This is a genomic window from Lentilactobacillus farraginis DSM 18382 = JCM 14108, from assembly GCF_000583655.1.
Taxonomy (GTDB): Bacteria; Bacillota; Bacilli; order Lactobacillales; family Lactobacillaceae; genus Lentilactobacillus; species Lentilactobacillus farraginis.
This window is the reverse complement of sequence record NZ_BAKI01000003.1, coordinates 1-57,671: the sequence shown is the minus strand read 5'-3', so window position 1 is coordinate 57,671 and position 57,671 is coordinate 1. Positions and strand designations below refer to the sequence as shown.

General features: G+C 43.2%; 49 protein-coding genes, 1 tRNA gene, 6 pseudogenes and 1 riboswitch (1 of these 57 running past the window's edge). Of the genes and pseudogenes, 20 read left to right on the top strand and 36 right to left on the bottom strand.

Features of this window, described 5'->3' with window-relative positions:
* On the bottom strand, positions 1 to 934 hold the 5' portion of the coding sequence (locus tag JCM14108_RS02060) for an ABC transporter ATP-binding protein (RefSeq protein ID WP_035178003.1). The gene continues 161 nt to the left of window position 1, outside the view; only the first 934 of its 1,095 coding nucleotides appear in the window; the start codon lies at positions 932 to 934; its stop codon lies off the left edge, out of view.
* Between the two features lie 51 nt (positions 935 to 985).
* Entirely contained in the window at positions 986 to 1,357 is a 372-nt protein-coding gene (locus JCM14108_RS02055) for a hypothetical protein (protein WP_035178001.1), read from the bottom strand.
* Between the two features lie 119 nt (positions 1,358 to 1,476).
* Here JCM14108_RS02055 and JCM14108_RS02050 point away from each other — a divergent pair, with 119 nt between their 5' ends.
* The 4 genes from JCM14108_RS02050 to JCM14108_RS02030 all read left to right on the top strand — a co-directional run bounded on the left by JCM14108_RS02050 (position 1,477) and on the right by JCM14108_RS02030 (position 5,282).
* Entirely contained in the window at positions 1,477 to 2,451 is a 975-nt protein-coding gene (locus tag JCM14108_RS02050; RefSeq protein ID WP_035177999.1) for an asparaginase, read from the top strand.
* A 59-nt stretch (positions 2,452 to 2,510) separates the two neighbouring features.
* Positions 2,511 to 3,683, top strand: coding sequence for a hypothetical protein (locus tag JCM14108_RS02045; protein ID WP_035177997.1), 1,173 nt, complete (start codon positions 2,511 to 2,513; stop codon positions 3,681 to 3,683).
* Positions 3,684 to 3,695: 12 nt separating this feature from the next.
* The gene (locus tag JCM14108_RS02040; RefSeq protein WP_035177995.1) at positions 3,696 to 4,061 is read left to right on the top strand and encodes a hypothetical protein; all 366 of its coding nucleotides are present in this window, start codon (positions 3,696 to 3,698) and stop codon (positions 4,059 to 4,061) included.
* A 354-nt stretch (positions 4,062 to 4,415) separates the two neighbouring features.
* A complete protein-coding gene (locus tag JCM14108_RS02030; protein ID WP_035177992.1) occupies positions 4,416 to 5,282 on the top strand; it encodes an SDR family oxidoreductase in 867 nt (288 codons plus the stop codon).
* 84 nt (positions 5,283 to 5,366) lie between these two features.
* Here JCM14108_RS02030 and JCM14108_RS02025 read toward each other — a convergent pair whose 3' ends face one another.
* The 5 genes from JCM14108_RS02025 to JCM14108_RS02005 all read right to left on the bottom strand — a co-directional run bounded on the left by JCM14108_RS02025 (position 5,367) and on the right by JCM14108_RS02005 (position 8,956).
* On the bottom strand, positions 5,367 to 5,564 hold the full coding sequence (locus JCM14108_RS02025; protein WP_035177990.1) for an LBP_cg2779 family protein: 198 nt from the start codon (positions 5,562 to 5,564) through the stop codon (positions 5,367 to 5,369).
* Positions 5,565 to 5,623: 59 nt separating this feature from the next.
* Positions 5,624 to 5,938: a hypothetical protein gene (locus JCM14108_RS02020; protein ID WP_035177988.1), complete on the bottom strand. Its 315-nt coding sequence runs from the start codon at positions 5,936 to 5,938 to the stop codon at positions 5,624 to 5,626.
* A 327-nt stretch (positions 5,939 to 6,265) separates the two neighbouring features.
* A complete protein-coding gene (locus tag JCM14108_RS02015; RefSeq protein WP_035177986.1) occupies positions 6,266 to 6,919 on the bottom strand; it encodes an energy-coupling factor transporter transmembrane component T family protein in 654 nt (217 codons plus the stop codon).
* Positions 6,920 to 8,350 carry an ABC transporter ATP-binding protein gene (locus JCM14108_RS02010; RefSeq protein WP_035177984.1) on the bottom strand — a complete coding sequence of 477 codons (1,431 nt, stop codon included), beginning with the start codon at positions 8,348 to 8,350 and terminating at the stop codon, positions 6,920 to 6,922.
* A gap of 15 nt (positions 8,351 to 8,365) precedes the next feature.
* Positions 8,366 to 8,956, bottom strand: coding sequence for an ECF transporter S component (locus JCM14108_RS02005; protein WP_035177981.1), 591 nt, complete (start codon positions 8,954 to 8,956; stop codon positions 8,366 to 8,368).
* Positions 8,957 to 9,200: 244 nt separating this feature from the next.
* Positions 9,201 to 9,290: riboswitch (TPP riboswitch) on the bottom strand.
* Positions 9,291 to 9,411: 121 nt separating this feature from the next.
* Here JCM14108_RS02005 and JCM14108_RS02000 point away from each other — a divergent pair.
* Positions 9,412 to 10,224, top strand: coding sequence for an HAD-IIB family hydrolase (locus JCM14108_RS02000; protein WP_035177978.1), 813 nt, complete (start codon positions 9,412 to 9,414; stop codon positions 10,222 to 10,224).
* Here the strand turns inward: JCM14108_RS02000 and JCM14108_RS01995 are convergent.
* Positions 10,210 to 11,148, bottom strand: a complete 939-nt coding sequence (locus JCM14108_RS01995) for a linear amide C-N hydrolase (RefSeq protein WP_035177975.1) — start codon at positions 11,146 to 11,148, stop codon at positions 10,210 to 10,212. The genes JCM14108_RS02000 and JCM14108_RS01995 overlap by 15 nt on opposite strands.
* Before the next feature lie 121 nt (positions 11,149 to 11,269).
* Between JCM14108_RS01995 and JCM14108_RS01990 the strand changes: the two genes are divergently transcribed.
* A complete protein-coding gene (locus JCM14108_RS01990) occupies positions 11,270 to 11,896 on the top strand; it encodes an LVIS_2131 family protein (protein WP_035177972.1) in 627 nt (208 codons plus the stop codon).
* 245 nt (positions 11,897 to 12,141) lie between these two features.
* On the opposite strand, the gene JCM14108_RS01985 is transcribed toward JCM14108_RS01990, so the two are convergent.
* Genes JCM14108_RS01985 through JCM14108_RS01975 form a run of 4 tightly spaced genes read right to left on the bottom strand, consistent with a single transcriptional unit; the run spans position 12,142 to position 15,301 of the window.
* Positions 12,142 to 13,731: an FAD/NAD(P)-binding protein gene (locus JCM14108_RS01985; protein ID WP_272944503.1), complete on the bottom strand. Its 1,590-nt coding sequence runs from the start codon at positions 13,729 to 13,731 to the stop codon at positions 12,142 to 12,144.
* Entirely contained in the window at positions 13,728 to 14,021 is a 294-nt protein-coding gene (locus JCM14108_RS15750; protein ID WP_272944502.1) for an FAD/NAD(P)-binding protein, read from the bottom strand. Before JCM14108_RS15750 ends, JCM14108_RS01985 begins: the two co-directional genes overlap by 4 nt.
* Before the next feature lie 24 nt (positions 14,022 to 14,045).
* The gene (locus JCM14108_RS01980) at positions 14,046 to 14,609 is read right to left on the bottom strand and encodes a M15 family metallopeptidase (RefSeq protein WP_035177968.1); all 564 of its coding nucleotides are present in this window, start codon (positions 14,607 to 14,609) and stop codon (positions 14,046 to 14,048) included.
* Between the two features lie 44 nt (positions 14,610 to 14,653).
* The gene (locus JCM14108_RS01975; protein WP_035177964.1) at positions 14,654 to 15,301 is read right to left on the bottom strand and encodes an NAD(P)H-hydrate epimerase; all 648 of its coding nucleotides are present in this window, start codon (positions 15,299 to 15,301) and stop codon (positions 14,654 to 14,656) included.
* A 146-nt stretch (positions 15,302 to 15,447) separates the two neighbouring features.
* On the opposite strand from JCM14108_RS01975, the gene JCM14108_RS01970 reads away from it, so the two are divergent.
* Both JCM14108_RS01970 and JCM14108_RS01965 read left to right on the top strand, forming a co-directional pair.
* Positions 15,448 to 15,771, top strand: a complete 324-nt coding sequence (locus JCM14108_RS01970) for a hypothetical protein (protein ID WP_035177961.1) — start codon at positions 15,448 to 15,450, stop codon at positions 15,769 to 15,771.
* 55 nt (positions 15,772 to 15,826) lie between these two features.
* Positions 15,827 to 15,898, top strand: a tRNA-Arg gene (locus tag JCM14108_RS01965).
* Between the two features lie 107 nt (positions 15,899 to 16,005).
* Here JCM14108_RS01965 and JCM14108_RS14225 read toward each other — a convergent pair.
* On the bottom strand, positions 16,006 to 16,332 hold the full coding sequence (locus JCM14108_RS14225) for a tyrosine-type recombinase/integrase (protein ID WP_268872150.1): 327 nt from the start codon (positions 16,330 to 16,332) through the stop codon (positions 16,006 to 16,008).
* Positions 16,333 to 16,467: 135 nt separating this feature from the next.
* Positions 16,468 to 17,226, bottom strand: a complete 759-nt coding sequence (locus tag JCM14108_RS01955) for a hypothetical protein (RefSeq protein WP_035177957.1) — start codon at positions 17,224 to 17,226, stop codon at positions 16,468 to 16,470.
* A gap of 216 nt (positions 17,227 to 17,442) precedes the next feature.
* On the opposite strand from JCM14108_RS01955, the pseudogene JCM14108_RS01950 reads away from it, so the two are divergent.
* A pseudogene (locus JCM14108_RS01950) lies at positions 17,443 to 17,723 on the top strand (type II toxin-antitoxin system Phd/YefM family antitoxin).
* The gene (locus JCM14108_RS01945; RefSeq protein ID WP_035177954.1) at positions 17,720 to 18,079 is read left to right on the top strand and encodes a type II toxin-antitoxin system YafQ family toxin; all 360 of its coding nucleotides are present in this window, start codon (positions 17,720 to 17,722) and stop codon (positions 18,077 to 18,079) included. The pseudogene JCM14108_RS01950 and the gene JCM14108_RS01945 overlap by 4 nt, the downstream one beginning before the upstream one ends.
* A 487-nt stretch (positions 18,080 to 18,566) precedes the next feature.
* Here the strand turns inward: JCM14108_RS01945 and JCM14108_RS01940 are convergent, their stop codons facing one another.
* Positions 18,567 to 19,958 (bottom strand): hypothetical protein, encoded by a 1,392-nt coding sequence (locus JCM14108_RS01940; protein WP_035177951.1) that lies wholly within the window; start codon positions 19,956 to 19,958, stop codon positions 18,567 to 18,569.
* A gap of 203 nt (positions 19,959 to 20,161) precedes the next feature.
* On the opposite strand from JCM14108_RS01940, the pseudogene recQ reads away from it, so the two are divergent.
* Positions 20,162 to 21,924, top strand: a pseudogene (recQ, locus tag JCM14108_RS01935) (DNA helicase RecQ).
* Positions 21,925 to 21,943: 19 nt separating this feature from the next.
* On the opposite strand, the gene JCM14108_RS01930 reads toward recQ, so the two are convergent.
* Complete coding sequence (locus tag JCM14108_RS01930) at positions 21,944 to 23,425, bottom strand: aminotransferase-like domain-containing protein (protein WP_051995978.1); 1,482 nt, start codon at positions 23,423 to 23,425, stop codon at positions 21,944 to 21,946.
* A 3-nt stretch (positions 23,426 to 23,428) separates the two neighbouring features.
* Entirely contained in the window at positions 23,429 to 24,040 is a 612-nt protein-coding gene (locus JCM14108_RS01925) for an ECF transporter S component (protein WP_035177948.1), read from the bottom strand.
* 267 nt (positions 24,041 to 24,307) lie between these two features.
* Here JCM14108_RS01925 and JCM14108_RS01920 point away from each other — a divergent pair, with 267 nt between their 5' ends.
* The gene (locus JCM14108_RS01920) at positions 24,308 to 24,868 is read left to right on the top strand and encodes a hypothetical protein (RefSeq protein WP_035177943.1); all 561 of its coding nucleotides are present in this window, start codon (positions 24,308 to 24,310) and stop codon (positions 24,866 to 24,868) included.
* Between the two features lie 187 nt (positions 24,869 to 25,055).
* Here the strand turns inward: JCM14108_RS01920 and JCM14108_RS01910 are convergent, their stop codons facing one another.
* From JCM14108_RS01910 to JCM14108_RS01850, 13 genes and pseudogenes are all read right to left on the bottom strand, one after another.
* The gene (locus JCM14108_RS01910) at positions 25,056 to 25,661 is read right to left on the bottom strand and encodes a LysM peptidoglycan-binding domain-containing protein (protein ID WP_191978520.1); all 606 of its coding nucleotides are present in this window, start codon (positions 25,659 to 25,661) and stop codon (positions 25,056 to 25,058) included.
* A 497-nt stretch (positions 25,662 to 26,158) separates the two neighbouring features.
* Positions 26,159 to 28,819 (bottom strand): YfhO family protein, encoded by a 2,661-nt coding sequence (locus JCM14108_RS01905; RefSeq protein WP_035177934.1) that lies wholly within the window; start codon positions 28,817 to 28,819, stop codon positions 26,159 to 26,161.
* A gap of 202 nt (positions 28,820 to 29,021) precedes the next feature.
* Positions 29,022 to 29,777, bottom strand: a complete 756-nt coding sequence (locus JCM14108_RS01900) for a DUF6612 family protein (RefSeq protein WP_035177932.1) — start codon at positions 29,775 to 29,777, stop codon at positions 29,022 to 29,024.
* A 195-nt stretch (positions 29,778 to 29,972) separates the two neighbouring features.
* The gene (locus JCM14108_RS01895; protein WP_035177929.1) at positions 29,973 to 30,407 is read right to left on the bottom strand and encodes a hypothetical protein; all 435 of its coding nucleotides are present in this window, start codon (positions 30,405 to 30,407) and stop codon (positions 29,973 to 29,975) included.
* Positions 30,408 to 30,558: 151 nt separating this feature from the next.
* Positions 30,559 to 30,987, bottom strand: coding sequence for a hypothetical protein (locus tag JCM14108_RS14050; protein ID WP_235807079.1), 429 nt, complete (start codon positions 30,985 to 30,987; stop codon positions 30,559 to 30,561).
* Between the two features lie 355 nt (positions 30,988 to 31,342).
* A pseudogene (locus JCM14108_RS01885) lies at positions 31,343 to 32,940 on the bottom strand (APC family permease).
* A gap of 286 nt (positions 32,941 to 33,226) precedes the next feature.
* Positions 33,227 to 34,849 carry an APC family permease gene (locus JCM14108_RS01880; RefSeq protein ID WP_035177926.1) on the bottom strand — a complete coding sequence of 541 codons (1,623 nt, stop codon included), beginning with the start codon at positions 34,847 to 34,849 and terminating at the stop codon, positions 33,227 to 33,229.
* 175 nt (positions 34,850 to 35,024) lie between these two features.
* Positions 35,025 to 35,480, bottom strand: coding sequence for a nucleoside deaminase (locus JCM14108_RS01875; protein WP_035178147.1), 456 nt, complete (start codon positions 35,478 to 35,480; stop codon positions 35,025 to 35,027).
* 43 nt (positions 35,481 to 35,523) lie between these two features.
* Complete coding sequence (locus tag JCM14108_RS01870) at positions 35,524 to 36,921, bottom strand: solute carrier family 23 protein (RefSeq protein ID WP_420805516.1); 1,398 nt, start codon at positions 36,919 to 36,921, stop codon at positions 35,524 to 35,526.
* A 340-nt stretch (positions 36,922 to 37,261) separates the two neighbouring features.
* Positions 37,262 to 38,873, bottom strand: a pseudogene (locus JCM14108_RS15745) (FAD-dependent oxidoreductase).
* 155 nt (positions 38,874 to 39,028) lie between these two features.
* Positions 39,029 to 39,511, bottom strand: a complete 483-nt coding sequence (locus JCM14108_RS01860; protein WP_035177923.1) for a universal stress protein — start codon at positions 39,509 to 39,511, stop codon at positions 39,029 to 39,031.
* A 276-nt stretch (positions 39,512 to 39,787) separates the two neighbouring features.
* Entirely contained in the window at positions 39,788 to 40,297 is a 510-nt protein-coding gene (locus JCM14108_RS01855; RefSeq protein WP_035177920.1) for a YbhB/YbcL family Raf kinase inhibitor-like protein, read from the bottom strand.
* Between the two features lie 106 nt (positions 40,298 to 40,403).
* Positions 40,404 to 41,030, bottom strand: a complete 627-nt coding sequence (locus tag JCM14108_RS01850) for a hypothetical protein (RefSeq protein WP_035177918.1) — start codon at positions 41,028 to 41,030, stop codon at positions 40,404 to 40,406.
* 151 nt (positions 41,031 to 41,181) lie between these two features.
* Between JCM14108_RS01850 and JCM14108_RS01845 the strand changes: the two genes are divergently transcribed.
* The 5 genes from JCM14108_RS01845 (at position 41,182) to JCM14108_RS01825 (ending at position 45,824) form a co-directional block, all read left to right on the top strand.
* Positions 41,182 to 41,631: a GNAT family N-acetyltransferase gene (locus JCM14108_RS01845; protein ID WP_035177915.1), complete on the top strand. Its 450-nt coding sequence runs from the start codon at positions 41,182 to 41,184 to the stop codon at positions 41,629 to 41,631.
* A 180-nt stretch (positions 41,632 to 41,811) separates the two neighbouring features.
* Positions 41,812 to 42,744, top strand: a complete 933-nt coding sequence (locus JCM14108_RS01840; protein ID WP_035177913.1) for a hypothetical protein — start codon at positions 41,812 to 41,814, stop codon at positions 42,742 to 42,744.
* 234 nt (positions 42,745 to 42,978) lie between these two features.
* Positions 42,979 to 44,331: a uracil-xanthine permease family protein gene (locus tag JCM14108_RS01835; RefSeq protein ID WP_035177910.1), complete on the top strand. Its 1,353-nt coding sequence runs from the start codon at positions 42,979 to 42,981 to the stop codon at positions 44,329 to 44,331.
* Positions 44,332 to 44,894: 563 nt separating this feature from the next.
* Positions 44,895 to 45,386 carry a GNAT family N-acetyltransferase gene (locus tag JCM14108_RS01830; RefSeq protein ID WP_035177907.1) on the top strand — a complete coding sequence of 164 codons (492 nt, stop codon included), beginning with the start codon at positions 44,895 to 44,897 and terminating at the stop codon, positions 45,384 to 45,386.
* A 66-nt stretch (positions 45,387 to 45,452) separates the two neighbouring features.
* Positions 45,453 to 45,824 carry a hypothetical protein gene (locus JCM14108_RS01825; RefSeq protein WP_237745687.1) on the top strand — a complete coding sequence of 124 codons (372 nt, stop codon included), beginning with the start codon at positions 45,453 to 45,455 and terminating at the stop codon, positions 45,822 to 45,824.
* A gap of 186 nt (positions 45,825 to 46,010) precedes the next feature.
* Here JCM14108_RS01825 and JCM14108_RS01820 read toward each other — a convergent pair whose 3' ends face one another.
* From JCM14108_RS01820 to JCM14108_RS01810, 3 genes and pseudogenes are all read right to left on the bottom strand, one after another.
* Positions 46,011 to 46,562 (bottom strand): MarR family winged helix-turn-helix transcriptional regulator, encoded by a 552-nt coding sequence (locus JCM14108_RS01820; RefSeq protein ID WP_035177904.1) that lies wholly within the window; start codon positions 46,560 to 46,562, stop codon positions 46,011 to 46,013.
* A gap of 206 nt (positions 46,563 to 46,768) precedes the next feature.
* Positions 46,769 to 48,117, bottom strand: a pseudogene (locus JCM14108_RS01815) (M20 family metallopeptidase).
* Between the two features lie 109 nt (positions 48,118 to 48,226).
* Positions 48,227 to 49,742: pseudogene (locus JCM14108_RS01810) on the bottom strand (YfcC family protein).
* Between the two features lie 465 nt (positions 49,743 to 50,207).
* On the opposite strand from JCM14108_RS01810, the gene JCM14108_RS01805 reads away from it, so the two are divergent.
* On the top strand, positions 50,208 to 51,170 hold the full coding sequence (locus JCM14108_RS01805; protein WP_051995974.1) for a D-2-hydroxyacid dehydrogenase: 963 nt from the start codon (positions 50,208 to 50,210) through the stop codon (positions 51,168 to 51,170).
* A gap of 447 nt (positions 51,171 to 51,617) precedes the next feature.
* Here the strand turns inward: JCM14108_RS01805 and JCM14108_RS01800 are convergent, their stop codons facing one another.
* From JCM14108_RS01800 to trpX, 3 genes are read right to left on the bottom strand one after another with little or no spacing between them, the layout of a single operon-like run.
* On the bottom strand, positions 51,618 to 52,391 hold the full coding sequence (locus tag JCM14108_RS01800; protein WP_035177898.1) for an ABC transporter ATP-binding protein: 774 nt from the start codon (positions 52,389 to 52,391) through the stop codon (positions 51,618 to 51,620).
* The gene (locus JCM14108_RS01795) at positions 52,384 to 53,283 is read right to left on the bottom strand and encodes an ABC transporter permease (RefSeq protein WP_035177895.1); all 900 of its coding nucleotides are present in this window, start codon (positions 53,281 to 53,283) and stop codon (positions 52,384 to 52,386) included. Before JCM14108_RS01795 ends, JCM14108_RS01800 begins: the two co-directional genes overlap by 8 nt.
* On the bottom strand, positions 53,280 to 54,281 hold the full coding sequence (trpX, locus tag JCM14108_RS01790) for a tryptophan ABC transporter substrate-binding protein (RefSeq protein ID WP_035177892.1): 1,002 nt from the start codon (positions 54,279 to 54,281) through the stop codon (positions 53,280 to 53,282). The genes JCM14108_RS01795 and trpX overlap by 4 nt, the downstream gene beginning before the upstream one ends.
* Positions 54,282 to 54,655: 374 nt before the next feature.
* Here trpX and JCM14108_RS01785 point away from each other — a divergent pair, with 374 nt between their 5' ends.
* Positions 54,656 to 55,894 (top strand): NAD-dependent formate dehydrogenase, encoded by a 1,239-nt coding sequence (locus JCM14108_RS01785; RefSeq protein ID WP_237745686.1) that lies wholly within the window; start codon positions 54,656 to 54,658, stop codon positions 55,892 to 55,894.
* A 203-nt stretch (positions 55,895 to 56,097) separates the two neighbouring features.
* On the top strand, positions 56,098 to 57,231 hold the full coding sequence (locus tag JCM14108_RS01780; RefSeq protein WP_035177890.1) for an NAD(P)-dependent alcohol dehydrogenase: 1,134 nt from the start codon (positions 56,098 to 56,100) through the stop codon (positions 57,229 to 57,231).
* Positions 57,232 to 57,671 lie beyond the last annotated feature (440 nt).

The following is a 57,671-nucleotide window of genomic DNA, read 5'->3' as shown; positions in this document are numbered from 1 at the left end:
TGTCGTAAGCCAGGATTTCGTAATAATCCCCCCGGAAAAGCTGGGTACTGACTTTTACCTGCAATTTGCCTTTCTCAGGGGTTGTAATGACCAGGTCTTCAGGCCGGATAACGACTTCAACCGGTTCATTCGGCCGCATTCCCGCATCAGCGCACGCAAAGGTATGACCAAGAAACGATACTTCGTAATCCTGGATCATATGTCCTGGGATGATATTACTTTCACCGATAAAGTCGGCCACAAAGTGATTGATCGGTTCGTCATAGATATCAACCGGATCACCCTTTTGAAGAATTTGGCCCTTGTTCATAACAAAAATTTGATCACTCATTGCCAGAGCTTCTTCTTGATCATGGGTGACAAACAGGAAGGTAATGCCCAAGCTTTGTTGGAGGCTGCGCAATTCATACTGCATATCTTTTCGCAGTTTGGCATCCAGCGCGGACAACGGTTCATCCAGCAGCAGGACCTTTGGCCGGTTAACAATCGCTCTGGCAATTGCGATTCGCTGCTTTTGGCCACCGGAAAGTTCCGAGATTTCCCGATTGGCATATTGGTCCAACTGAACCAATTTTAAGGCGTCGTGAACCCGCTCGGCAATTTCGGCTTTCTTAACTTTATGAAGCACCAGACCGAAGGCGACATTGTCGTAAACGTTCATATTCGGGAAAAGCGCGTAATCTTGAAAAACGGTGTTTAGCTGGCGTTGGTTAGCCGGGATATCGTTGATTTTTTGACCGTCAAACAGGACCTGACCGGAAGTGGCATCGGTAAAGCCGGCAATGGTTTGCAGAATGGTGGTTTTACCACATCCTGAAGGGCCAAGCAGGGTGTAAAATTCTCCCTGATTTAATTTAAAATTGATATCTTTAAGGGCGGTAAAGTCATCGTATTTCTTGTAGACATGTTGTAATTCAATAATTGTTTTGCTCAATTTTCGAGCCTCCTTGTAAGGTGGGCGGGCCGACTAACCAAGCTGGTCAGCTTAATGTCTCGACGACCGGTGACCCTGGCTGCCCTTTATTTTATGAACTCGGCGTTTGAATACCGGCTTGGTGCTATTACTGACGTATTTGAAGTGACTCATTTCACCGTTGAATGGCTTGCCCGAAAGCCTGATTTGCAGCCAGCGGGTCATGACATTGATCATTGATTCAAGGTTGGTAATTCTGGTTGGAACGTTTTCAGATTTGGCTGCCTGCATAATATCGGTTTTCAGTCGATTAACCAGATTTTGGTGATAATCAACCAGTTCTTGGGTAAGGGGCGCGTCTTTATACTTATTAAACAGCATTTCAATTTGCCGCATGGCATCTTTAGAGGTTTGGGGTTTATAATATCTATCAGAATCTGACATAAACGCACTTCTTTCTATGAGACTGTGAATGCCGGGAACTTTATTTTTGTTCTCGTATTTCTTCAGCTTTTATTATAGAGTACAATAGTATAGATTATCATTTTGGAGGCCAAATTTCTATGAAAACAATTCTAGCAATTCATACCGGTGGGACAATCTCGATGTCTCAAAACGAAAAGGGCGAAGTTGTCCCGAATGACGAAAACCCGATTGCCGAAGAACAAGTAATTTTAAAGGGACAAATCAATCTGATTACGGATGAAATGTTCAACCTACCCTCACCACACGTAACGCCGACGGTTATGCTGAAAATCAAGCAGCGAATCATGAAAGCGATTGATGATGGTGTTGACGGGGTCGTGATTACCCACGGAACAGATACCCTCGAAGAAACGGCTTATTTTTTGGATCTGACACTGCCAAATACGATTCCGGTTGTCGTTACCGGCGCAATGCGTTCCTCAAACGAAATCGGTTCCGATGGGCTGTATAATTTCCGAAACGCGATTTTGGTTGCGGCAACCGATGAATCCTATGGTAAAGGGGTTTTGGTTGTCATGAATGATGAAATACATACGGCGCGGTTTGTGACCAAAACCCACACGACCAATGTCGCAACGTTTCGAACCCCAACGTTTGGGCCAATTGGAATTGTGACTCAAAACAAAGCCAAGTATTTTCAAGAGTTGATTCAAACAGAAGTTGCCGACATCGATCACGTTATAAACGGTGTGTATCTGATTAAGGGCTATGCAGGAATGAATGGTGAATTGTTTGACGCGATTAATCAGCCAACTACCCGGGGACTGGTTGTTGAAGGACTGGGCGCCGGTAATTTGCCGCCGCAAACGTTGCCAGCCATTCAACGCCTGATTGATCGTCATATTCCGATTGTGCTGGTTTCCAGATGTTATAACGGGGTTGCCCAGGATATTTACGATTATGAGGGTGGCGGCATTCAGTTGAAGAAAATGGGTCTGATCCTTTGTCAGGGGTTAAACGGTCAGAAGGCCAGAATTAAGTTGCTGGTTGGTCTGAGCGCGGGCAAGGCCGGTGATGATCTTCGTGAGTTCGTCAGCAATGCCATATCGTAGATGCGTGGATTCAAGCGTTTATAATTATCATGATGAATTAACAACTCACGGGAAAGAAGGTGGCTCAATTGAAAACAATCTATGAACAGCTAAGGTCGGCGCAAATTGACGAGCAGTTGATCAATGCCTTTCAAAAAGACAGCGATATCGTCTACACCGGTATTATCCAGTATCTGGGGACCAGCGACTTTGTTATGTTGACCTACAATGATTATGGTATTCAAGATGGCGAAGTTTACTTAAAAATCAGCGCTATTAAAGAAATCGAAACTGACAGTTATGACTTGGCTAGTATGAAAGACCGGATTTCCTTTGATGAAATGCATGATTTAGTTAATAATCCATCGTTTGATATGCCGATCAAGATGAGTGATTCGTTATACGATCGCATTATCAAGACGTTATATGAACAGCAACGGGTTGCGCTGATGATTACGTTTGAAAATGGTCGATTGAAATATAACGAAGGGTTGATTAAAGCTGTTTGGCAGGATGGGCTAAGCTTTTTGAACCTCAGTAAATTTGATTTTTCCAAACAGAAGATGACCACGATTCCGGCAGAGGATCTCCGCGGAATTGAGTTTGGCGGAACCGAGCTGCAGTTGGTCCAAGAAACGTTAACGATGATCAAACCCGAGAATCACATTGAAGATGTCACAATAACTGATTCCGATCAATTCCGAGAAATTATTCGGCAGCGTCAGCTGGATCAAGCGTATCTGATTATTGATACTGATGATGAGCGAAAATACTTTTATGTTGGCCAGGTAATTGCTGCCAATCCCAATGAGTTTGTTATGATGGTGGTTGATATGAACGGGCGCTTTGGCGGGTATGTCTGGATTCGTTATGACGACATTAAGCGGTTGCTGCTGGATGGGGACTATTTAAGCCTGATTCAGCGATTCGTTCATTTGAATAAAGCAGCCGGCCACTTTGCCCTGCCGGTCTTAAATGCTGAGCGGGCGTTTGATGACGCTGATAATATTTTGATTCATATCCTTTATCAATCAATCAAGTTTCGAAAGCTGATTCGTTTTGAATTGGCGGATAAGGAAAATTTTGCGGCCTTTCCAACTGATTTGAATTTAGCGACAGGATTGTTAACGGTCGAACTGTTGGATGTTGATGAATCCACGGAATCACCGGTTAAACAGATTGGTATTGAGACAATTCGTGAAATGGCGTTTGATTATTTCAAAGCATTCTTATTGGAAAATCAGGTTGATTGAGGGGGATCATAAATGGCGCAGAAGAAAAATTTTAAGCTGCCGAAATGGATTCGGGATACTTTACAGGCAGTTGTTATGATTGCTGTTTTGATGGCGGTCTATAACTTTTTTGGCCCGATGATTTTTCCAAATGGGTCGTTTTTCCCGTGGTGGACCTTTCCGTATTCTGTTTTGGCCGCGTTGTTGGTTGTGGGGGCGTGGAATTTAGCTGCCCGGAAGTTTCGAATGATCAGCCAGCAGTTAAAAGATGAAGAGGCCGCCAAACGCCGGCATGAAGAACAGCTTCAAGAGCAGCTTCGCCGACAGGGAGCCGCTCAGGAACGAACAGAGGCTCAAAAACGCCGCAGCCGTAATCAAAGCAAGCAGCAATCGAGGTAATTGATATGTCGGTTAAAGAATTTGCTTTTTGCCCATATTGTGGAGTCAAACTGACGGGGAATCCACAAACGTGCCCGAATTGTCACCGAAAATTACCGGAAGATGATAAAACGACCGGCTCACGGTCATCGCTGAACCACTTGATCAGTAATCCTTATCGGGAGGGGCTGCAGCGATACCGTGAAGAAAAGAAGACGGGGACAGAGAATTCGTCGGCTTCATTCTGGAAAAGACTTTTTAAACATTGGTAACGGTGGCGGTTAGTCGTCATTTAAACATCCAGCCGAATCTTGTTTTATAATAATCGATGGCGTGAACTGATTAAAATAAACAGACACGAGGGGGTCTTGATTTATGAAATACGCCGTTACCGGTTCAACCGGTCACTTTGGTAAATATGCAATTTCGTACTTACAAAAATTAATTCAGCCACAGGATTCAATTGTGGCCCTTGCCCGAAACGTTGAGAAGGCTAAAAAAACCTTTGGTGAAAATGTTGAAGCCCGACCAGGTACTTATGAGGATCCGGATCAGCTGACAGAGTCATTAAAAGGTGTCGATCGATTATTATTTATTTCATCGTTACCCGGTGCGGTCATGCCACGAATTGACCAGCATAATAACGTCGTTCAGGCGGCCAAGGCAGCCGGGGTCAAGTTTATTGCCTACACCAGCTTTCCGCACGCAGACACAACTGAAGCACCGCTGGCAGCCGACCATAAGGCAACGGAAACTTTGCTTAAGAAGTCGGGAATTGCCCATGCATTTCTTCGTAACAATTGGTACTTGGAAAATGAAATGAACTTTGTGGAAGAAGCCAACAATGGTGAACCATTTGTTTATTCAGCCGGCGACGGTAAAGTCGGCTGGGCACCTGAAGAATTATATGCTCAAGCTGCCGTTACGGTATTAACAACCGATCAGCCCAAGGAAGTTTATGAATTTGCCGGGCCGATGCACAGTTATGATGATTTGGCCAAAGTTCTTCAAAGAGTAACCGGTAAGGATTTTGAAATTGCCAGTGTTTCTGATGATGAATTTATGGCTAACTTAAGAAAGTATGTCCCTGACAAAGTTGATGCGGCGATGACGATGATTCAAAAGTTAATTCGAAACCATGACTTGGAAGAAGAGACGACGGATTTGGCGGACGTTTTGCGAAAACCGGTGCCTTCACTGGAGAAGCAGGTTCGCGGATTATTTAAAGAACCGGCTAAGTAGAAGATAAAAGAAAGCCACGATAACGTTAAGCTATCGTGACTTTTTTAATTATTTGGAAACAATGGACTAACCGGGTTCGGTTCTTTACCGAACGAAGTCTTCGATAATTTTCTTTTCCTCGGGGGTTGGTTGAGTTTCCATCGACTTGATATCGTGGAGGCGTTCTACGGAAATTCGTAAATTGAATGCTAATTGTGTGTCTGGCATGTCATTTTTCTTTTGATAGTTGATGATATCTTCTGCTAAAGTACTAAACTGTTCTGCCATTCTAAATTCCTCCATTGTAAGACTCGAACTGCTATAGTTCTATTATAGCAATAATATGTGAAACGGACATAAAATTAACGATGTTTCAAGCCATACTCCAATAAAGCAACTAAAATAACGGCGATAATCAGGGCAATCCAAAAGTTATTGTTCTGAATGTAAAAATAATAAAAAACGCCGATACCAATAATTCCCTGAACGATGTAGCGTTCCAATCGGTTGGGAATGGACAGAAAAGCCAACCCGATTCCTAAAATAAAGCTGCCGATCAACACTTCCTGAGCACTGTCAATTGTCCCAAACTGATTGAAAACACCATAAAGGTCAACAATGGCACCAACAATTAAAGCAAAGATACCAAACGCGAATGCAAATTGATTTGCCCGCATAAAAACCGCCCTCTTTCACTTCCTCTTATTAAGTTAATTATAAGGCAAAAAGGAAAAGTGTGCGGAGCTAAGCGATTAATGCCCGGGGCATAAGGCGTTAAAACGGGAAATCCCGGTTTTGGATTTTTCGGTTTAATCCCTTATGTGGAGCGGTGCTGTTTTGAGGAGCAGTCCTAGAAAGTGTGCGGAGCTAAGCGATTAATGCCCGGAATATAAGACTCGATTCAGGAAATCCCGGTTTTGGATTTTTTGAATCGACGTCTTATATGCAGTGGCATTGCTTAGTGCAGCAGTCCTAGAAAAGTGTGCGGCGCAAAACGATTAGCACTAATATCGAATCAAAAACAACATTACCTGAACGGCAATCAGCAGCACAATAAACACAGTCCAATCGAGTGCGGTGATGCGGATTACTTTATAATGGGTTCGTGGTTCGTCTTCCACAAAGCCGTGGGACGTCATGGCTTCTGCCAAATTTTGCGACCACTGAATCGAAGAAAGAATCGCTTTGAAGTAAAGTCGGGGAGACCAGACGTGAAAGACTTCACCACGCATTAGCGCTGAGGTTTTGATAATTTGAACTTCTTCCCTGATTTTGGGCATTAAGTTAAAGGCCGCTAAAACGCCATAGGCGAATTTTGACGGTAACCGAAAGTCTTGCTCCAGCGTAAGCGACAGGTCGGTAATACTGCTTGTCAGCGTGAATGTGGCCCCTAAAAAGACGTACGCGTAGATTCGGGTAAACAGCACCCAGGCAAAATGAATGCCGGCAGAGCCGTACAGCCATTGGGATACAAATAATCCCAAAGCAGGAAAGAGCGGCCAAAAAACAAGCAGAAACAGCGTCTTGAAATTCATCCGTTTAACCATGACATAGGCAAAGCTGACGGCAATGAGGATCACATTGACGATCAGACTTTGCGTAAACGAAATTTCCAGTGCAATCAGGACAACTAATAATAATTTCATTCCGGGATTCAATTAGATAACCCCCTGGTAAGTCAGATTTTGGTTTTCAAAGTGGGCGTGGTAATCAATTAAGTCTTCCAGCCCGGAGAGTTGGTGTGAGATAACAATTTGGGTTTGCCCGTATTTGGTTTTGGCGGTTTCCAAAAAACCGGTAATTAGTCGCAGGGATTTATAATCAAGCCCCTTGAATGGTTCGTCCAACAGCAGAACGGGCGGATTCATGATGAGCATTTCAACGATTTGCAGTTTCTTCTTTTGACCTTCACTCAGCGAGTAGACGACTTGGTCATCACGTCCCTGCATATCCAATTTGGTCAGCATTTGCTCAACCTGCTCATGGGTATAATCCTGATTAAATCGGTTGGCAAATGAAAGGTCAAGTTCCTCTTTAACAGTGACGTTTAAAAATTGGTTTTCGGCATCCTGAAACAGCAAGGTGACGTTCTTTGCATAGTTTAAGGGCTTAATCTTTTTAATATTTTTGTCTGTATATAAGATTGTGCCGGTATAGGGGAGCAATTTTGTCAGAGCATTAAACAAAGTTGATTTACCAATCCCGTTGGCACCGGTAATCAACGTCGTTTTTTGTTTGTAAAAATTAAAGTGATCCAGTTTCAGCAGCAATGAATCGTGTGGTGACAGTTTGAAATCTCGCAACTTTAAGATTGATTGCGCATCGGTCTTTGGCGGTAGGTTCAGTTGCTTGTTGATCGTTTGGGTAGATTCGAAATTATCAAAGAAATGTTGCGCTTCCTGCTGATTCAGCAGGTTGATTCGGTGGCTTTTGGGATCTAAGTAGTAAAATTCGTCGATAATACCCTGATAATTACCCAAATCGTGATCGGCCAGAATAATAGTTTTACCGTGTTTTTCCTGCAGTTCTTTTAGTTTATGAATCAAATCGATTCGTGAACCGGGGTCGATACTGGCAAAGGGTTCGTCAAGGACAATCACCGGTGTATCCATCGCGACAATGCAGGCCAGGGCGACCCGCTGCTTCTCACCGCCGGACAGCGTATTGATTATCCGGCTTTTAAGCTGTTGAATGCCACAGAAAGTTAGTGCCTGATCGATAATGGCGTCCATTTTGGCCGGTTCAGTACGGATATTTTCCAAGACAAAGGTCATTTCGTGGATAACGGTATCCATCGCAAATTGCTGGTTGGGGTTTTGAAACATCATCGCCACTTGCCGGCTGATTTGATTTAGCGGGATGTCTTTGAGGTTGGTTTGACCAAATTTAATAGTTCCCGTCGCGTCATTGCCGATAAATCTTGGATATAGTCCGGCGATAAAGTAAAGAAGCGTTGATTTCCCACTTCCGGACGGACCGGAGAGCAGTGAGAAATGATTATGTTTAAACGTCAGGTTGAGATTATTTAACACCTTGGTTTCACTTTTTGGGTATTGATAGGTGAAGTCGGTAATCGATACGTCAGTCATAGCCAAAACCTCTATCTATAAACTAAATGCATTACTACGATCCAGTAATTTAACAATCATTTTGGTGAGAATACCGCCAAAAATGAAGGTTGAAATATAGCGGGTTACAAACAGACCGATTAACAACGGCAACGCAAACTTGTTATAACCATTTTTATACATATCCCATGCAAAGGTTACAATTACAGTTGTTAAAATTGACGCGTTGAGTGATACCCAGTCGTAGCGTTTGTATCCGGTGAGAGTAAAGCCAAGCTCGGAGCCGACTCCTTGAACCAGTCCGGAAATAAAGGCACCGGCACCCCATTGACCACCGAGAAAGACTTCAACAGCCGCACCCAGAAATTCACCAAGAAAAGCCGAGCCGGCTGTTCGAATGAGAAACCCGGTTAATGGACCGGCCATGCACCAAAGCCCCATCAGGATATCATTGGCGAATGGTGCGGCACCAATTGGCGTTAATGCGACAGTTAAAGCTGTATAGAGAAATCCGATTCCCCAAAAAATGATGCCACAAAAAATAGCAATCAACGCAATCAAAATAATGTTTCGCAGTGTCCATTTACTTTGATGCTGATGGTTGCTTGTTTGTGTCTTGTTTTCCATAAAAAAGACCTCCAATAAAAGTAGTTTGTGAAACAGTTTGGTCAAAGCCGTCAACCCAAAAATGATGGGTAGTGGGTAACCAAATTGGATACGCCCCTCTATTGGTGTGACAATCAGGTGAGAAAATGATAATTAAAAAATTGCAAATAAAACCAGGAATCTTGTCGGATAAGCATTGTAAGCAAAAAGAGGCTCGGACAAGATGTCCCAGCCTCGAAAGTCATCAATTCGCTTCATCCATTTCGTACACAACGGAATATGCTCCCTTCGCTGGTATTATCCAGATCAGGTTCGATGGGTTTCTCTCAGCCTAAAGGCACCCCAGATAGGTTGTATCATCATCGACTAGTATACTAAATATAAAATCGTTTTACAAACAGTAGAAAACCTTTAAAATTAAGATGTGGTCGTAATCAAAAGACCGATTAAAACTAATAATAGTCAGGAGCGTTAACGTGATTAAAGTAATTGCAACCGATATGGATGGGACCTTTTTAAATGAAAAGGGAACTTTTGATGAAGTCAGATTTCAAGACCAATTAAACCGAATGACGCAAAAGCAAATGCATTTTATTTCCGCCAGCAGTAATCAATATCAACACCTGTTGGGAACGTTTAAAAATATTTCCGGTCCAATTTCGTATGTTTGTAACAATGGCGCGCTGGTTATTGACGAGCGTGGGGTCATTGTATCGGAAGATATTATTGACCACTTGGTTCTTAAGCAGGCACTTGATTGGCTGCTGACAACGCCGAACTTCTTTGGTGCCGAAATTATTTTAGTTGGTAAAAACGGGACTTATTGCAACCTGCCAAGTCAGTCCAAACGTTTTCAGGCTTCGAAGTATTTCTATGAAAATATGCAATCGGCCAAGGACCTTCGCTTAATCTTTGATTCAATTTATAAGATTGATATTACTTGGGAAAGCGGCGGTGTCTTGGAACGGCAAAATGAATTTAATCATAAGTTTAGTGGCCGGCTCAGCGCGACCTCTTCCGGGATGAACGGCTTGGACATCATGAATGCCGGTGTCACCAAATTAACCGGTATTCAAACCCTGTTGGCTGATTGGCAGCTATCATTTGAGAACGTGGCGGCCTTTGGCGATAATGGCAATGATTTTGAGATGGTTAACGCCGCTGGAGAAGGCTACGCGATGAAAAATGCTGCCACGGATTTGTTGGCCAAAGTTGATCGGGTAACCGATCTAACCAATGATGAAGCGGGCGTTCAATCGCAAATTGACCGGTACTTAGACGAGAAATAGGTTTTCATCGGGATGTTGCGCTAATTCGGCAGCCAATGAATAGCTGTAAACCTGTTTGGTATCATGGTACCTGAAATAGTAAGTTTGGTTGGTGACGTCGAGAACCGAAATATAGTGGGTGTAATTGTAGTTAGGGTGTTGATTCATTGATGGTTTATAGGGGATGGCAACTGTGGCTAAATCGTTGAATAGTCGATTGCGGGCTTCAAATTGGTTACGACTTGGCTGCGCACCCAATTTATTGATAGCTGTCACTAGAAAACGGGTTGTGGGCGTATTTGTGGCAGTTGGAAATGTTTGCGTTAAGACAATTTTTTGGCTGGCTTTTTTTAGGTCGGCCAAGCGTCCCGTTGATTGAAGCGATTTGGCCAAGCGCTGCATGTGCTCAGGATAAGTTGGTGAATTGGTCAAAACACCGATTGAATCAGCAATTACTTCGAGGCCGTTGACGGTGGGTTCGATGATCAGTGTTTGGCCTGACGGATCAGCCAGAATCCAATGAAATGAAAAGACTTCGTTGCCGGCCAGCCAATTGCGGCCGATAATTGCAACGTTACTTAAATCGGCTTTTACTTCAGCCAATGACGCATGTTCGCCCAACACCCAAGGCAGGAAGTCCTGAGGCGTGAGATTCAATTTGTCGGCCACCGGGTTTTCCAGATAATGGGCTTTGAGCGGAAACATTAATTCCGCGCAACTGAGACCTTGAGTGTTAACACCGTCGGCGACCAGAATTTGATGATTGCCTTCGTTTCGTCCGCCGCCAATATAGGGATACTTAATTGATCGAGTTCCCGATAAAGCGGTTTCATAATAAGGCCGATTAATCAAGGTCGGTTTCCAAGCAGCTTGAACCGGAAAATCCATTGTCCGGGCAAGCAAAGCATGGTTGTTCAATGTTTGTAAAGTGAGACTGGTACACATGGGGGATCACCTCTTGGTTTGGAAGTTGGTGTAGGACTGCTCCGCACACTATTTCTAGCACTCTTCTCTCTATTAGTGTACACTGAAATCATAATTATTGTTAAAAGGGGAATTGAAAACGATGAAATCCACCTGGAATTTAATCGGAATGGCCCTCTGGCTGATTCTGTTCATTTATTTAGTTTGGATGATTCACAATATGCGCAGTCGGCGCCTGAAATTGATCGTTCGAGAAAAGAAGACCTTTACCTGGCAAAATTTCTGGATTTCCTGCGGTGAACTGATTGTGTTTTTGCTGGTATTTTGGGGGATGGCTTACACGACCTTCTTCCAAGATGTTAAAAAGCTCAATCAAAATGCGGTTCGAATCAGCTATTCTTACAAGCCGCTGATTGTTCGCTATAAGCCCAATCAGTCCGATTATGTCACGGTAAACAACGGAAACGGTCGAAAACCAATTCAACGATATACATACTATGTTGAAGGGCGTAAGTATCAAACCGATAGTAACAACGCGACCGTTGTTTATGGTAAGTCCAATCTCAACGTTCAGGCGCAGGCCTACGATTGGAATAAAAAATGGTTAAACCACTTGGATAATCGTTATCAACATGCTTGGGTCGCTACAGTGACAACGACCTACAAGAAGAATTGGGTTAATGGTATTGGACTGCACGCCGGCCGACAAGCCGATCGGTTCAGCTTAATTCGAATTCCGGACAAGTCGTTTATGACCGTTAAGCAATAGATTTAAGTCAAAAGTAATTGGGATGATGCCGATGGTAAACTTGTTCAAGCAAATTTGTTTTCAGTTGGGGCCGATCTTTTTGTTGTTGGCACTGGCATTTATGATTGGTTTTGCTTTGGGCCTTTAAGTTAATAATTAATGCGTCTCGGTAACTAAAAAGTCCGGACATCTAACTTGGTATTACAACCAATGTTGAATGTCCGGACTTTTGTGATTTTAAATCAGTTGAAAATGACCGATTATAGTTAATTCATTAGCATGTTGCCGGCACTGGGCAGTCCCAATATCTCTGCCGCAATTTTATCTGCTGTTTGCAGTGCCGGATCATCAACCCCTGGTCGGGGGCTGGCGGAAGTGAGATAACGTAATCCTTCCAGTGGCACACCCCAAATATAGAGGTTGTCCTCAGCGTTACCGGCCTTGGTTAATAATTGATCGGTTTTGGGATCAACGTCAACCGCCCCCAGTTGGAATTCCGTCTGATCTGCTTGAAGAATGCGTGGTCTGGCCAAGCCGTTTTCGGCCAGATTTTCTAAAAGTGGATTGGCAGTAATCGTTAGGTCGGGTTTTGGAACTCTGGCTTCCAACAGGGTCGCCGATTTAAATTTATCGGTATTACGCTTTGGCGAGGCGGTTTCAAACCAGCCGTTTTCGCCCTTTACTTCCATACCTGGTGCTAAAATGATTACGATGCCGCTGCGGATCAGGGCAGAAAGCTGCTCGCTTCGAAGTGCCGGAGCACCAATGGATAAGAAGTTGTTGTCGCTGTTGAACTGTTTAAGAAACCGGTTAATATAATCATCGTTTGATAACCGCCCTTTTGCAACCAGTTTTCGAATCGGGGTCCGAAAATCCCGCAGCACCTCCAACGCAGCGCCGAGCGGGCCGGTTTTGGATCCCTTATTGGCATCGGCGGTCACGTTGTTTAACCAATTGAGAATAATCGACTGATAATTCTGGGTGCTGATAATCTGAACATCCTTAAAGGGGTCGAGAATGTAATCCCAATCAAACCGGTCTTCTTCTTCAAAGCCATAGGCATCGACAACGGTTTCCGGATTATCCGCCGCAATGAACTGTTTTTTAAATTCAGTCGCGCTTTTGCTTGGGTAGCGATCGTTAATCATAAGGCTGTAATAAACCAGTTCCATGTCCAGTTTCAGCAGATCGATAAACGTATTATACGGTAATTTGCCGTTAACAGATGCCGCGTTCATTTTGGTGTCTGTTAGGAAAACGGGTTGCACTTGTTCGCCGTACCCCTTCTCACTGATCGCCTTTGGATAGTAGGGAATTCCACGACGGGAACCGGCAATGATTCGGGGTTCTCGACCAGAAGGCTGATAGGAAAGACTACCGTCCGGGTTGTGCATAAATTGGCCGCCCCGGCCCAGGGTCAGTTCTGAAATGTAGTCATTAAAGCTAAGGCCGAGACCACGAATAATGATGTCTTCGCCGGCAGGAATCCCGCTAAGGTCAGCATCTCCGGGATGAGTAGGAGCTAAATATCGCAGATGATTGTCTTCGGCATACTGAGCCAGTCCCTGTTCACGATTATTCAAATAATTGTCCTGTTGGCCCAGAGACATCACGACTTTATCAAAAGTAAACGCCTTGTCCCGGGTCTGGATAGTAACGCTGCCATCTGAATTCCGGCTGAGGGCGGTTACCTGGTCTTCATGAATGGTTGTGGCGACCTCCACGGGTTGTAACTTTATTAATTCATCATAGAACCATTTGATATAAGCACCATATAAAATTCGGGGTGCGTAATCTTTACTGTCGAGATTGGCGGCAGCCTCGATTATTTGATTCGAATAGCCGTGGGCTGTCAAATAATCATGGCCTCTTCGCTCGAGGCCCACTCAAAAAGCGCCGGTCCATCAAATACTTTGCCGGTCATACTAACGGACTCGTCGGTAAATAGGGTGATTTGATCAGCCGGTGTATTCATGATCAATCCGTCCCATTGATCGGCTCGCCAAACCCGGCCACCGACACCATAGGGATCAAATAGCGTAATTGAAAGCGGCTCTGATTGGTCAGAGTTGTATTTATATTGATTAAATAGTTGGGAGGTCACAAGAATACCTCTTGGACCTGCCCCAATAATTCCAACTTTCATTCAGTTTCTCCTAATTTAAATAAATTAATAATCTTTGGGATCTACTTCAAGTGGGCCGAATTTGTCTGCATCGGAATCGCGGTAGTCCCACCATTCGTTTTCATAACCGACAAAGCCGGCCTGCGTCATAGCATGATTTAAGATATCGTAGTTCTTTTGGGCTGTCGGTGACCAATTTGGATATTCCCGGCGTTTGGCCAGACCACTAAAATCATCAAATGGGGTGGGCATTTCCAAGTTATGACCTGCCGTATCGGTTAATGTCAGGTCAAAGGTGACGCCCTTTTGATGACTGAAGTTTGGATCGGGCTGCGCTACCCAGATTGGGTCGGGATAAACATCAAATAGACGTTTTTGCGCGTAGGTAGGCCGATAAGCATCCCAAATGCGAAGCCGATAACCCTGTTTTTTTAAAATTCGACTGGCTTCACCGAGCTTTTTAACAGTATCAATTCTGGAGATTGCCTGATTGAAGTCATAAACAACCTGATGCGTAAAATTATCGGTCGTGGCATACTTTAAATCAACAATAATATCGGGGTCAACGTCATGGACGTTCAGATAACCTTGATTATGTTTGTCGGTCATGGTGATACCTCTCTTCTATGATTATTTGATGGGGCTGCTAATAATTATTCACCTTCAAATTGATTGCCGCGGTAGATACCGATGTCATCAACGTAGAGTTTGCCAGTATACGGCTTGGCGGCGTCTTTTAACATGCCGACCTTGGGATAAGCAATCGTTGATGTGGAAGTTGCTTTAATAGCGGTGCCCATCACTTCGCCGGTGTCGCCGTTCAAGCCTGAAGGGATGTCAATGGCGTGAATAGCGGCTTTTGCGGCGTTTGCCTTATCAATTGCGGTTGCAAAATCACCACCAACGTTTCTTGACAAACCGCTGCCAAATAACCCGTCTACGATTGTCGTGTATTTATCAAATTTTTCATCCAAAAAGACTTTTGGGATTTGATAGTAGTCGCAGATCTTGGCCTGGGTAACGTGATCGTCGCTGGCGTGGGCTGGATTACCAACGGTTAGTGTGTGGACTTTGTACCCGTGGGTGTACAGTAGTCGAGCAACTACCAATGCGTCACCACCATTATTACCGGTACCGGCAAGGATAAGAATGTTATCCAAGTCTAAATTGTTATTATCAAGCATATTTTCATAAATTTTTAAGCCGGCCCGCTCCATTAAAACCAGGGAAGGAATTCCGATTTCATTAATAGTCTTGGCATCGAGCTGGCGTGATTCTTCAACTGTAATTGCGTGTGTCAAAATTTAAACCCCCTTAATAAAAAATGATCATCTTACAATCTCAATGGTCAACTAAAATGTCAAAAAAAGCAAGTAATAAACCCGATTTGTAACGTGGTACAATGGATAGAGAAAATAAACAATCAAGTTATTAAGGAGTTGGCAACATGTCACTAGAATATCCAGAAAACATGCGGGAGTTAGAAGATAAATTTGCGATTAAAAAGGCGCGTGACCCCAAAGTTACTAAAGAACAGGTGATGCGACAGACGATTCAGGATACCTTCCAAGCCTATCTGGATTATGCGGAGGACGGTCACTATGACACCGGCAAACTGGTCGGCAACGAAATTCAGGTTTTTGACCTTAACAATCAAGTAACCAAAAGAATCCAGCCGTTGGGTGATTCCTTTGAACAGGACTTTGAAGCCAATGCCGACAGACTATTGGGATATTTGGAAGACGAAGCTGACAAAGTCGCGGACATGTAATTCAAATTCATGGTTGTATTAATATTCAAAAAACGCTATAATTAGAAGATGTAAGGCGTCCTTAGTGTAATGGATAGCACATGAGATTTCGGTCCTCATGATCCGAGTTCGACTCTCGGGGGACGCATAACTTCAAACACTTGGTATAAAAGGGTTTCAAAACAGTTCAACAACGAAAATAGTCAACAGATTTTCCAATTGGGTCGAAAATTGGGTCGTCTGTTGGCTAATTTTTTAGTTTCTTTGCTGCTGGTTCAAATATTCATCAAAAGTCGTGTAAGTTGACAGCTTAACGATATTCGGGGCGTCAACATATAATTTGGTCGTTCGTGGGTCAGAATGTGTTAAAGCTTTCGAAATGTCGTCAATCGACATGCCTGCTTCACTAAGAATGGTTGCCACTGTGTGTCTCAGTGCGTGCGGGTGGGGCTTCGCTAGATTAGAATGGCGCTTTCTAATTGTTTTCAAACGATTGTTCAAATAAAAGGGGTGGAGTGGCTGATTGATCTCTCCACGGCTGTTCGTATACGAGAATACGAATTGATATGGCGAAGATCGGATACCTACCGATTGTAGTTCTGTGGTTTGGACCTTCTGCCACGAACGTAACAGGGATAGGAGACTGGGTTCGACCTGGAACTTAGTCTATTTTGTATGGATGTTCCATTGATTCCATAATGTAGAGCAAGTCACAATTTATTCGGGTTTCAAAAAATAGATGCCACCATTTCCATAAGCTTTGCTATTTTTCCCTGCTATAATAAAGGCTACTTGCCATCCAGTAAGATCTTTGACGGTATGAATGCCGGCTAATCCGGTCTTATCATGGTAGGAACCCTTAATGCTAAATGGAAGCTCCCTTTGTAAGAATGCATTGTAAGAAATTGTACCGGCCCGTAATTGTTTTACGGATTTCATCCGCCCAATGCTTGGAAGAGCAATGTTTTTTAGCTGAGCATATTGCGGACCCAAAGCTTTTCGGAGATACTCTTCTTCACTTTCTGGATGGTTCCTTAATTGATTAACAATCTGTTGTAGTTTAGGACTATAAATAGTGCCAGGTAGTGCATTCAGCGTCTGTTGTTTAATACTCAAATGTTTAATCGGCTTCAGATATCCCCGCCAAACTAAACCAGAAACGGTGTTTTCAGGATTCTTAATTCGATAAAAAATCCCCGTCTTCTTACCATTAGTCATTTTATAGCTTTTGAAAACATACCAATTCGTCCCAGGATAATCACTTAATAAAAATCGTTTTTGGGTTAGACTATTATTCCAAATCGCAGCTTGGGGATTACCAGCTTTATTATGATAAGTTGGCAAGATGGTTGCATAGCTTTTACTTTTAATCGGTTGGTAAGCCTTGGCTGCGTGGACTACAAGTGATTGCGTTATAAGTCCGATACTTAAAGCTAGGCAGCTCACTAATAAAACCTTTGTTAATTTATTAACCATATTAAATCTCCTTTTTACCGATTCAGCTTTTGATGTACTTTCAGTATACGCGATTAGATGATCAATTTAAAAAACAAGGTCAGTTGACGGTTATATATCCCAATTACTGGATGAATTCTATCACTTCGACTACATTATCGGCAATAAACATTGAATAATTGTTTGTAATTAAGTACTTAATAAAGTACAATATTAAGTACAGAAAGGGTGATTCAAATGACCATTGCTTTAACTCAAAGCGATTTTCGCTCACATTTAAAAAAATATCTTGACCAAGTTAATGATGATGACGAAACCGTCTACATTGCCCGCTCGAACAACCGCTCAGTTGCCATTATCTCCCAGGAAAAAATGGATTGGTATGAACGGCTTTGCGGGCCAAAGAAGGGTCTTTAGAATATGCCGTTGCCCGCGATCAGCTGATCAAACGCCATGTCTTGCCAGATGATGAAATTGTCGAATCCGACGACCATTATTGGGATCAGTTTAAATCATGAAAAAACTCCGATTCAAACCACGAGCAACCTTTAATGCTGACTTGAAACGGCTGGCCAGCTTGGATCATAACATTATCGATGAGGTTCGGGCAACCATTGATCTGCTGCTGGAAACTCATCAGTTACCCCCGGAATTTGATGACCACGAACTCACCCGCCGATTAGCTGGGTATCATGAATTTCATTTACGTGATACACCCCCAGGAAATCAGCCCAATGATATAAATGACGTCCTCGTCGTTTATACCATCGATGAAGATGAATTAATCTTAATTGGCATTCGAGTTGGTTCTCATGATCGGCTATTTCCGGATCAGAACAGCTCGACAAAGTACCAAAAAAATGATGATAAGTAGGGTTATTTTCAATATATGTTATCCGGTTAGTATATGTATCTGCCCGCCAGCTTCGATTGATCTTTTGCGGCAATTATATTCAAAAGATGTTCAATTCTGAATAGATAATTTTTGAAGAATGCTGTTAGGTCAATGATTTTTGAAATTATGTGAATGTACGGGAACCGCCATTTAGTTCTCGTGGGACGCATAAATTAAATCTTTTGATACAAAAAAATTGAAATGATTTTTAATTAAGTTCATTTACAGACCGATCTTATTAGTAATATTAGTTAATGGAAAGACAGCTACTCATTTTACGAGCAGCTGTCTTTTCATATGGTTAAAATTTTGAGGATATATTCAGAAGTAGCTTCTTACTTACCCTTAGGCGCAGTTTGCTTAAATAGTTAATAAGTGCCGATGCCTTGGCAGCAGATAATTAGTATCAGAAGTATTAAAGAGCTCCCAAATTCATGCCCAGATAGTTTGCAAGTATTCAATATTGCTAATTCTGATTATTTAAAAAGGTATCGTAATAACTAACTGATTTATAAAGATAAGGTAACACCTCAGAATCATTACCCGGAAAAGTTTTAATGACGTGTTCGTTGGTTGGGGACAACCAGGTATCATTACCGTCAGATTTTGTTATCATATTAGCAAATGTCATGGACACCTGATTGCCTTTATTGAAGTCCGGTGAATTAAACTTAACTTGATATTGGCCATGCCACTTGCCATTTTCGTAGTGATACTGTGTAAAGCCACTAGCGTCAGCAAACCGGTAGTATTGAGATTTGGAGCTGTCAATTTGAGTAAGTATTTTTTTACTATGAGCGTCATAGCTAACATTGTCTTGATAAGTTGGTGCAACATACCAGATACCGTTTTTCAATGTTGGTCGTGTGTTCGACAACTTTAGAATATTACGTGTGGGAACGTAACGTAACCATCTATTCAGGTCAACAAGTGAGAGATTGTGCTTAGGCCCAAAGCCGTTTCCGTATATGTGAATAATGGGGCCGTTAGCGTAAGTCGCAAACTGGGGAGTGGGATCAGCAAAATCGAATTGCCGACCACCAAAAGGAATAACCGATGTCTTATTAACATTATAGGTTGCAATCGGCTTAGCACCGTTTGGCAATGTTGTGAGATCCAGCACTGCAGAGAAAGTGTTAATTTCTTCCCAGTTACCACTGGTTGCGTTTCCGTTAAGAATTTCAATCATGGGAATGCGAACCCACTTGAATGGCTCGTAATAAACTTTTTTCATTGTAATTCTGGCACCGTTATGATTGCCATATTCAATCATTTTTGGCAGATAAGGACGACTCTTTTTTAAGTAATTTAAAACGACTTTTTGCTGTTTCAAAGCAGGCACTTTCGAAAACTTCTGTAAACCGTCTTTATTTAAAATGCCGTGAATTCGAGTGGCAGAAGAATAAACTCCTGAAGCGTTCCACATGCCACTGTTTCCGGTTCCCTTACGATATGGTCGATTGGACAACAGAACATTCAAAGTAGGGTAGCGATAAAAGCCGCCTTTAAAGCAGGTGCCTTGAATCAGGTGATTATGCCAGACGTATCCCTTGATTTTATTATTGGCACTATGAACGTAGTAGTAACTGCCAAAATAATGGTTGGTTTTTATAGTTACCCGCTTTGTTGAATAAAGATTTGTTCGTGGATAGTTTTTCAAGTTATGACGTTTCTTAGTGAGCGTTGCGTTCCAGACATAGACCGGTTTGTTAGTGTTAGAAAGAAATGATGTTTTCTTAAATGTTTTATTAGTGGAGACGGTTACCTTTGCGTTTGTTGGCGCTGCAGACTGGAAAAAGAAAATTGAGGCTGTCAATACAGACAAAAGCAGCGTTGTGATTATTAAATGTTTATTCATAAATATTCCTCCAAGAAGTGATTGCCACATCAATAGTATAGGTGGAAATGGGAATTAATGCCAATTTTTCAAATTAACCTGGTAGACCAATAAAAATTAGTTTAATACCTTCTGGGCTATCGCATCTCCGGTTAAATTTTGGTAAACTCTTAACGTATGTAATCATGGGAAAAGTAATTTACTTGGAAAGGCAGACAAATTAAATGACACCCCAGGAACTTTTAAAATCAAAATTCGGGTATGATCAGTTTCGGCCGGGACAGGAGACTGCTATCAACGATATTTTGGCGCATCAAAATGTCCTGACCATTATGCCAACCGGTGGCGGGAAATCGATCTGTTACCAAATTCCGGCACTGATGTTGGATGGGGTGACGCTGGTTATTTCACCTTTGATCGCGTTAATGAAGGATCAGGTTGATGCTTTGAATGAAACCGGCATTCCAGCGACCTTTGTAAACAGTACTTTGATGTTTGATGAGATCAACGATCGGTTTGAGCAGGCCAAAAACGGCGAGATTAAGCTGTTGTATGTTTCTCCCGAACGGCTGGATTCCGGGGCGTTTTCCCAATTGGCAGCATTACCGATTAAGTTGGTGGCAGTTGACGAAGCGCACTGCATTTCCCAGTGGGGCCACGATTTTCGGCCAAGTTACCTGGCATTAACCACGCATCTTCATCAATTGCCCAGCAAACCGACGATTATTGCGTTAACAGCGACAGCAACCCCGAGAGTGCTGAAGATATTAAAGAACGACTGGGCATTTCACAGGAAGTTAAAACCGGTTTTGAACGGGATAATTTGGCGTTTAAAGTCGTTAAAGATCAAGATAGTGACACGTACCTACTGGACTATTTAAAGCTGAATTCGGGGCAATCCGGCATTATATATGCCAGTACCCGAAAAGAGGTTGAAAGGCTGACTGGACTGCTGAAGCGACACCACGTCGCAGTGACCATGTATCATGGCGGCTTGAGTCGGGAAGAGCGCCGTCAGAATCAGGAAGATTTTTTGTATGACCGGGCGCCCGTAATGGTTGCCACGAATGCTTTTGGAATGGGGATTGATAAGAGCAACGTCCGTTTTGTAATCCATGATGCCGTTCCGGGAAGCTTGGAAGCTTATTATCAGGAAGCCGGCCGGGCTGGTCGGGACGGATTGCCCAGCGAAGCAATTCTGTTGTTTAAAATTGCTGATGTGCAAACCCAGCACTTCTTTATTGAACAGTCGGACCGAGATGAACAGAGCAAACAACGGGAATACGAAAAGCTGCAAATGATGGTTCAATATGCCAATACTGAACAGTGTCTCCAGCAGTTTATCCTGCACTACTTTGGTGAAACAGGGCCGACGTGTGGTCGGTGCAGCAACTGTTTGGACACCCGAGAATCGCAGGACATTACGGTGGATACACAAAAGGTGCTGTCGTGTGTTTATCGAATGAATGAGCGGTTCGGCAAAACGCTGGTTGCCCAAGTATTGGCGGGATCAAAGGATCAGCGCATCAGGCAGCTTCACTTTGAAGCCTTGTCAACGTACGGAATTATGAAAAAACAGTCCAAACGGGAGATTGTGGAACTGATTGATTACTTGACTGCGGCGGGCTATTTGATGGCCGATGGCGGTCAATATCCGGTTTTAAAAGTAACCCCGCTTGGAGCGGCAGTCTTAAAAGGGACTCGAAAAGTTTCCCGGAAAATGGCAGTTAAAGCAACCAAAAGCCTACCGGTTAACGACGAATTATTTGAGCAGCTGCGTCAATTACGCCGTCAACTGGCGGAAAAGCAGGGCGTCCCACCGTTCGTTATTTTTTCGGATAAGGCTTTGCGGGAAATGTGTGCTGATATGCCGACAAATGACGCGGAATTTTTGAATGTTAAGGGTGTCGGCGAAAGTAAACTGGCCAAGTACGGCGAACAGTTTTTGGGGACGATCGCGGCTTATCAAAACAGCATAAAAGCTTAAACGTTTAAATCTTGAGATATTAGTACAAAAGGCGCTTCGCAAATTGCGGGCGCCTTTTGTTGTCAATGTTCGTCATTATGTTGGCCGCTAGACGCCGAATTTCTGTGATCGCTGATTTGATTTTAATGGCGGCTTCATTCAGTTGATCCGCTGTTTCCAGTCCGACAACGCCTAGTCGAAAGCCATTCGTCGAGCTGCCGAAGTAGGGCGCCGGCAAAATTGACAGGCCGTTTTTTCGAAAGGGCAGATAATCCCGTGCTTGAAGCGGCGGTAGGCCCAACAGGTTAATCCAAAGAAAGAAACCGGGTTGGCCGGGAGTGACTTTAATCCATTGACGTGACGCAAGTGGCGCGAGTTTGACTCGCAACCGGTGCTGTTGAGCAGATAAGTAATCAGCTAATCGTTTCTGTTGGGATTTCAGTGCCGGGCTGCGTAAAAATTCTTCGGCAACGACCTGCTGGGCCAATCCGATTCGTTCACCCAGTTTATCGCGCAGAATGCCCAGCTGGTACATGACGTGCGCCGGACCAAACAGCCAACCGATTCTGGTTTGGCTGCCCATTAATAAGCTGAGGGTGCTCGCGTAAATAACGTTGTCCGGATCCAAGCAGAACAGCGTCGGGAGTTGTGATTGAACCAATGGTTGAAACGGATCTCCCTCGACGATGGGCAGTGACAGGTCGCGACAGGTGGTTACCAAATTCTGACGGTCAGCCAGGGTCATGGTTGTGCCGGTGGGGTTTTGAATGTTTGGCATGACAAATAGCAGCTTAATCTGGTGCTGACGTTTTAATTTTGCCAATCTGACAAGATCCAGTTTGCCGGTTTCACTGATGGGGACCCGGTAAATACGAATTCCCAGTAGTTGAAAGATTGTCAGCTGATTCAACGATGAAGGCGATTCGATAGCGACCGCGTCTCCCGGTGCCAATAGACCTTCAACCAACAGCGTAAAAGCCTGCTGAATCCCGGAAGTAATCAGAATTTGGGCATCGTCGACTTTAGCAGCCAATTGACGACTCCCCGTTGTTTGTAAAATCTGGTGCCGTAATCCCGCCAAACCCAAAACGGCATTGTCGGAGCCTTCTTTTGGCAGATAGTGGGGAAACTTCACCGATGGGAGTATCGGCCATAAGCTGGGCGGTAGGATATTCGCTGCCAGGTCCAGTTGCGGCTTCTGACCAATTTGGCCCGTCAGCAAGTCGGCATCATCAGATTTGGTTCGCAGGTAAGCCAGCCAATTAGGGTGTTTAGTTGGCTTAGTGCGCGCTTTAACCCGGGTTCCCTGGCCAACTGTTCGAGAAACGATGTTGCCGGCGGCTAATTCACTGTAAGCCCGATTAACCGTTGAGCGGTCAATACCGAGCAATTGGGCTAATCGGCGTTCGGAAGGTAATTTTTCTCCGGGCAGTAATTCACCGCTTTGAATGGCGCGTTGAATCCGGTTAATCAGCTGTTGATAACGAAATGTGTGGGCAGAAGGGTCAAGATGCCAGTCCATAATTTAGTCTCCCTGTAAAAGATGTTTTAGGTGGCTTGATTTTAATAACGGCGTCACAATAATCGGGGTTACGACAAATGAAAAAATACCTTCAAAAATCCCGTTATTGCCGGCAATTCCCAATAGGAGCCAGGCCCATTGCGTGCCGGATACAGATCCCATGGTTGCGTGAAGGCCAATGAAGAAGAAGGCACTCAATCCCAAAACCAGAATCGTATTCGTGACCGAGGCAATTAAACCGCTTACACTAGCAGCTAAAATTTCGTTTTTTCGTTTGCTGACAACATTATAAGCGATTCCGGCAAGAAGTCCTACTAAAATCCTTGGTAAAATAGCGATAAATGGATTATGAAACATCAGTGCCTCCAGTGGGCTGCTTGGAGATGTCCACGAGCGAATAAATGAAAGTAATCCCCAGGCAAAACCAGTCATTAAGCCGGCCCGATTGCCAAGCAGAATAGCCGAAATGGCAACGGTTAACTGAATAAGGGTAATACTGACGACGCCAATGGTAACGTAGCCCAGAAAAGGGACCATTGATTGAACGATGATGATGGCAATAAACATTGAGAGTAAAACCAGTCGTTTTGGTGTTTGACGATGTATTGATTTCATAGGCAGATTGATTCCTTTCGATGATGATTAAAATTTTTGAATTGATACCATATAGTATAAAAATAATTGGAAAAGATAAAAACCGCCAATTGGAGGGGAAAAAATCCAGCCAATTATTGCACACTTGATCGACAAAACTCTTCAACCGGTTGATACGTTTAAACAAACTTAACGGTGTTAAAAATATTTTTGGAAAAGGTATTATAAAAATCGAAAAAACGGTTATAATAAGATTGTGTACAAAATAGTTTTAGAGGAGTGATTATTATGGCAGAAAAATACCGTGCAGAAATTCAATCGTTGAATGGGGATAAGCTTGGCATTCACCCCAGTGGTGAGGCTGATTTTACAATTGACAATGACACATTAACCGTTGAAATTACAATGAACCAAACGTCACCCAACACGCAACATTGGATGCATTTTCACGGCTTCCCTGATGGTCGTGATGCAAAACCGGCTACGATCGCGCAGGATGTAAACCACGATGGTTACGTTGACCTGCCTGAAACAGAGCCGGTTTCAGGGACAACGATGGTGCCGTTTAATGATAAACCGGCGGAAATGAATATCCCGACTGATACTTATCCGGTTTCTGATGCAAACGGCCATTTTCACTATGAAAAACAGGTTTCGTTAAAAGACATTCAGAAAAAGTTTAAAGAAACTTTCAACGATGATGAATTACACTTGGAGAAACGCGTAATTTATATTCACGGTATTCCGGAATCGGTTGATTTACCCGACACGGTTCAGGGCAGTGTGATGCATTATGATCCACATACGACGCTGCCGATTGCAACAGGAAAGATTGAAAAAGTCGATTAAAGCTGATATATCGCATTTTGAGGGGCAGGTACCTAAAAACGTTTTGGGCCGGCTCTTTTTTTATTGTCTAAAATCCCAAGCCTGGGCAGGCAATAAGCAATTACGGTTTCAAATTTTGATTTTTTACATACAAAAAAACCATTCGAAAAATTTTCGAATGGCCTAAAATTCAAATTAATTATTTAGCTTAACCCAAAGCCCAGGCACTCATGCCTTGTTGGTTGTATAAGCTAACGGCAGCGTCAACTTGTTGTTGAACTGAACCGCCACTAATGTGCATGTTTTGGAATAAACCGTAAGCACCACTTGAACTGTTTCGAACAGATGGCTGCCAGTTTGATTCACGAGTGATGATTGCATCCCAAGTAGCTGCTGAAACACCGGTTCTTGAAGCCATTTGGCTCAAAACAGCGCTCTTTGTGCTGCTACCGTATGAAGCAGTGCTTGTAGCAGTCGTGTTGCTGGTAGTATTAGCAGCTGGTTGACTGTAGCTGGCCTTTTGTTGTGCATTGGTAGTTGACTGAGTTGCTGCTGGAGTAGTGTTGGTAGTAGCAGTAGTCGAAGTCCCGTCAGGAATTACCAATGTTTGACCAGGCAAGATCAAATGGTTGGAGATGTTGTTTGCACTTTCGATTGCATTGATTGATGAACCGAATTGTTGCGAGATTGCCCAGACAGAGTCGCCGGACTTAACTGTGTAGTTCGTGGAAGCATTTGCACCTGCTGCGCCTGCGAAGAACAAACCGATGGCAGCTGCTGATGTTGCTAGAATGGTGGTAATAAATTTTTTCAAGATAGACACTCCTATAAATAGATTCGAGAAATTAGTTACTGTTTCTTTCCGATGTGTTAATCACTATCAATTAACTCTTACGAGTATAACCGGTAATTGTTACGAGACAATATCGAGAAGTGTACGAATTTATTTCGAGGAAGTGACTTATCTTACATTGAGGTAATATATGTAATGTCATGGCTTACCTAAAAAATAGTAATAAGCGCTTTTAGCAAGCCGATGGAATCGATCTCAATGCGAAAAGTTATATTACAAAAATATTTCAAAAAGGTGCCCAGGCGCACTGGACGTAATACAATTTTCTAGTATTTGAAGGGAAAAGGCGGATTATTTTTTCAAAATAAAGCAATATTGAAGTATTATTTGTCATTATTTTCCCAAACTTAACTTAAAATCAGCTTAAATTAAGGATGGATTTTTGACAGAACTTATCAAACGGGTATAAAAAAAGCATTTTACCAAATTGATAAAATACTTTTTGGGATTAATACTGATTAATTGTTTGCCGAAGTGGTTGTCGATGTTGTTTTTCGTCGTTTATAAATTGGGTAGCCGATAATCCCCAACAGTGCGACCAACGCTATCAGCGAAATAATAATACCGGTATTAAGGCCAACAGGCGTATAGGTGAACTTAACGGTGTGTTTACCCTTATTGATTGTCAGATAGATAAACATTTTTGCCCATTGGTGTGGCGTCACCTTTTTACCGTCAACGGTTGCCGTCCAACCCTTGGAATAGGGAATTGTGGTGGTCATCGTGCGGTCATCATTTGGTGAGGTGATAGTTCCCGTAATTGAGCGGGCGGTGTGGTGCGTAATCTTATACGGGTTCTTTTTCAGATCGTTAGTTAACGTTTTGACTTTATTGTTATCAAGTGCATAAAAGAAGACGTTTTGTAAAGGTGCGTGATTGACATTGGCCAGGATCAGCAAATGAATTTTTCGATCTTTGTTGGTGCCGGTTGCCAAATTCAACAAGGTCTCTTTGGCAGAAGTCCGGTATTGCTGCAACGGTTTTCCGTTGACCAGGTACGTTAGGGTGTCCTGCGTCATTCGGGGACCTAATGACATGTAATAGGAGGTATGTTTCTTAACCGGAATGGTCATTTCAATGCCGGCAGGCTCAGTTTTGTCAATTTTTTTAATTTGTGAATTAGAAAAGTTGGCAGCCCGGTAAGCATTATCGTAGGTGATCTTAGTTGGTGTGACGGTTGTAAATAAATTTCCCACCCGTGGATCGAGTTGAGAGGCAACTTGATTTTGATAAGCGGCCGTTTCACTTGTATCGTTAATTGGGAACATGTATTGACGCCGGGACAGAAAGCCCAATGGTAAAGTGTATGGGTTCTTGTAAATGTTAATTAAATCAGTATGGGCGACCTTGCTGTAATCAACCAGGTCCGGTCTTGAAGTTAGTGGCGTCAAATAATTAAGTGAGCGGCGGTATTCGGATTTGTTTTTAACGTGTCGCGGTGTGAAGTAATATTTCATTGACAGCAATGAATCAGTAAAAATCGTTCCGTTGGAATAAACGGAGTAGTACATATCACTAGGATTACCAATATCGTTATAGAAGTTAGTGGTTGCTGTTTCCAACGTGGACGAAAATACCGAACCACCGTAAAAGTTACCGGTCATGGCATCATTTCTGGTTCGACTGAAGGTTGTCGCGGACCGGTAAAAGCCACTGTCCATTTTTCTGGTTTTACTGCTGGCGGCCCGCATTAGCTTTGAAAATTCGGTATAGTTGGCTGCGTCCAAATAGCTGAGACTTGAAAGTGAAACCGCCAGATTGGTTCCCATCTCTACAGCTATTAAGAGAAACATGAGTAGTGGAAAGAAAGTTTTCTTGGGAAATTTGGTCCAAAGAAAGATCAGGAGAACCGATAGAATCAGAAAAATAGCTGCAGTTAAAATCTTACCATACGTCAAAAATTCGAAATTCTTAATGGCAATAGTAATATAGAGGAATCCGGCAACCATAATACCGAGGCAAATGGCAAATCTGCGCCAGATAATGCCGTTTTTCAGGGCTTCCTGAAGTGCTGAAAAGCCCATCGTAATAACTAAGAAAGAAAAAATGAATGAGAAGCGGAACGGATACCAAACGGGCAGGGCCATTCCGTGCCATAATACGTCCAACGGTTCAAAGCACATGGATAAAATCATGAACGCCAGTAAAATGCCATTGGCAATCTTTAAGCGGCGTTTTATGGTTGGCGCAAAAAAGTAGTACAGACACATGATTAAGGCGATACTGCCGACAAAGATGTTGGGGGTTCCTTTTGGTAGTTGATTAAAGTTGAAACCACCGTTGACAAACTTGGCAATCATTTGAAACGGATTGTATTCAAAGCGGAAAAGTAGTGGTGATGATTCCAGGTTAGACTTACTCTTAAGGAGTGCAAAGAAGGTGGGAACTAAAATCCAAGCTGCCAGCGCACCACTGATGAGCGAAGCCCCCAGCCACTTTAAAACGACTTTCCAATAGGCACTGGTCGTTTGATAGGCTTTGCAAAGGGTAAAAATAACCACATAAGCAGAAACAAAAATGGCAATCATCCAGCCAATGTAATAATTGATCATTAAAATGGCTGCCAAGCTGATAATGTAAAGCTTGGTACCGCCACCCTGCAGAATATGGGTGAGTCCTAAAAAGATCAGCGGCAGCAGGATCACACCGTCTACCCAGATGGTGTTTAACTGGTTGGCCACCATCCAGCCCATCAGTGCATAAACGGTTGAGAAGGCCACTACCGGCCAGCCAGTCGTCTTTTGGAGTTTGATAAATGTATAACCGGCAGTTAGGCCTGCCAGTGCGTATTTTAAAATTGTAATTATACCGACAACGGCTGGCAGTTTGCTTAACGGGAACAGCAGAATTAACAGGTTCAGGGGGCTCATTAAATAGTAGCTCCAAGTTCCCAGCATGTCGCCGCCCAGTGCTTTGCTAAATGAATAAAGCATCCCACCGGGGTTATGTAGGATCGTCGTTCTGAAGTAAGTAAAAAAGTCAATATATTGTTGGCCCATATCGACAGTCATTACGGATGAACTGCCAAATGGCGCGAATTTACGATAAATAAAATAGCAGGTTACTATAATAAGTGGGGTTAAAAAGCTGAGGAGTAATGTCTTCCGCTTTGATTTCATTATAAATGAACATCCTTTCAAGTATGTTAATACTTATAATATCATATCATGTTAGGGCGGTTGGCTTGAAAATTACTTTTAATTAAAAATAATCTCCGCTATCGAAAAGCACGTTGCTTCTCAAATAGTGGAGACTATTTTTAATGATGATTTAGTCGGTGATTAACCGGCTGTTGTCAGTATCCTGGGATACTAAATCATCTTAATCCGTACCCATGTATTTGGCTAAGCTTGCCGGGAACTTCTTGGCTTGAGTCATGACACTTTCAGGAACATCAACTTTGTTAATCTTATTCAAGTCGGCGTAACTACCGCTAACAGTAGTGGTAGCAGCTTCCCCTTTACTGGTGTATTGAATCTTAATATTTGATTTTGTTGGTAAATAAGTTTTCTTGTTAACCGTGTATTTGAACGTCAGGTGGGAAACGCTGATCTTGTCGGCGTTCTTTTCAGCAGCTTTACCGGACTGGGAAATCAGCACTTTCTTAGCAACGCTGGTTGCCTTTTTACTGTCACCATCATAGGAGAGCGTATAAGTCTTATCGTTGGATTTTAATTTCAAATCCTTTTTAATCCCCTTAAGGATTTGAGCCGCTGAACGAGCAGACATTTGGCTACGGGTATTCTTAATCAGTTGACTGTTTTTAGAAATGGGTTGTTTATACCAAACTTTGTTCATTTGAATATAAAGCATATTCTTGTTGATGTAGTAATGGCTGGTAGGTTGGCTTTGGTTTGATTGGTTCAAAGCCACAACAAATGGCTTCAAGGTAAATGTCCCACCATCAATCGTTTGTTGGCTGCCAACTCCTGATTTTGTCTTCAAGGTAACGACAGCTTGGCCGCTCTTAATTGAATCAACAGCGTCTGTTGATTTGGAAACCACCTTTGATGTATTGGCACAGCCCCCCAAGGCTAATAGGCAGACCCCAAAGACAAACAACATTGCTTTCTTCATAAAAAAATTCCTCCAAATTAATTTCAAAATATTGTGGTTTGTTGTCAATTGTTACCCGTAGGTGAATAAACAATTACAATAACCATTCTAACACGTGACAGCGGCTGATAAAATTAAGAATTTTACTCGATTTAAACAGTGGTGAAAACAATCCGGTTAATTTTAGGGTGGTTCCGGTTCAAAAACGTAAAAAGGTTATTTTCCCACTTTGTAATAAGCCATTTTATTTGTATTCTTAGTGCCATTACCGACAATCATTTTTTTCTTGTTAACCTGGTTAATGGTTAGCAATGATTCATTTCCGTTTGAAGCATGATTTCTGACCAAGTAGGTGTTTTTTGAAATACGTTGATAATCAACCGGTCGGATCCGGTATTCCAAGCTTTTGCCATTAATAGTAGCCGAGGTACTAATGGCTGTTTTGCTGAATGATAATGTATAATAAATAATCGCTTTGCCATTGGGACCGGCTTCTGTTTTGGCTGCTAACTGCCAGTTGCCGCGTAACGCGCTTGGCGTACCCTGATGCCAGGCAGCCGCTTGGACTGACGGTCCTGCAAAAATAAAAAATAATAGCAACGCGTCTAAAAAAATAATTAAATGCTTCTTGATCGATGTATTGATTTCCATGACGGGATTCACCTCCTAATTTCTCCAATATAGCATACTCGGGAAAGAGAACAAAGTAACGGAGAAATAATCAGTTGACCTTGAATGTCGAATTATAAACAAAAAGAGAGCCCCGACCAACGCAATCAAGTACGCGGTGGAGCCCACTTTATTAAGCTTTGTAATATTTAGCAGGATTGGTATTCTTAGTACCGTTACCAATAACGATTACTTTACTGCTGGTCTTTTTAACGTGAAGGGTCATCGTAACTTTTTTGGAAATCTTAGCCTTGATTATGTAAGTATACTTTCCAGTCACGGCATATTGTGCAGATGTTCCTTTCATGCCCAGCTTATTTTTGCCTGTATAAGCGTAATCTGAGATTGCAGTTTTTCCAATTGTGACTTTATCGTATGCAGTTTGTTTCGTTGAACCGCTACCGATACTCGTTGATTTAGTCTTCCAAGTTCCCCGAACAGCGGAAGGAGTACCCTTATGCCATGTTGCGGCATTGGCAGGTTGTTGTGCAACAAACAAACCTAATCCTAAAGCTGCCCCCAAAGTAATAGAAGCTTTTGTAGCGAATTTAGTCATATTCATATATATCATCCTCCAATGCCCCTAATATAACACGTGGTTAATGATTTGCCAACGGTTATGATTGTGGATAAATCGATTTTAAAGCCAGCGATCTCAACGGGGACGTGAGATTAAAGCCGCTGCATTTTCTTTAAAAAATTGTATCGACCACTAATTTACCCGAAGACAATAATTTGATGTATGATGAATATACCTTGGCAGGGGCACTTTTGATGCCTAAAATCGGTCGGAACGAAAAATTTCGGCCGGTTTTTTCCAGCTGGAAATTGGGTTATGATAAAAAGTGCCTTGGGAGGACGTCATAAAAAAACATCGGTGCAGCCATCTGAAAAAATAGCTGTACCGATGCTTTGTTTTATTCTTTAACCGTATCGTTTAATTTTTTAGCCTGATAATAATCAGGGAAGACGTGAGCGCTCTTGATTCCCCAGTAGTAGAAACCAAGAGAAGCAACGATGATGACAACAAAATCCCAAGGATACGGAATCCAGTTAACACCGTTAAACTGATGACTGCCGATATAAGACATGATTGAGATGAAGATCAAGTAGAAGATCATCCACATACTTGACCAAAAAGCTTTTCGTGTATTAACATAACCGGCCCGATATTCGTAGTAGAAGTAAAACGGCAAGCCCAATAGGATAACCAGAATAACTTCGACTGTTGTTGGCCACATTGCCCAGTAAACAGCTAATGAGGCCAATACAAACGATAATGGTGCCATCCAGCTTAAGTTTTTCAACTTAACGGGTCGCTTGAAGTCCGGTGCTAGTTTACGAAAGGCAACTGCAGTCACTGGTCCGGTCAGATAGGCAATCAGAGTTGACGTACAAATAACCGTTGCCAACGTTGCCCAAGACCTGAAGACAGAAACCATCAGCATACTTAAAATCAAATTGACGAGCATCGCAACTCGGGGAATCCCGTATTTCTGGTTGATTTTTCCCAAGAAGCTTGGGATGTGCTGATTACTTTCCATGGCGTAAAGTGCCCGACCGGTTGATGCGGCAAAGGAAACGCCGGTACCGACCGGTGAAACAAAGGCATCCATGTATAGCAGGACGGATAACCAGCGAATTCCCAACATGATTGCCAAGTCGGCAAATGGTGAATTGAAGTTGATCCCGCCCCAACCATGCGCGGCAACGGCCGATGGCTTAATTGCTGTGATAAAAACGCTTTGTAGGACGACATAGATGATCCCGCTAATCAGTAGTGAGATGAAAATACCACGACCGATGTTTTTCTTGGGGTTCTCAATTTCGCTTCCCATGTTAATAACCGTTTGAAAGGCGTTAAACGAGAAAATAATCCCGGCTGATGAAGTGGCCGCAAAGATGGGTGCCGACCCGTATGGCATGAACGTGTGCAATGAATGACCGCAATTTTCAGGATGAAAGCTGGCAATTGTCAGCATAATAATTGTTAGTGTCGGAACACCGATCTTAAACACTGAAATGAGACTGGTAAAGCTGGTTAATATCTTAACCGACCAGAAGTTTAACAGTGTAAAAGCCAGCATAAACAAGAAAACGACCATGAGTCCGGTAGTTGTGATTGTCCCATTTTTTAGGAATTGATGGGTCCAATTGGCCCATGACCACGGCCAGGAACTCATATATTGGACGGCGGCAACAGCTCGATTGGAATCAATGTAATGAGTGAAATCCAATTGGCCCACGAAGAAATAAATCCCAGAAGCGGTCCGTGAGAATACTGGGCGTATTTGCTCATCCCGCCGGCTTCCGGAAACATTGCGCCCAATTCAACGTAATCGTAAGCGATCGCGGCAATAACCGCACCACCAATCACCCATGAGATGATGGCAGCGGGGCCCGCTATCCTTGAAGCTTCCCAAGAACCGAAAAGCCAACCTGATCCGATTAGAGAACCAAGCGTTAACATTACCAGTTGAAATAACCCAATTTTAGTTGTTTTGTCAGAATCCATTTTTACCTCCTGTTTGCAATGACAACTAGTGTAACAAATGAGAAAATTATTGCAAATGAAGTAAAATGAAAAAAGTGCGTTGGTGACTAATATGATGGTAAGGAGAAGAGCTTATGCTTTTTTTGGAATAGTGCTGGGATTACGCTTTTGGGGGTTCTTTATTTAACGATCCAAAATGCTTATTTGCTTGTGATTTATCAAAATAGCATAAATAGAAAAATCAAAACGATCAAATAAACCTACATTTCAAACATTTTTTCAGCTATGAACGCAAATTAATCATTTACTATTGGCGAGTTTGGTTATCTTCTTCCAGTTTAACGCCTTCGTTTAATTTTTTTGCCTGATAGTAGTCCGGAAAAATTTGCCAACTGTGAATGCCCCAATAATAAAAGCCCAAAGAGGCAATGATAATGACAATAAAATCAACAGGATAAGGAATCCAGTTCATTCCATTAAATTGCTGGCTTCCGGCGTATGAAATCGCAGATATGAAGATAAGATAAACGATCATCCAGAGGCCGGACCAAAAAGCTTTACGCGTATTAACAAAGCTGGTTTTATATTCATAGTAGAAGTAAAAGGGAAGCCCTAAGATAATAATCAAAATAACTTCGATTGTCGTGGGCCACATTGCCCAATAAGTAGCCAAGGAAGCTAGGACAAAGGAAAGGGGAGCCAACCAGCTAAGGTGTTTTAAGGTCACCGGTCGTTTGAAATTTGGCCCCATTTTTCGGAACGAAACGGCGGTTACCGGTCCGGTCAGATAGGCGATTAAAGTTGACGTACAGATAACGGTGGCCAGAACAGCCCAAGAACGGAAAATGGATACCATGACCATACTAAGGATGGTATCAACGATAATGGCGACCCGGGGAATCCCGTAAGTGGTATTGACTTTGCCGATAAAGCTGGGAATATGATGATTTCCTTCCATAGCGTAAAGTGCCCGGGCGGTCGAAGCGACAAATGAAACGCCGGTTCCAAATGGCGAAACAAAAGCATCCATATAAAGCAGGACAGACAGCCAGTGAATGCCAAGCAGGATTGCCAAATCAGCGAAGGGAGAATTGAACTGAATACCATGCCAGCCGGCTTTGGCGATCATATTTGGATCGAGCGCCGTAATAAAGGTGCTTTGGAGGACAATGTAAAGAACACCGCTGATTAAAAGTGAGATAGCAATACCGCGACCGATGTTTTTTCGGGAATTTTGGATTTCACTTCCCATATTAATAACGGTTTGAAAAGCATTAAAGGAAAAAATAATGCCGGCCACTGAAGTTGCTGCAAAGATCGGCGCACTTCCATACGGCATAAACTCATGCCAAGTATTGCCATAGTTTTGTGGATAGAATCCGGAGACTGTCAGCATGATGATTGTTAGTGTGGGAACGCCGATTTTAAAAATGGAGATTAAGCTGGTAAATCCGGTTAGTACCCGGACCGACCAATAATTTAGCAACGTAAAGATTAAAATAAAGCCAAAAACAACCAGTAAACCGGTGTTGGTGATGGTTCCGTTTCGCAGGAATTGATGGGTCCAGTTGGCCCAAGACCATGGCCAAGTGCTCATATATTGGACGGCGGCAACAGCCTCAATTGGAATCAATGTAATGAGTGAAATCCAATTGGCCCAGGCAGCGATAAAGCCTAAAAGTGGTCCATGTGAATATTGGGCATATTTGCTCATCCCACCGGCTTCCGGGAACATCGCACCAATTTCTACATAATCATAAGCAACCGCACCAATCACCACACCACCAATTATCCATGAAATAATCGCTGCCGGCCCGGCAATTCTGGAAGCTTCCCAAGAACCAAACAGCCAGCCAGACCCGATTAGTGATCCGAGTGCCAGCATAACCAATTGAAACAAACTAATTTTTGAAGTATGTTTTGCGTCCATGTTGTCCCTCCATATCGTGTTAAAAACAATTTTAGCCGATTATGATAATGATAACAACTTAATTAGAAATTAATTTGAATTTGCTTTAAATATGGAAAAGTGGCACCCGAAAATTGACAAAATAAAAAACAGAATCAGAACATAGTTTCGCCTGACCCTGCTTCATTTTGCAAGTTTAATAAATGACCTTCGTTTTTCGATCCTCGAATTGATTGAATGCTTTTATGGTATGATCACGATTACTTGATTTTAAATCCAAGACCGTTTTATCCGTACCATTGCCTTTGATAAAGTTATAGATGTAATCATCTCGAAAACCAATTTTAGCAGCATCTTTTGCTGTATTGCCATAATAAGCAACTTTGATGTTTGACCAGATAATTGCTCCCAGGCACATTGGGCAGGGGTAGCACGATGTATAAAGCGTATAACCACTTAAATCGTAGGTTCCCAATTTCTTAGTTGCCTTTCGAATAGCAGTGATTTCTGCATGGGCTGTTGGATCTTGATCCGCTAATACTTGATTGTGGGCGGTTACGAGTACGCCCTGTTCATTAGCGATAACCGCACCAAACGGACCACCAGCTTCGGTTTTTAAATTGCTTTCAGCTTCTTTGGCGGCTAATGACATGTATTGATCAATCTTCTTTGTATCCATTATTTAAAACACTTCCTTATTTTTCGACTTTTGTCAGTTTCAGCTGCTGGTTGTCGGGTAACAACTGATTTAAAATGATCGCTGTTATAGCTGCCGTTGCAATTGGTGAATCAAGCAGATATTGAACAAAAGTCGGTGCTTCGTTTTTTAGACTGCTTGGCATTAAAACCAATCCTAAAGTTAAAATGATTGGAATACCCAAAATATAAAGTGCGCGTTCCACAAAATGGCTTTGACTAACAACTCTTAGGCCGTTGAGCATAATTGTTGAGCAGATAATTGCAAAGACACCGCCGATTACGGCTGATGGGATGGCTGCCAGCAAGGCGGATAACTTTCCAACAAAACTGAAGAGAATAAACCAGATGCCGGCACCGATGAAGGCTTTTTTGCTGGCAACTCCGGTAATCGAGATAATTCCTGCGTTTGTGGAGTAGCCCGTGACGGGAGTTGAACCAACCAGGGCTGAGACAAGACAGGAAACACCTTCACCGAAGACACCCCGATTGATTCGCTGCGGCGTGAGTTTCGTATTGGTAACCGCTGAAACGGCAAACCAGGTACCGGTTGTTTCAGTCATTAACACCATGTAGATAATCAGCATGGTTAAAATCGGTGAAAGGGAAAAGTGAAGGCCATAGCTGGTTAAAGCAAACTTGGGTGTGCTGAACCACGGCGCTTCTAAAACGGATTTGACCGAAAACCGACCCATAAACGCAGCCACAATTGTGCCGATGGTTAAAGCAATTAGAATTGAACCTAATCGAAAGATACGATCATATTGTGGAAAGTGAAGACTGATCATGACACAGACAACGAGTGCACCGGCAGTGATAATCCCCAACAGGACATTGCTATTCAAGTTTCCGGATGCTTGAAAAATATTGTCGTTAAGCGCTGAAGGAATTAGTGATAAACCGACGTTTGTAATAATGGTGCCACCAACCAGTGATGGTACGAATTTTTGGATTAGTTTTGGAACAACGTGCGTAAATCCTAAAATTAGGACAAACAACGCACCAACAATTAATGATCCAAAAATAGTGGCCATGCCGACTGTTCCGCGACCGGCGGCAATATAAATACCAGCCAACGCTCCCAAAGGGACAAAGGAAGCCCCCTGTGTAACCGGCATTTTCATGAAGACACCAGTTTGTAGAATGGTGCCAATCCCGGCTGCCAAAAAGGTTGCTTGAATTAATCCCATTTTGTTTGCGAGGGGTAAACTCAGCATACCTGCAATAATAATCGGTACAACGTAAACGTCCATTGCTAATAAATGCTGTAGTCCCAGTAAAGCGGCCTGACCGGTAGAAATATCCGCGTCAGGGGCTACCATCAACTGGTCGTCAGACTTGTCAATCTTGAATGATTTTGGTGATTCTTGATCGGATTGCTTCACAAGTATCTTCATCATCACAACACCTCTTATTCAATTTGACAAGCCTGCCACCTGCTTGCATTTCTAATGTTAGAATTAGTTACATTAAAAATCTTTTTTATAGCCGCCTGATCTTTTTTAAACTGAAGATCTTAAAAATGATCTTACGCTGAAATAGCAGTGTTTTCAATCCTTTTTCAAGGAAAACATGACCGTGTTATTTTATGAATAAGCGGTTATCAGTTTATTTCTTTGGTGAATAAACGATCACGGTATGCTAAAAAAATAAATTTCAAGTCGTACTTATGTTATAAAACGTAACAAAGAAACGGTTAAAGTAACATAATGTCATCTTAACCGCTTCTTGTTTAATTTATTCTTCAATCATGGTTGCTTTGATGCCTTTTCCAGCTAGTATTCGCGAGGCATTATAGGGCCCCAGCCCCTTTCTGAAAGTAATATAGACTTTTTTGTCAGTTGGCACCTCGTTGATTCGTTCCCGCAGTTCAGATAGTGGAATGTTCAAGGTTGGCGTCACCGAGCCGGCTGCCGGCTTGCCGGCCTCCCGGATGTCTAAGAAGAAGGCTGATTTAAAATCTGTTTCCGGAATATCGGTTAATTTGATTGTTGCCGTTCGATTGGTTAATTGGTTGATGGCAACGTAACCAGCGATGTTTAAAACATCCCGGGTTGAAGAGTAGGGCGGCGAGTAAGGAATTTCAAGTGATGGCAAATCAGTGACCGTCAAATTTCCGGTAATCGCAACCGAAAGTTGAGAAATTCGTTTATCGATGCCGTTTCTGCCAACGGCTTGACCGCCCAAGATCTTGCCGGTTTTATCCTGATAAAGTAATTTGAAGTTAACCCGGTCGGCATTTGGAAAGAAGTAGGCGTGATCAAACGGCGTGATAAACACCGAACGGTAGTCGTTGATCCCAGCCTGTTGGAGCATTTGTTCAGTATAGCCGACATAGCTGACGGTTAAGTCAAAGAACTTGGCGACGCCCGCACCGATAAAGCCCTTATAGATTAATGGTGCGCCGTTAAAGACATCTGCCAGTAAGTGGCCCTGACGATTAGCGGCACTTGACAAAAGGCTTGGAATTGGTTGACCGGTGATGAGACTGGTGGTTTCAATTACATCCCCAATGGCGTAAATATCGGGCAAACTAGTTGCCAACTGCTGATTAACGATGATGTGGCCATCTTCGGATAACTTAATTCCGGCATCGGCTGCCAATTGACTATTTGGTTGAACACCGGTTCCCAAAAACAACATATCGGTTTGATGAGTGGTACCGTTATCAAACACCAGTGTTTTGCCATTGTCGGTAATTTCTTTAATGGTGTGGTGAAGCAGAACATGGACACCCTGTGCCTGTAATTCTGCCGCGACAATTTCGGCAATCTCGCTGTCAAATGGTGCGGCCACCTGACCGGATTGTTCAACGATTGTTACATCCATATTGTTGTTAACAAAACTTTCTGCGACTTCAATGCCGATGGTACCGGCGCCCAGAATTGTCACCCGCTTTGGCCGTTTGGTTTCTAAAAAGCGCTTGATCTTGTCGCATCGGTGATTGCCCGGAGAACGAAGGCATCATCAGCTTTATCAATCCCCTTAATTTCGGGGACAGCAGGCTTGCGCCAGTAGCGATAACTAATTTATCGTAAGTTTCGGTATAAGATTGATTGTTTTGGTGGTTGATTACATGAACCAGCTTTTGCTTTGGATCAATCGCAGTAACTTCGTTATACAGTCGAACGTCAATATTATTCTTTTGTTTCAATATTTCGGGGGTGCGTTCAATAACGGTCGAGCGATCCCGAATTAAACCACCCAGATAATAGGGCAGCGCACAGCTGGCAACCGAAATTGCTGCTCCCCGCTCAAAAATGATAATTTCAGCATCTTCATTAATTCGACGCAATCGGGTCGCAAAAGAGGGGCCACCTGCAATACCGCCGATAACCAGCACCTTCATTGTCATTCCTCCAATCCGTGTACAGCGCTTACATAACTAACTTAATGATACCTGATTGAAGGAACCTGATAAAGAAAAGGCACTTTAAAATAATAAAAAAGCCGGTCAAATTGACCAGCCCTTTAATTCTATTCAGATTATTATCCCGAATTTGCTTATTTCTTTGCCGGGACGGATGGTTCGTTCTTTTGGTTTGTCCGAGCGACCATGACATCACAATGGGCATTTCGATTAACGAATGAAGAAACCGAACCTTCAAGGACCCGTTGCAGCCGGCTCATACCAGTAGCACCGATAACGATTAAATCAGATTTGTGGTCACGTGGAAATTCAAAAGCGATAACCGTCTTCGGATTTCCAAAACGAATGTGAATGCTGACATCGTCAATTCCTGCATCTTTTTTAATCCGATCGATTAGTTTGTTCAGATAATCCGTTGTATCTTCAACTAAGTTGTTAATAACGTCACCATCAACCATACCACCGTAATTGTAACCGTATTGGGTAGTACTTAGAACGTGAAGGACATCTAGATGGGCGTTGTTGTTTTTTGCAATTAAGGCACCCTTTGCTAATGCATCCTCAGCTTGTTTGGATCCATCGACCGGCACCAAAATGGTTTTGTAATTGGCTTCCATGAGAAGCGGCCCCCTTGCCGTTAATTAATATGTTTATTATATCACTAATCCGCACAATTTTAGTTAGTACCTTTAAATGATTTGGTGTACTGTTTTGCTCCGCACACTTTTCTTAGGACTGCTGCGCTAAGCAACGTTCTGCTCCGTACACTGGTTTAGGACTGCTGCGCTAACCCACAAGCCTGCATGTAAGGGATTCATTTCAAGAACCCAAGCCCGGGGTTCCCGAAATAAACGCCTTACACTCCGGCTTATCCCGGGTTAGCTCCGCACACTTTAATTTTGGCTCGGTAAGACTATTTCCGCGGTTGCTAAGATATGGCCCCGCATGGCATCCTGCAGCTCATTCAACCAAAAGCCATCTTTTAATGGCAACTCGCTGTCCAGTGCAAAAACAGAAAGATGGTAATTGTGAACCTTATCGGGTGGAACCGGTCCATTATATCGCCAAGCTGTGTTGGGATCCTGGTTACCGATTAGGCCACCAGCGGTACTGTTGCGTCCCTGAACCATCGGGACTTTTAGCTGACGACTATTGTCTTCGGGAATTTCCAAAACATCCGGCGCGATGTTGGCAGCAATCCAATGAATCCAAGGAAAACCGCTAACCGGAACGGCATCCCAGTCAATTAGCGTTAAAGCTAGTGATTTTGCATTCTTAGGAACGCCGGTCACCTGGATTGGAAATGAAACGACTGGTTTTCCGTCAACTTTATCACTTGAAGCGGCATACTTGGCATACTTATCGGGCAAAAGGCCCTTTGCTAATGGCACTTTGATCTCCATTCTTAATCACCCTCCCAATAACATCATAAATCTTTCCAAGGCCGATGAAAATAAATTATATTTGTGGTCAATACTTAATAAATGCCAAGATGGTCGAAATTACAGCTTATTTAACAAATTTCAAAGTGTAATAACCTTGGCCGTTTGATGTAATTGTATAATTGACGTAACCGGCTTTTAGCCATTCCTGCTTGGTTGCGTTGGCCCAGCTCTTGGCGTCCTGAATTGACGAAAACGTGTGGGCACTCGCAAATGGATCGGCAGCTTTCGGCTTCTTGGGTGGTTGAGTGGCTTTGGTCTTAGTCTGGTTTAATAGACTTTGTTCGCTCTTTTTGACTGACTGATTAGATTCTTGATTAACAGACTGTTGTAATGTAGCTCGTTGTTGCTTGGTAATGCCATTATTGTCAGCCGAATTCAGTTTCTCTTTAAAAGAAGCAACCCGATTACTTTCGAGTTTGCTGGTTAGTGACCCCTTACTTTTTCGATTTTTTAAAGCACTTTCAGATTTTTTAATTGTTCGGGTGATGCCATTGTTCGACGAATGCTTGGACGACTTACTACCGCTGCCGGTAAGAAACCAGCTGAGTGAAACGGCAATGGCAAGGGCAACAATCAGGATCAAAAGCGCAAACCACCAGCCGCTGTATTGCCGCTTGCGTTGGCTGCGCCGGGTTTGTTCCGAATTGAAATCATATTTTTTATACTGTGGTTCGTTGTCATGCTTATTCACATCAATACCTCATTCTTACAGTTGTCTTGCAAGTTAACCTAGTCGAATATATTATAACAGAAAGAGAAAATAGTGTGCGGAGCAAAGCGATTAACACCGAATCAACCCATCACTAAAATCAAGCCAAAATACAAAAGGAGTTTTGTTAACAATGATAAAATCAACAGTTAAGTCATTTCAAGAATTAACCAATCGGGAACTATTTGATATTTATAAATTAAGGGTCGCAGTTTTCGTTGTGGAACAAGAATGTCCTTATCAGGAGGTCGACGACGATGACTTGAGTGCCTATCATTTAACATTTAGAAATGATAATGGTGACTTGATGGCTTATCTGAGAATTATTCCCGAAAAAAATCAAACCGTTGTGAGAATCGGGCGGGTAATTGTCGCAAAAGATTTTCGGGGTAAAGGTTTGGCAAAAGAACTGCTTCAAACAGCACTTCAAGAATCTACCCGATTAATACCACATGCTAACAAGATTGTGCTGGCAGGGCAAGCCTATTTAAAAGATTTCTATCACGCATTTGGCTTCCATGACGTTAGTGACGTATATTTGGAAGATGATATTCCTCATATTGACATGGAAAAGCAACTTTAGAAAAGAATCTGGCGGTTACATTTTCTGGATGAATGATTGATAAATTTGATTAATGGTGCTGGCCCTGTACTGTTCGTTGCATAAATGTCGCAATCCAGCTATACTTCTCTGAGATAACATTTCCTGAATCAAGGGTGTTTTTTAACGTTTTGTTGATTGTGATAAAAATAAGGAGATTTTATGACTGATTCAGTTTTTGATAACCCTAAATTCGAAAAATTCCGGCCCCAAATGAGTGACGCGATTAATTCACTGGTAACCCGGGTGAATCGTTTTTCGGATCGGGTTTTGCTGAGCCAAACCAGCCGGGAATATCGTGAAATGATGCTGGAAAACGACGGCGTGATTTTTTATCTGCCAACACTGGCGATGGGCGACGTCCTTCATTTTGACGATGATTTTTCGCCGGAGCAGGTTGACAAGAGCCGATTATATTTAGACGTTGGTTTTACGCCGATTGGCAAACAAATAAATTACTGGAACATGCTGGTAAGCTTAAAAAAGGTGTACGCCGGTATTCCACTGGACATCATTCAAGATGAGTTGGCAACAGAAAAGCTTTATGGCGGTATTTCGGATAATCCCCGGGGTAAAGAAGAAGCGATGGGGTTAGCAATTCCAATCGGATTTCCCCGCGGTAGGCGAATGCTGGTTCACATTGGTGAACACTGGCAGATTGCTAATAAGGATCTGCAAACTGTCACGGCTAATTTTGAACGTTACTTTGTGCTGGACTACGCCGGCGAAGAAGACGGGCTCTCACAACTTGTCAGTTTAAACAATACGTTGCCCCAGACTCGCCCGGACTGTCTTTCTCCGTTCCTTCGAGAATGGCTGAAACATGATTCAAATGAATTGAATACCTATTCGCAAATTAATAATCTGCCAAAATATTTTGAAAAAGTGGGCATGTTTGTTAATTATCAGGGGTCCCTTCAATTTGGACTGCCCAAACAGGGGATTGAGAAACATATTAATACGGCTGCCATAGACCGTTATAATACTGACATTCAGGACAGTGTCTTCGATGCCCCGGATGAAATTATGCCGCCAAAGATTAAGTTTCGAACGATAAGCGAAGCCTGCCAACGAATGCTTAAAAAACAAGCTTAGAGGGTGCCGTTAACTCAAGGGCTCCACGTTGTGTTGCTTCAGTATCTATACTATAATCGATTAAGAACAAAAGCGATCTTTAACTCTGGTCCTGTGAGGCTGGTAAGAGGACGACATTTAAGGCGGGCTGATTCTTAATCCGAATTAAAATCCATCATCTTACTGGTAACTCGGGGATGATGGATTTTTTGATTAGCGGCTGGTTTCAAAAAAATGAAGAGGTGTTGAACGATAATGAGTGATAAAAACGAGTTTCACGATGATCGGGCAATTTTAGATGTTCATGATATGCCGCCATTTTGGCCGTGGGTCGGCCTTTCATTGCAGCACATGTTTTCAATGTTTGGTTCAACGGTGATTGTGCCATTACTGGTCGGTTTGAGCCCCAGCATTGCGCTATTTGCTTCCGGCGTTGGGACATTGCTACATATTATGATTACGCAACGCAAGATTCCGGCCTACATGGGGTCAAGTTTTGCGTTCATTACGCCGATGTACGCCCTGATGAATACAACCGGTTATCCAGCAGTTGGACAGGGAATTGTCGGTGTTGGACTGGTTTATATGATTGTTGCCGGTATTATCTGGGCTGTTGGTTCCGACTGGGTGGATAAAATTCTGCCACCGATTGTCGTGGGACCAATTGTAATGGTTATCGGGCTCTCACTTGCCGGCAGTGCGGCCAAAGATGCCATGATGAAAGGCTCTCATTATAATTTGGAATATTTTATTATTGCATTGATAACGCTATTTTTAGCAATTACTTTCAACATGATGTTTAAAGGCTTTATTGGATTGATTCCTGTTTTGCTGGCGATTGTTTGCGGCTATATTATTTCTGCGTTTTGCGGTTTGGTTGACTTGCATGCGATTGCAGTGGCCCCGTGGTTTAAGATGCCGGCGTTTGAAATTCCGGGTTTGTCCTATCACTTTAAAATCGATTGGGCGGCCATTCTTTCAATTACGCCGATTGCTTTTGTTACGATGACCGAGCATATGGGACACATCATGGTTTTAGATGAATTGACGAATCGCGACTTCTTTAAGGATCCCGGGTTGAACCGGACATTGGCCGGTGATGGTGCGGCATCCTTGTTTGCCGGGCTGGTCGGTGCGCCTGCCATGACAAGTTACGGTGAAAATATTGGTGTTATGGCAATTACTAAGATTCACAGTGTTTATGTTTTGATGGGCGCTGCCGGGTTTGCAATCCTGTTTGCCTTTGTCAATAAATTAAACGTTTTGATTATGCAGATGCCGTTACCGGTTATTGGCGGAATTAGCTTCCTCCTATTTGGGACAATTGCCACTGCCGGGATTCAAGTCATGGTTGAAAATAAAATCGACATGGGCTTGAAGCGTAATTTGATGATTGCATCAACAATTATGGTCATTGGAATCGGAAATGCCTATCTGCAGCTTGGTAAATTTCAATTTACGGGATTGGCTTTTGCGACAGTGATCGGGATTGTTTTGAACTTGATTTTGCCACAGAAAGCTGCCAGTGAACGAGAACACGAAGCCAAGCTGGCTTTGGATAAGAAGCTTCATGAAGTTTCAAAAGATGTTACGAAGAAGGGCGATTAGCGGGGGTGTGAGGACTGCTCCGCAAACCCACAAGCCTGCATGTAAGGGATTTATTTCGGGAACCCCGGGGTTCCCGAAATAAACGCCTTACACGCCAGTTTATCCCGGATTAGCTCCGCACACTGATTTTAGGACTGCTCCGCTAAGCAATGCCACTGCATATAAGAGATCGATTCAAAAAATCCAACCCAGGATTTCCTGAATCGACATCTTATACTCCGGGCATTAATCGCTTAGCTCCGCACACTTATTCTTAGGACTGCTCCGCAAAACAGCACCGCTCCATATAAGAGATCAATTTGAAAAATCCAAACCCGGGATTTCCCAAATCGACGTCTTATATTCCGGGTGCTAAGCGTTTTGCTCCGCACACTTATTCTTAGGACTGCTCCACAAAGCAACGTTCTGCATATAAGGGATTCGTTTCAAAAATCCAAGCCCGGGATTTCCAAAACGAACGCCTTATACTCCGAACGTTAACCGCTTTGTTCCGCACACTCTTTACTTTGTCCCGCTACCTATTGTAAAATAGCTCCTAACATTCAGATTATGGAGGGGATTTCATGGAACAACCAAGTGCAGACAAAGTAACCTATCGTCATGCCCAAACAGCACATGACTTTGAAATTGCGAAGGCGTTATTCATTGAGTACAGCAGATCCCTGAATCTGGATCTGGGCTTTCAAGATTTTGAGACTGAATTGACCGAATTATCCAAACGTTATGGTGGACCCAACGGTGATTTGATTTTGGCTTATGTTGGCCATCAATTGGCCGGTGGGATTGCGGTTCACCAATTTGCGCCAAAGATTGCCGAAATGAAACGGTTGTACGTTAAGACACCATTTCGCAGCTTGGGAATTGGCCATGAGTTGGTCGCCCGAATCCTAGCAAGTGCACAAAGCCTTGGCTACGAAACGATTCGATTGGATACAATTCCTAAAATGCAAGCCGCTCAAAAAATCTATCAGGAAGCCGGCTTTAAACCAATCGCACCTTATCGTTATAATCCGGCACCCGGTGCTATTTATCTCGAATGTCAGCTTGATAATTAAAATTAGTGGCCTTATTTAATCAAATCACCCCTCACATGGTATGATTTTACGTGAGGGGTGATTTGAATGCACAGTCATAAAATAGTAAAAAGTTTGATTTTTACAGCAGCTGTTTTTGGCAGTCTGGCAGCAGTTCAAACGCCGACAGCGGCCGCTAAATGGACAACCGGGATGCCCAAAGTCCTGCAGGGGAGGTTTACTTCCAGATATGCCAAAACCGGCAACTTTTATCCGACTTTATCGGTTAAAGCTAATCGACTAACGATTGCGACGCAAAAAAAGTCAAAAACGACGATCGAAAATTTGGCTTATCGTCGTAGTACACCGGTGTCATACGTGATTAAAGGAACTTATAAGAATGGTGGGCGAACCTATTTACGGATGATGTTTGGCTCGTATCAGGCAAAACCAGAGTTTCCTATAAGAGCAGTCATTTGATTAATGGTCACTTAAGGTGGACCAAACACTATGCCGGCTGGTTTTATCAAAAGTAAGCTAAATTAATGGCTTAGTGATTTTATAACGATGTTACAAAAGGTCCGGCTTAAATTAAATAGATACCTGATGCATTAATGATGCAGAAAAACATCCTCACCGAATTTTGATGAGGATGTTTTTGACTAATTAAAATAGTCTGGGACGACCAAAGCCGTAACCACGAGGGCCACCGTGATGACCGCCAAAACTGGGGCCACCAAAACCGTGATGGTGGTGATGTCCCGGAAAGCCATCCGGTCGTTCATCACGAGCCGGCAGCTTCTCTTTAAGTGAACGATTCAGCTTATCAAATAAGTTGTTTAATTGTTCGATCTCTTCATCCGAGAGGCCGGCGAAGATATCGTCAGTTAATTTGTCAGAAGTGCCACTTTCATTTTCAATGGCCTTTTTGCCGGCATCCGTTAACGTTACGTTGGTTACCCGCTTGTCGTTTTCGTCGGGGGTGCGGCTGATCAGGCCACGATCCTCGAGCTTAGACAATAGTTCGGTTAGAGATGATGGTCGAATGTCCAAAATTTCAGCCAATTGGGATTGAATCAGGGTACCTTCTTTGGCCAATACGTGGAGAACCCGATGCTGCCCCCGTAATTGATAAGGACGAGCAGCGTGACGGGCCAACCGTTGTGAGCCGTGAAGGAAACCGAAGATTTTTCTTAATAAGTCGTTTTTATCTGTCATGGGAAAAACTCCTTCAAAATATTTTATTTAGGTACCTAACAATATGAAGTATAGGACATAATTTTTAAAAGGTCAACGATTTTGTTTCGGTACCTAATTAAAAATGATAGTTCGTATTTAAATTAATCGGCTTTATCAACAAAAAACAGATACCCAAGCGAACTTAATCGTTTGAATACCTGTTTTCTTAACTTGAACTCAAAGAACTACTTATCGTCTACGCAGAGGCGTTTAATGGCTTCGGCGTAAATAGCCATGGCTTTAAACATCGACTGTAATTCCCAATTTTCGTTAACTTGATGCATGAAATCCGGGGTCCCCGGTAGCATCGCGCCGTACGCCACACAATTGTGCATGGTTCTGGCATAGGTAGCGCCACCGGAAATTTGCGGCTGCGTGTCATCACCGGTTAAGTCCTGATAGGTAGCCATCAGTGTTTTGACTAAATGACTGTCGGTTGGGACGTACAGCGGTGCCAGATAATCGAAGGCTTCATAGTGTAGGTCATAAGGGGCAACAGCTGCCTTTAGTTTTTCGATTAAATCATCTCGATTAACGGTAACCGGGATTCGCATATCAAGCTGCATTCGGGTTTCGGTTGGCGTTATTTTAAGGCTGGAAATGTTAACGGTTAGGTGACCGGATTGTTTGTCTTCGATATTTCCCAAGACGTTTGTTCCAGTGGCGTCCTCTTTAAACAGTTTGCCGAGAAAGTCTAATGGCTTGCTTGGAAAAACGTCATCCAGTGCAATCGCCAGTCGAAGTACGGCGTTAGTGCCGGCTGGGGCGTTCATGGCGTGAACGGATTTGCCCAGAACGGTAATCCCGTTGGCACCGTCGTTTTCATATTGGAAGTGGTGGTTGTCCAAGGCCTGTTTGACTGCCACCAGTTCCGGTCCGTTATAGTGAGCTTTTGCCGGCACTGCGTTAAAAGCGCCCTGAAGGTCAACTGCCAAATCATCCTGACCGGGGCCGACCAGGTAGGCCTGCTCCAATCCTTTTTCTGCGTAGATTAACGGAAATTCAGCATCCGGGGCGATGCCCATATCAATTGGTTTTTCTTTTTTATTGTAGACTTTCATGTCTCGCCAGAGGGTTTCTTCATCGGTACCAAAAATGAAGCGGATCTTTTTGTTGAAGTGGTAACCTTGGTCGACGAGTGCCTTAACGGCGAACATGGCTGCATGGTAGGCCCCTTATCGTCCTGAGTTCCCCGACCATAAATATGACCGTCAACAATCGTTGCGTCAAATGGATCATGGTCCCAATCATTGGGGTCGCCTGTTGGGACAACGTCAACGTGGCCGATAATCCCAAATGTTTGGTCACCTGAGCCGATTTCAGCATAGCCATAGTTGCCGTTGGGGTCTTTGTAAGTTGTAAAGCCATTTTCTTTGGCGATTGCCAATACTTCGGTCAACGCTTCGTCAATTCCTTTACCAAAGGGCGTTGTTTCGGAAACCGTCGCGTCGTCGTGAACGGATGGTTTGCTGACCAGCCGTTTTAAAGCATCAACGGCCTGCTTCTGTTGGGTTTCGGTAACAATTTTTTGCATTTTGAAAGCCTCCATTTTTAAAATTAATTGTTAAATATCAGTAGCAGCCTGACTGGGCCGGCACAATAAAATTCATTGACCAAAAAATGACCAATGAATTTTGAAGTTTTTAGAGCAGTGCCATAATGCCCAAGAAGATTGCTGTTGTCAGGAACAAATAAATCATTAACTTGAACATGAATTTCCACCAAACGGTAATATTAACATTGGCAATTGCCAAGGCGCCCATCACAACTCCGGAAGTCGGGGTAATCAGGTTAACCCAGCCGGAAGCACTTTGGTAAGCAGTTACGACCAAGCTTGGATCAACACCGGCAATTGCCATCGGACCGATAATCCCCATTGTGGCGGCAGCAAACCGGAAGTTGATGGAATCAGGAAGGACATTGGGATGTAGAAAATGTAGGCCAGAATGATGAAGACAACCGAGCCCAGATTTGATAGTCCCATTTCTCCCCAGTGAAGGACAGTTGCGGTGATGTTACCGTCATTCATGATAACCTGAATACCTCTGGCAACGGCCACAATAATGGCAACGCCAGGAATTCACCCATTCCGTTTAAAAATGAGTCAACGAAAGTGCTTTCCTTCATTTTGAAGACGAACATGATAATGACCGCCATCAAGAAGAAGAGTGTGGTGATTTCAGTGAAGTACCAAGAGCCGAACGGTACCAGGTTGGAACCGATTAAATCACCGAGTACCGGAATACTTTGCAGCCATTTGGTGAAGCTGGCAAAGAAAGTCCACTTAGCATTGATTTGGTCCCATGGAATCAAACCGATAATCATAAGCAGGAAAGTCAGCCCAAATAGCCAAAGAACGGCTTTTTGCCGACCGGTCATCTTGGCACCGGCCTGATCTTTATGATCCAACGCGAATCGTTTGAGATCATCTTCGTGCTGATCAAAAACGATGGATTGCGCAGGATCCTTTTCGATTTTGGAAGCGTATCTGTAAACGTAAAGGATACTAATAGCCACGGTGATAATTAGCAGAACGATTCGAGATAAAATCCCATCTCCAGGGGAAATGTTCAGCGTCTGTGAGGCTACGCCGGTCGCAAACGGATTGACAGTTGAAGCCAGACAACCAACTTGGGAGCCGACCAGGACGATTGCCACAGCGACCATTTTATCAAAGCCAACGCCGATCATAACCGGAATCAGTAATGGATAAAAAGCAATGGTTTCTTCAGCCATCCCATAAGTTGAACCGCCCAGGGCGAATAGGATCATTAAAAGCGGAATTAGGATCTTTTCTTTGCCCTTATATTTTGAAACGACTGATGAAATGCCATCGTCCAAAGCTTTAGTTTGGTTGACAACACCTAGAAAACCACCAATTACCAAAATAAATAGGGAAATTGAAATAGCGCCTTCAGTGTGGTCATTTCCGATCATCCCATAAATCGGGGCCGTGAAAACATCCCAAATTCCTTGGGGATTAGCGGCAACCGCTTTATAAGTGTGGGCAATAATATTACCGGCTTTGTCGGTTGAATATTGGCCGGCAGGAATCAGCCATGTCAAAATAGCAACGAAAATGATGATTAAGAATAAAATGGTATACGCGGAAGGCATCTTGAATTTCTTCTTTGATGGCGTCTGTTGTTTATTTTCCATTTGATTCACTTCCTTTCTTTTATCTGATATTAAGTTTACAAGATATCTATTAATTTTCCGTGAATAAATAAAGAAGAAATTATGCTTTATTTCACAATTGACTTTAATAGAAAGTGATGACTTTTTCACGTCATTAGTGTATTTCAAACGCTTACAAATGTGAACTGGATGCATCTTTTATTTTGCACAATCTTGAAGAAAGTGTGAAAAATTGATGATTAAAAATTGAAGCCGAAAATTAATTCCCCCAACGGGTTGTAATTATTAGGTATTTAGAAAGAAGGTTGATCGGATATTTGCTTAAAATTTACGTTACTTACAAAAACAGTACCAATTGATATCCAAAGAAATGAAGCTTTTACAATCAATGGTATCGTAATCGGGGGTTTAAACAATTAATCATTTATTCCCAAATTAAAAAGCCGGTGCGGTATGATGGTGATAAATAATTCGGAGGCGATTGACATGAAGATTGTGGACTTGGACGGCTACGCGTTGAATCCTGGTGATTTGAGCTGGGACGGTTTTAAGCAGTTTGGCAATTTTAAAAATTATGATCGAACGGCAGAAGACGATGATACGATTCTGGAGAGAATTGGGGATGCTGAAATTGTTTTAACCAACAAAACACCATTGGACAAGCGGGTGATTGCCGCGGCACCGAAGCTCACCTATATCGGCGTATTGGCAACCGGGTATAACGTTGTTGATCTTGAGGCAGCTAAAGCAAACGATGTCGTGGTTACCAATATTCCGAGTTATGGAACGGACGCCGTTGCCCAGCACACGTTAGCGCTGTTATTGGAGATTACCAATCAGGTCGGGCTGCATAGTGAAGCCGTTCGAAACGGTGAGTGGAGTCGGTCAGATGATTTCACATTCTGGAAGACGCCATTAATTTCGTTAACTGGAAAAACGTTGGGCATAATTGGCTTTGGTAATATTGGCCAATCAACGGCTCAAATTGCCCATGCATTTGGGATGAACGTTATCTTTTATAACCATCACGAAAAAGTAGTTAAGGAAGATTGGCTACAGCAAGTCAGCTTAACAGATGTTTTGGCAAAAGCGGACGTTATCAGTTTGCATACGCCACAAACGGCTGAGACGGCTGGGATGATTGACCATAATGCGCTTGATAAAATGAAACCGGGAGCTATCTTAATCAACACGGCCCGAGGTGGTTTAATCAACGAGAAAGATGTGGCCGATGCCTTAAATAGTGGCCGGTTGTACGCGTATGGCGCGGATGTAGCTGTTCAGGAACCAATTAACGCGGATAATCCACTATTAACCGCAAAAAACAGCTTCTTAACACCACATATCGCATGGGCCGCAACTGAAATCCGCGAACGGTTGATGGGCATTGCCGTCGACAATTTAAGGGCTTTCCTGGCGGGAAGGGCGAAAAATGTGGTAAATGGTTAGTGTGTGGAGCAAAGCGGTTAGCACCCAGAATATAAGACGTTGATTTGGGAAATCCCGGGTTTGGATTTTTCAAATCAATCTCTTATATGGCGTGGTGCTGCTTTGAGCAGCAGTCCTAAACCAGTGCGCGGAGCTAACCCGGGATAAGCCGGAGTGTAAGGCGTTTATTTCGGGAACCCCGGGTTTGGGTTCTTGAAATAAATCCCTTACAAGCAGGCTTGTGGGTTAGCGGAGCAGTCCTAAAACCAGTGTGCGAAGCAAAGCGATTAATGCCCGGAGTATAAGACGTCGATTCAGGAAATCCGAGGTTTGGATTTTTGAAACGAATCCCTTATATGCAGTGGCATTGCTTAGCAGAACAGCGCACACAGCAAAGCCGTTAACACCAAAAGCAACGAAAAAAACGCCCCAAAAGCTCAATCAATTGAAACTTTTGGGACGTTTTTATTAACCTTCGATGTCATTAAAGAAACTGAGAAGTTCTTCTTTAGTTAAATTATCTTTTTCATCGCCGGCAATGTCGTAGGTGATTTTACCGTGATCGAGAACAATTAACCGATTGCCGTACTTTAAAGCGTCATCCAAGTGATGGGTAATCATTAAGCATGTCAAGTGGTGCGCTGTGATTTGTGAATTGGTGGCGTTCATTAATTCCTGGGATGTTTGCGGATCAAGTGCGGCCGTATGTTCATCCAATAAAAGAATTTCGGGACGCTTAATGGTTGCCATCAGAAAACTCAGTGCTTGGCGCTGACCGCCGGATAATTTACCGGTTGCGGTATTTAGCCGATCCTCAAGGCCGTTGTTCATGACAGAGGTAATATCTTTGAAATGGGCCATACTTTGTTTGAGACGGCGGGGACCCAAGCCCCGGTGTTGGCCGCGCTTCATTGATAGTAATAGATTTTCCGAAACCGTCATTCGGGGCGCAGTGCCCATTTTAGGATCTTGGAAAACTCGGCTTAGGAAGCGGGTCCGTCGTTCAACCGACATGTTGGTAATATCCCGACCGTGAAGGCGGATCTGCCCGCTGGTAACACGAATATTACCGCCAATGACGTTGAACAGTGTTGATTTACCGGCACCATTAGAGCCCAGAATGGTGATAAAGTCACCAGGATAAATAGCCAGGTTGACGTGATCCATAATGTTGATTTGTTCCGGGGTTCCTTGGTTGACGGTTACCACGACATCTTTTAATTCAAAAATTGGTTCAGTCATGACTGCTTAGCCCCCTCGTAAAAGTGTGGCGAAGTCGGAAACGTTTTTCGAAGACCGGAAACATCATAAAGAGTGCCAAAACAATGGCCGAAATCAAATTGAGGTCGTTGGCATTAAAGCCGAGTTTTAAGACAATCAGGATAACGAACCGGTAGAGAATACTGCCGATGGTGACAGCAATCAAACGTTCATTCATAGTGAGGTCACCGAAAATAACTTCACCGATAATAATGGAAGCCAAGGCAACCACGATAACCCCGATGCCGCTATTGACATCCGCAAAGCCGTTGTTTTGGGCAACCAGAGCACCGCCCAGCGCGATCAGACCATTGGAAACACTTAGTCCCATAATTTGCATGGTGTCCGTACTAATCCCCAATGAACGGGCCATCGTTGGGTTATCGCCGGTTGCAATGAAGGCTTGGCCTAAATTGGTTTGCAGAAAATAGATTAGTAATATTGTCACAATGGTTACAAAAAGCAATCCTAATGTGACAGTGTCAAAGTAAGGCGGCAATGATGCCAAAAAATGATTTCGCAGCATTGACGGCTTTCCGTATAGGCTGAGGTTGGCCCGATTCATAATTCGAAAATTAACAGAGTAAGCCGCAGTCATTACCAGAATTCCGGATAGCAAAACGGGAATTTTGCCTTTGGTATATAACAGTCCGGTCACCAACCCGGCTAACATCCCGGCCGCAAAAGCAATCAACGTGGCAACAAATGGTGGATAACCGTGGTAAATGGCGGCAACACAAGCAGCAGCCCCCATCGGGAAAGTCCCTTCAACGGTCATGTCCGGGAAATCAAGGATTCGAAATGTCAGGAACAGACCGATGCCGACAATTCCCCATTCCAGTCCCTGACCGATAGCGGAAACAATAATACTCATTTGATTAATTCCCCTTTCTGCTGAGCTTCCTTTAACAAGCTTTCGGGAATGTTAATTCCCAATCTTTGAGTTTGCTTTTCGTTAATAATTAATTTTCCATGACGGAAGAATTTGATAGGGGTAGTTGCCGGTTTACGTTTCCCTTTTAAAATCTGAGCTGACATCTTACCGGTAGCGACACCCAGTTGGTATTGGTCGACGCCGTAGGTAGCCACGCCGCCGGCTTTTACCATGGTATCAACAGCCGGAAAGACCGGCACTTTAGCCTTATTGGCAGCCCCAACCAGTGTCTGCATGGCGCCGGCAATGGTGTTGTCGGTTGGCACGTAGATCGCGTCAACGGTTGAAACAGCCTGTTCGGCAACCTGATTCAAATCGTTGGTATTGGCAATCGAATAGGCTTTTAAGCGAACATGCGCCTGCTTACAGATCTTAGCGAACTTCTTATATTGGGCGACTGCTGAATCATCGCTGGAGGTATAGATGATGCCTAACGTTTTCATTTTAGGCATAAACTTTTGAATTAAACCGAGTTGTTCTTTTAGGGGTGCCTGATCCGATACGCCGGTGATATTGCCGCCGGGTTTGACGTTATTTTTAACCAGGCCGGCTCCTTTGGGATCGGTAATGGCTCCCAAAATAATCGGTTTGTCATTAATGGTATTGGCCAGTGCTTGGGCGGACGGTGTGGCAATACCGATTGAAAGATCGGCATTTTCGTTGGCAAATTTGGTGCTCATGGTTTTCAAATTACTTTGATCGTTTTGGGCATTTTGAAAATCAATTTTAATATTTTTGCCGGGCTGATAACCCTCCTCTTTCAAACCGTGAATGATACCCCGGTGAATTGCGTCCAAGGCGGGGTGGGACATTAATTGTAAAATCCCGACGGTTGGGGTTTTGGTTGCCCGCTGCTTGGAGCTTTCAGTAAAAAAGGCATATCCTAAGAAAATAAATAATATTGCAATTACGCCAAGCAGTTTGTATCTATTTTTCATTTTCTTCTCCTTTCAAGTATTAAGTTCTGTCTGCGAACGAAAAACGAGCACCTCGGCTTTGGACCGAAGTGCTCGTCGATGATTCGGTCTGTCCGGAAATATCTGTACAGACCGTTTCTTTTTGGAAAAGACTGCCGGTACAGATGCGTGCTGATCGCATACTTAAAGATCAAGCCGCACCTGTTCGTGTGACTTGTTTACCGGTTTTGCCAAGTTTGATAAACATAAAATGTCATTGCAATCTTTTCCTCTCGCATAGAATACACTAATTTTAGCGGAAGACAGTGGGTGTGTCAAGATAATGACGGTAGGCGGCGGGGAGTTAAAATAAAAAGCGTTTTGATAGTGTAACCGGTTACTTTGGTGCTAAACTAATGACGATTGGGAGTAGGTCTGGACAATGGAAAGGAATGACCGTCCATGGCAAAAGTGTTAGCAGTGTTGTATCCGGATCCGTCGGTGGTTATCCGCCAAAATATGCTCGGGATTCAATTCCTGAAATAACGCATTATCCGGATGGCTCAACTGTTCCCAGCCCTGAGGGAATTGACTTTAAGCCTGGTGAATTGTTGGGCAGTGTTTCTGGTGAACTGGGGTTGCGAAAATATTTGGAATCCCATGGTCACCAATTGATTGTAACGTCAGATAAGCAAGGGCCGGATTCGGTCTTTGAAAAGGAATTGCCAACCGCAGACGTTGTGATTTCCCAACCGTTCTGGCCGGCATATTTGACAGCGGATTTAATCAATAAGGCCAAAAATTTAAAATTGGCAATTACAGCCGGTATTGGTTCGGATCACGTAGACTTGAACGCCGCCAATGAACACCACATTACGGTGGCGGAAGTAACCTATAGTAATAGCATCAGTGTTGCTGAATCTGATGTCATGCAGGTATTGGCACTTGTCAGAAACTTTATTCCGGCTCACGAAATTATTCAGCAGGGTGGTTGGAATATTGCGGACGCAGCTTCACGCTCCTACGATCTTGAGGGCATGACCGTTGGGATTGTTGCCGCTGGACGAATCGGCCGGGCGGTACTGGAACGGCTGAAACCCTTTAATGTTAAATTACTTTATACGCAGCGTCATCAACTACCCGCTGAAGTTGAAAAGCAATTGGGAGCTACTTTTGTAGCAGATGTTAAAGATCTGGCCAAGGTTGTTGATGTAGCAGTTTTGTGTGCCCCGTTACATGCCCAAACGTATCATATGTTTGACGATAAATTGTTGGCCACTATGAAGCGCGGTGCTTATATTGTTAACGATAGTCGAGGTGAATTAGTCGATAGGGATGCCATTGTTCGGGCCCTTGAATCGGGGCATTTGGCCGGCTATTCAGGAGATGTTTGGTACCCACAGCCAGCACCAGCCGATCACCCATGGCGAAGCATGCCGCATCAGGCAATGATTCCACATATGTCTGGTACATCATTGTCTGCTCAGGCACGTTATGCTGCCGGCACCCGAGAAATTTTGGAAGCCTTTTTTGAAAATAAGCCCATTCGACCAGAATATTTGATCGCTCAAGATGGTCATTTAGCCGGGGTTGGCGCCAAATCCTATACGGTTAAAAAAGGTGAAGAGACGCCGGGCAGCGGTGAAAAAGAATAAAAAAGATTATGTGAATAATTATCCACAGCTTATGATGGTGAACAGCATTCTGTCACCCATTTTTTGTATTTTTGGTATTTATGATTGTGTATAAGGTTTCAAGCAAAATGCTAGTAACTGCATAAAAATAGTTGTAGTCTAAAAGCGGTGGAAGGGCTTTCGAGAGTTTGTCATTTGGTTTGAATTCGAGGGGAAGTAATATAATGACAAAGCAGATTACAGGAGCAGTCATTGAAAAGTTAAATGCAGATTTTCAGTTGGAAAGTTTGGAAGTAGACGATCAGCCCAAAGCCCACGAAGTTTTGGTGCATATTGTAGCCAGCGGTATCTGCCATACGGATGAAGCGGTTCGAAACGGGTCCGCCGGTGAGTATCCATATCCCGGCGTAGTTGGTCATGAGGGTGCCGGCACTGTTGAGAAGGTCGGTTCACAGGTCAGCACGGTCAAGGTTGGCGATCACGTTATCTTGTCATACGATTACGATGGGACTTGTCATAATTGTTTGACCGGTCACCCATCATCTTGTGTGAATTGGGCACAATTAAACATGGCCGGTGTTCGTCCGGATGGATCGGTTGCCTTTACCCGTGAAGATGGATCGCCCATTCACAATTTCTTTAATCAGTCCTCGTTTACAACTGAAACACTGGTTCAGGAACGAAATGTGACGGTGATTGATAAGGATATTGATTTGCGAAAAGTTGGGCCGCTTGGGTGCGGTTTTGTGACCGGGTCAGGTACCGTCTTTAATGGCTTGAAGCCAAAAGAAGGCGATACGATTGCGATTGTTGGGACCGGCGCAGTGGGGTCCGGTGCACTAATGGCTGCCAAAATCAAAGGCTGCTCAAAGATCATCTGTGTCGATATTCATGACAGCCGGTTGGAAATGGCTAAGGAACTTGGTGCGACCGACACGATTAACAGTTTGAACGAGAATTGGGTTGATAAGGTTAAAGAATTAACGAATGGTGAAGGTGTCAACTTTGCGATTGATACGACCGGAATTTCGTCAATCATGCACCAGGCGATTACCGCCTTGGCTTCCGGCGGTCATTTGGCACCAATTGCCGTTACCGCTAAAACCCTGGAATTTATGCCATGGAATGAGTTAACCGCGTTGCAAAAGCATGTTGACGGTGTTTTGATGGGCGATGCAATTCCACAGTTGGCGCTTCAAAAGCTTATTAATTTCTGGAAAGCCGGTCAATTCCCGTTTGATAAGCTTGAAAAATTCTACACTTTTGAGCAGATCAATGAAGCTAATCAGGCATCTAATAATGGCTCAGTCATTAAACCAGTCATGATTATTGATCAGGATTATCAACCTGGTGAATGAGTTTATTTCAAAATTGCCATTTTCAGTAATATCAAAAACAGCGACTTGTTATTTTGATTGAGTCGCTGTTTTTGTGTATGTTTTTAGTATTAAGGTGAAATGTGATAGTTGACAATTTAGATTTAGAGTGTACAATGCTTATTAACATTTAACATTCTAATCAACATTTAATAATCATCACGATGACGAGAAGAGTAAAACAATGATGATGCTAATAGCGACTGCCGTTAGTGAGAGGGCGGAGCAGAAAGTTGTTTGAAGATGAGCTTAGAGTGATTACTAAGAGTGAAAGCTCAAGGTACGTGGAATCGCCACGTTAACAATTAGAGGCGTTGATTTGACGCAAATATGGGTGGTAACACGGAAAATCCGTCCCTGTGCATTTTTTAATGTATGGGGGCGGATTTTTTGGTTGAGATTAGTGTCGAAAAAAATGAACC

Excerpts from the sequence above, each read along its gene's own strand:
- JCM14108_RS02005 (WP_035177981.1), bottom strand. The coding sequence starts at position 8,956 with ATGGAAAACAAGACACAAACAAGCAACCATCAGCATCAAAGTAAATGG.
- JCM14108_RS02020 (WP_035177988.1), bottom strand. The coding sequence starts at position 5,938 with ATGCGGGCAAATCAATTTGCATTCGCGTTTGGTATCTTTGCTTTAATT.
- JCM14108_RS01875 (WP_035178147.1), bottom strand. The coding sequence starts at position 35,480 with ATGTCATTAGCCGCCAAAGAAGCTGAAAGCAATTTAAAAACCGAAGCT.
- JCM14108_RS02010 (WP_035177984.1), bottom strand. The coding sequence starts at position 8,350 with ATGACTGACGTATCGATTACCGACTTCACCTATCAATACCCAAAAAGT.
- JCM14108_RS01835 (WP_035177910.1), top strand. The coding sequence starts at position 42,979 with ATGAGTGATAAAAACGAGTTTCACGATGATCGGGCAATTTTAGATGTT.
- JCM14108_RS01955 (WP_035177957.1), bottom strand. The coding sequence starts at position 17,226 with ATGGTTAATAAATTAACAAAGGTTTTATTAGTGAGCTGCCTAGCTTTA.
- JCM14108_RS01905 (WP_035177934.1), bottom strand. The coding sequence starts at position 28,819 with ATGAAATCAAAGCGGAAGACATTACTCCTCAGCTTTTTAACCCCACTT.
- JCM14108_RS01900 (WP_035177932.1), bottom strand. The coding sequence starts at position 29,777 with ATGAAGAAAGCAATGTTGTTTGTCTTTGGGGTCTGCCTATTAGCCTTG.
- JCM14108_RS01860 (WP_035177923.1), bottom strand. The coding sequence starts at position 39,511 with ATGGAAGCCAATTACAAAACCATTTTGGTGCCGGTCGATGGATCCAAA.
- JCM14108_RS01940 (WP_035177951.1), bottom strand. The coding sequence starts at position 19,958 with ATGAATAAACATTTAATAATCACAACGCTGCTTTTGTCTGTATTGACA.
- JCM14108_RS01820 (WP_035177904.1), bottom strand. The coding sequence starts at position 46,562 with ATGACAGATAAAAACGACTTATTAAGAAAAATCTTCGGTTTCCTTCAC.
- JCM14108_RS01785 (WP_237745686.1), top strand. The coding sequence starts at position 54,656 with ATGACGATTGGGAGTAGGTCTGGACAATGGAAAGGAATGACCGTCCAT.
- trpX (WP_035177892.1), bottom strand. The coding sequence starts at position 54,281 with ATGAAAAATAGATACAAACTGCTTGGCGTAATTGCAATATTATTTATT.
- JCM14108_RS01830 (WP_035177907.1), top strand. The coding sequence starts at position 44,895 with ATGGAACAACCAAGTGCAGACAAAGTAACCTATCGTCATGCCCAAACA.
- JCM14108_RS02055 (WP_035178001.1), bottom strand. The coding sequence starts at position 1,357 with ATGTCAGATTCTGATAGATATTATAAACCCCAAACCTCTAAAGATGCC.
- JCM14108_RS01945 (WP_035177954.1), top strand. The coding sequence starts at position 17,720 with ATGAAAAAACTCCGATTCAAACCACGAGCAACCTTTAATGCTGACTTG.
- JCM14108_RS01995 (WP_035177975.1), bottom strand. The coding sequence starts at position 11,148 with ATGTGTACCAGTCTCACTTTACAAACATTGAACAACCATGCTTTGCTT.
- JCM14108_RS01925 (WP_035177948.1), bottom strand. The coding sequence starts at position 24,040 with ATGAAATCAATACATCGTCAAACACCAAAACGACTGGTTTTACTCTCA.
- JCM14108_RS01845 (WP_035177915.1), top strand. The coding sequence starts at position 41,182 with ATGATAAAATCAACAGTTAAGTCATTTCAAGAATTAACCAATCGGGAA.
- JCM14108_RS02050 (WP_035177999.1), top strand. The coding sequence starts at position 1,477 with ATGAAAACAATTCTAGCAATTCATACCGGTGGGACAATCTCGATGTCT.
- JCM14108_RS01920 (WP_035177943.1), top strand. The coding sequence starts at position 24,308 with ATGGCAGAAAAATACCGTGCAGAAATTCAATCGTTGAATGGGGATAAG.
- JCM14108_RS01870 (WP_420805516.1), bottom strand. The coding sequence starts at position 36,921 with ATGAAGATACTTGTGAAGCAATCCGATCAAGAATCACCAAAATCATTC.
- JCM14108_RS02025 (WP_035177990.1), bottom strand. The coding sequence starts at position 5,564 with ATGGAGGAATTTAGAATGGCAGAACAGTTTAGTACTTTAGCAGAAGAT.
- JCM14108_RS01990 (WP_035177972.1), top strand. The coding sequence starts at position 11,270 with ATGAAATCCACCTGGAATTTAATCGGAATGGCCCTCTGGCTGATTCTG.
- JCM14108_RS01795 (WP_035177895.1), bottom strand. The coding sequence starts at position 53,283 with ATGAGTATTATTGTTTCCGCTATCGGTCAGGGACTGGAATGGGGAATT.
- JCM14108_RS01895 (WP_035177929.1), bottom strand. The coding sequence starts at position 30,407 with ATGGAAATCAATACATCGATCAAGAAGCATTTAATTATTTTTTTAGAC.
- JCM14108_RS01780 (WP_035177890.1), top strand. The coding sequence starts at position 56,098 with ATGACAAAGCAGATTACAGGAGCAGTCATTGAAAAGTTAAATGCAGAT.
- JCM14108_RS14050 (WP_235807079.1), bottom strand. The coding sequence starts at position 30,987 with ATGAATATGACTAAATTCGCTACAAAAGCTTCTATTACTTTGGGGGCA.
- JCM14108_RS01930 (WP_051995978.1), bottom strand. The coding sequence starts at position 23,425 with ATGGACTGGCATCTTGACCCTTCTGCCCACACATTTCGTTATCAACAG.
- JCM14108_RS02040 (WP_035177995.1), top strand. The coding sequence starts at position 3,696 with ATGGCGCAGAAGAAAAATTTTAAGCTGCCGAAATGGATTCGGGATACT.
- JCM14108_RS01825 (WP_237745687.1), top strand. The coding sequence starts at position 45,453 with ATGCACAGTCATAAAATAGTAAAAAGTTTGATTTTTACAGCAGCTGTT.
- JCM14108_RS15750 (WP_272944502.1), bottom strand. The coding sequence starts at position 14,021 with ATGAAAGTTGGAATTATTGGGGCAGGTCCAAGAGGTATTCTTGTGACC.
- JCM14108_RS01855 (WP_035177920.1), bottom strand. The coding sequence starts at position 40,297 with ATGGAGATCAAAGTGCCATTAGCAAAGGGCCTTTTGCCCGATAAGTAT.
- JCM14108_RS02030 (WP_035177992.1), top strand. The coding sequence starts at position 4,416 with ATGAAATACGCCGTTACCGGTTCAACCGGTCACTTTGGTAAATATGCA.
- JCM14108_RS01840 (WP_035177913.1), top strand. The coding sequence starts at position 41,812 with ATGACTGATTCAGTTTTTGATAACCCTAAATTCGAAAAATTCCGGCCC.
- JCM14108_RS01805 (WP_051995974.1), top strand. The coding sequence starts at position 50,208 with ATGAAGATTGTGGACTTGGACGGCTACGCGTTGAATCCTGGTGATTTG.
- JCM14108_RS01880 (WP_035177926.1), bottom strand. The coding sequence starts at position 34,849 with ATGGACGCAAAACATACTTCAAAAATTAGTTTGTTTCAATTGGTTATG.
- JCM14108_RS01970 (WP_035177961.1), top strand. The coding sequence starts at position 15,448 with ATGTCACTAGAATATCCAGAAAACATGCGGGAGTTAGAAGATAAATTT.
- JCM14108_RS01980 (WP_035177968.1), bottom strand. The coding sequence starts at position 14,609 with ATGACCGACAAACATAATCAAGGTTATCTGAACGTCCATGACGTTGAC.
- JCM14108_RS01800 (WP_035177898.1), bottom strand. The coding sequence starts at position 52,391 with ATGACTGAACCAATTTTTGAATTAAAAGATGTCGTGGTAACCGTCAAC.